This window comes from Alcanivorax sp. P2S70 (assembly GCF_000475295.1).
GTDB lineage: Bacteria > Pseudomonadota > Gammaproteobacteria > Pseudomonadales > Alcanivoracaceae > Alcanivorax > Alcanivorax profundi.
In genome coordinates this window covers 56152-100528 of record NZ_AXBZ01000056.1, presented here as the reverse complement: position 1 = coordinate 100528, position 44377 = coordinate 56152, and the positions used below count along the sequence as shown (strand labels likewise).

Annotated in this window: 54 protein-coding genes (1 of these 54 cut by a window edge); 45 read left to right on the top strand and 9 right to left on the bottom strand. The window is 56.7% G+C overall.

Annotation, left to right across the window (positions count from 1 at the left end):
* The 11 genes from Q672_RS34355 to Q672_RS31380 form a co-directional block, all read left to right on the top strand.
* Positions 1–248, top strand: a 248-nt coding sequence (locus Q672_RS34355; protein WP_235047211.1) for a hypothetical protein, incomplete at its 5' end; no start/stop codon positions are given.
* Between the two features lie 234 nt (positions 249–482).
* Positions 483–1796, top strand: coding sequence for a nucleotide sugar dehydrogenase (locus tag Q672_RS31425; protein ID WP_022986510.1), 1314 nt, complete (start codon positions 483–485; stop codon positions 1794–1796).
* Positions 1797–1803: 7 nt separating this feature from the next.
* Positions 1804–3270, top strand: a complete 1467-nt coding sequence (locus Q672_RS31420; protein WP_022986509.1) for a glycosyltransferase — start codon at positions 1804–1806, stop codon at positions 3268–3270.
* Positions 3271–3327: 57 nt separating this feature from the next.
* Positions 3328–4464, top strand: a complete 1137-nt coding sequence (locus Q672_RS31415; protein WP_022986508.1) for a PilZ domain-containing protein — start codon at positions 3328–3330, stop codon at positions 4462–4464.
* Positions 4446–5795 (top strand): tetratricopeptide repeat protein, encoded by a 1350-nt coding sequence (locus Q672_RS31410; RefSeq protein ID WP_022986507.1) that lies wholly within the window; start codon positions 4446–4448, stop codon positions 5793–5795. The genes Q672_RS31415 and Q672_RS31410 overlap by 19 nt, the downstream gene beginning before the upstream one ends.
* A complete protein-coding gene (locus Q672_RS31405) occupies positions 5776–7164 on the top strand; it encodes an alginate export family protein (RefSeq protein ID WP_031226972.1) in 1389 nt (462 codons plus the stop codon). The genes Q672_RS31410 and Q672_RS31405 overlap by 20 nt, the downstream gene beginning before the upstream one ends.
* 2 nt (positions 7165–7166) lie before the next feature.
* On the top strand, positions 7167–8585 hold the full coding sequence (locus Q672_RS31400) for an MBOAT family O-acyltransferase (protein ID WP_022986505.1): 1419 nt from the start codon (positions 7167–7169) through the stop codon (positions 8583–8585).
* Between the two features lie 42 nt (positions 8586–8627).
* On the top strand, positions 8628–9743 hold the full coding sequence (locus tag Q672_RS31395) for an alginate O-acetyltransferase AlgX-related protein (protein WP_022986504.1): 1116 nt from the start codon (positions 8628–8630) through the stop codon (positions 9741–9743).
* Positions 9673–10299: an alginate O-acetyltransferase AlgF gene (locus Q672_RS31390; protein WP_031226968.1), complete on the top strand. Its 627-nt coding sequence runs from the start codon at positions 9673–9675 to the stop codon at positions 10297–10299. Before Q672_RS31395 ends, Q672_RS31390 begins: the two co-directional genes overlap by 71 nt.
* Positions 10280–11731 (top strand): alginate O-acetyltransferase AlgX-related protein, encoded by a 1452-nt coding sequence (locus Q672_RS31385; RefSeq protein WP_233552506.1) that lies wholly within the window; start codon positions 10280–10282, stop codon positions 11729–11731. The genes Q672_RS31390 and Q672_RS31385 overlap by 20 nt, the downstream gene beginning before the upstream one ends.
* On the top strand, positions 11719–12789 hold the full coding sequence (locus Q672_RS31380; protein ID WP_022986501.1) for a polysaccharide lyase: 1071 nt from the start codon (positions 11719–11721) through the stop codon (positions 12787–12789). The genes Q672_RS31385 and Q672_RS31380 overlap by 13 nt, the downstream gene beginning before the upstream one ends.
* Here the strand turns inward: Q672_RS31380 and Q672_RS31375 are convergent.
* From Q672_RS31375 to Q672_RS31365, 3 genes are read right to left on the bottom strand one after another with little or no spacing between them, the layout of a single operon-like run.
* Positions 12746–14047 (bottom strand): right-handed parallel beta-helix repeat-containing protein, encoded by a 1302-nt coding sequence (locus Q672_RS31375; RefSeq protein ID WP_022986500.1) that lies wholly within the window; start codon positions 14045–14047, stop codon positions 12746–12748. The two genes, Q672_RS31380 and Q672_RS31375, sit on opposite strands and share 44 nt — an antisense overlap.
* Entirely contained in the window at positions 14044–15411 is a 1368-nt protein-coding gene (locus tag Q672_RS31370; RefSeq protein WP_022986499.1) for a phosphomannomutase/phosphoglucomutase, read from the bottom strand. The genes Q672_RS31375 and Q672_RS31370 overlap by 4 nt, the downstream gene beginning before the upstream one ends.
* Positions 15408–16841: a mannose-1-phosphate guanylyltransferase/mannose-6-phosphate isomerase gene (locus Q672_RS31365; protein WP_022986498.1), complete on the bottom strand. Its 1434-nt coding sequence runs from the start codon at positions 16839–16841 to the stop codon at positions 15408–15410. The genes Q672_RS31370 and Q672_RS31365 overlap by 4 nt, the downstream gene beginning before the upstream one ends.
* A gap of 399 nt (positions 16842–17240) precedes the next feature.
* Between Q672_RS31365 and rpsJ the strand changes: the two genes are divergently transcribed.
* From rpsJ to Q672_RS31225, 29 genes are all read left to right on the top strand, one after another.
* On the top strand, positions 17241–17552 hold the full coding sequence (gene rpsJ, locus Q672_RS31360; protein WP_022986497.1) for a 30S ribosomal protein S10: 312 nt from the start codon (positions 17241–17243) through the stop codon (positions 17550–17552).
* 45 nt (positions 17553–17597) lie between these two features.
* Positions 17598–18233 carry a 50S ribosomal protein L3 gene (gene rplC / locus Q672_RS31355; protein WP_022986496.1) on the top strand — a complete coding sequence of 212 codons (636 nt, stop codon included), beginning with the start codon at positions 17598–17600 and terminating at the stop codon, positions 18231–18233.
* Between the two features lie 14 nt (positions 18234–18247).
* The gene (gene rplD / locus Q672_RS31350) at positions 18248–18850 is read left to right on the top strand and encodes a 50S ribosomal protein L4 (protein WP_022986495.1); all 603 of its coding nucleotides are present in this window, start codon (positions 18248–18250) and stop codon (positions 18848–18850) included.
* Complete coding sequence (rplW, locus tag Q672_RS31345) at positions 18847–19143, top strand: 50S ribosomal protein L23 (RefSeq protein ID WP_022986494.1); 297 nt, start codon at positions 18847–18849, stop codon at positions 19141–19143. The genes rplD and rplW overlap by 4 nt, the downstream gene beginning before the upstream one ends.
* Positions 19144–19161: 18 nt before the next feature.
* Complete coding sequence (rplB, locus tag Q672_RS31340; protein ID WP_022986493.1) at positions 19162–19986, top strand: 50S ribosomal protein L2; 825 nt, start codon at positions 19162–19164, stop codon at positions 19984–19986.
* Between the two features lie 22 nt (positions 19987–20008).
* Positions 20009–20284 carry a 30S ribosomal protein S19 gene (gene rpsS / locus Q672_RS31335; protein ID WP_022986492.1) on the top strand — a complete coding sequence of 92 codons (276 nt, stop codon included), beginning with the start codon at positions 20009–20011 and terminating at the stop codon, positions 20282–20284.
* A 10-nt stretch (positions 20285–20294) separates the two neighbouring features.
* The gene (gene rplV / locus Q672_RS31330; protein WP_022986491.1) at positions 20295–20639 is read left to right on the top strand and encodes a 50S ribosomal protein L22; all 345 of its coding nucleotides are present in this window, start codon (positions 20295–20297) and stop codon (positions 20637–20639) included.
* 4 nt (positions 20640–20643) lie between these two features.
* Positions 20644–21342, top strand: coding sequence for a 30S ribosomal protein S3 (gene rpsC / locus Q672_RS31325; RefSeq protein ID WP_022986490.1), 699 nt, complete (start codon positions 20644–20646; stop codon positions 21340–21342).
* 13 nt (positions 21343–21355) lie between these two features.
* Positions 21356–21769, top strand: coding sequence for a 50S ribosomal protein L16 (gene rplP, locus Q672_RS31320; protein ID WP_022986489.1), 414 nt, complete (start codon positions 21356–21358; stop codon positions 21767–21769).
* A gap of 3 nt (positions 21770–21772) precedes the next feature.
* Complete coding sequence (rpmC, locus tag Q672_RS31315; RefSeq protein ID WP_022986488.1) at positions 21773–21964, top strand: 50S ribosomal protein L29; 192 nt, start codon at positions 21773–21775, stop codon at positions 21962–21964.
* Between the two features lie 2 nt (positions 21965–21966).
* The gene (gene rpsQ / locus Q672_RS31310) at positions 21967–22230 is read left to right on the top strand and encodes a 30S ribosomal protein S17 (RefSeq protein ID WP_022986487.1); all 264 of its coding nucleotides are present in this window, start codon (positions 21967–21969) and stop codon (positions 22228–22230) included.
* Positions 22231–22280: 50 nt separating this feature from the next.
* Positions 22281–22649 (top strand): 50S ribosomal protein L14, encoded by a 369-nt coding sequence (gene rplN, locus Q672_RS31305; RefSeq protein ID WP_022986486.1) that lies wholly within the window; start codon positions 22281–22283, stop codon positions 22647–22649.
* A gap of 15 nt (positions 22650–22664) precedes the next feature.
* Complete coding sequence (gene rplX, locus Q672_RS31300; RefSeq protein WP_022986485.1) at positions 22665–22973, top strand: 50S ribosomal protein L24; 309 nt, start codon at positions 22665–22667, stop codon at positions 22971–22973.
* A gap of 13 nt (positions 22974–22986) precedes the next feature.
* Positions 22987–23526 (top strand): 50S ribosomal protein L5, encoded by a 540-nt coding sequence (gene rplE / locus Q672_RS31295; RefSeq protein ID WP_022986484.1) that lies wholly within the window; start codon positions 22987–22989, stop codon positions 23524–23526.
* Between the two features lie 11 nt (positions 23527–23537).
* Positions 23538–23843 (top strand): 30S ribosomal protein S14, encoded by a 306-nt coding sequence (gene rpsN / locus Q672_RS31290; protein WP_022986483.1) that lies wholly within the window; start codon positions 23538–23540, stop codon positions 23841–23843.
* A 31-nt stretch (positions 23844–23874) separates the two neighbouring features.
* On the top strand, positions 23875–24267 hold the full coding sequence (gene rpsH, locus Q672_RS31285; RefSeq protein ID WP_022986482.1) for a 30S ribosomal protein S8: 393 nt from the start codon (positions 23875–23877) through the stop codon (positions 24265–24267).
* 31 nt (positions 24268–24298) lie between these two features.
* On the top strand, positions 24299–24832 hold the full coding sequence (gene rplF, locus Q672_RS31280; RefSeq protein ID WP_022986481.1) for a 50S ribosomal protein L6: 534 nt from the start codon (positions 24299–24301) through the stop codon (positions 24830–24832).
* A gap of 17 nt (positions 24833–24849) precedes the next feature.
* A complete protein-coding gene (gene rplR / locus Q672_RS31275; protein ID WP_022986480.1) occupies positions 24850–25200 on the top strand; it encodes a 50S ribosomal protein L18 in 351 nt (116 codons plus the stop codon).
* 12 nt (positions 25201–25212) lie between these two features.
* Positions 25213–25710: a 30S ribosomal protein S5 gene (rpsE, locus tag Q672_RS31270; RefSeq protein WP_022986479.1), complete on the top strand. Its 498-nt coding sequence runs from the start codon at positions 25213–25215 to the stop codon at positions 25708–25710.
* 23 nt (positions 25711–25733) lie between these two features.
* Positions 25734–25916: a 50S ribosomal protein L30 gene (gene rpmD, locus Q672_RS31265; protein WP_022986478.1), complete on the top strand. Its 183-nt coding sequence runs from the start codon at positions 25734–25736 to the stop codon at positions 25914–25916.
* Between the two features lie 3 nt (positions 25917–25919).
* The gene (gene rplO / locus Q672_RS31260) at positions 25920–26354 is read left to right on the top strand and encodes a 50S ribosomal protein L15 (protein ID WP_022986477.1); all 435 of its coding nucleotides are present in this window, start codon (positions 25920–25922) and stop codon (positions 26352–26354) included.
* 11 nt (positions 26355–26365) lie between these two features.
* Positions 26366–27748, top strand: a complete 1383-nt coding sequence (gene secY / locus Q672_RS31255; protein ID WP_022986476.1) for a preprotein translocase subunit SecY — start codon at positions 26366–26368, stop codon at positions 27746–27748.
* 17 nt (positions 27749–27765) lie between these two features.
* Entirely contained in the window at positions 27766–27882 is a 117-nt protein-coding gene (gene rpmJ, locus Q672_RS34055) for a 50S ribosomal protein L36 (RefSeq protein ID WP_008928865.1), read from the top strand.
* A gap of 115 nt (positions 27883–27997) precedes the next feature.
* Positions 27998–28354: a 30S ribosomal protein S13 gene (gene rpsM / locus Q672_RS31250; protein ID WP_022986475.1), complete on the top strand. Its 357-nt coding sequence runs from the start codon at positions 27998–28000 to the stop codon at positions 28352–28354.
* Positions 28355–28389: 35 nt separating this feature from the next.
* On the top strand, positions 28390–28788 hold the full coding sequence (rpsK, locus tag Q672_RS31245; RefSeq protein ID WP_022986474.1) for a 30S ribosomal protein S11: 399 nt from the start codon (positions 28390–28392) through the stop codon (positions 28786–28788).
* A gap of 16 nt (positions 28789–28804) precedes the next feature.
* A complete protein-coding gene (gene rpsD / locus Q672_RS31240; RefSeq protein WP_022986473.1) occupies positions 28805–29431 on the top strand; it encodes a 30S ribosomal protein S4 in 627 nt (208 codons plus the stop codon).
* Positions 29432–29451: 20 nt separating this feature from the next.
* Positions 29452–30459 carry a DNA-directed RNA polymerase subunit alpha gene (locus Q672_RS31235; protein ID WP_022986472.1) on the top strand — a complete coding sequence of 336 codons (1008 nt, stop codon included), beginning with the start codon at positions 29452–29454 and terminating at the stop codon, positions 30457–30459.
* A gap of 50 nt (positions 30460–30509) precedes the next feature.
* Positions 30510–30893, top strand: a complete 384-nt coding sequence (gene rplQ, locus Q672_RS31230) for a 50S ribosomal protein L17 (RefSeq protein ID WP_022986471.1) — start codon at positions 30510–30512, stop codon at positions 30891–30893.
* A 127-nt stretch (positions 30894–31020) separates the two neighbouring features.
* Complete coding sequence (locus Q672_RS31225) at positions 31021–31356, top strand: DOPA 4,5-dioxygenase family protein (protein WP_022986470.1); 336 nt, start codon at positions 31021–31023, stop codon at positions 31354–31356.
* Between the two features lie 75 nt (positions 31357–31431).
* Here Q672_RS31225 and Q672_RS31220 read toward each other — a convergent pair whose 3' ends face one another.
* From Q672_RS31220 to Q672_RS31200, 5 genes are all read right to left on the bottom strand, one after another.
* Positions 31432–31824, bottom strand: coding sequence for a hypothetical protein (locus tag Q672_RS31220; RefSeq protein ID WP_022986469.1), 393 nt, complete (start codon positions 31822–31824; stop codon positions 31432–31434).
* Between the two features lie 144 nt (positions 31825–31968).
* Entirely contained in the window at positions 31969–33234 is a 1266-nt protein-coding gene (locus Q672_RS31215) for a glycerophosphodiester phosphodiesterase family protein (protein WP_022986468.1), read from the bottom strand.
* A gap of 113 nt (positions 33235–33347) precedes the next feature.
* Positions 33348–34112: a hypothetical protein gene (locus Q672_RS31210; protein ID WP_152521846.1), complete on the bottom strand. Its 765-nt coding sequence runs from the start codon at positions 34110–34112 to the stop codon at positions 33348–33350.
* Between the two features lie 38 nt (positions 34113–34150).
* On the bottom strand, positions 34151–36979 hold the full coding sequence (gene uvrA, locus Q672_RS31205) for an excinuclease ABC subunit UvrA (RefSeq protein WP_022986466.1): 2829 nt from the start codon (positions 36977–36979) through the stop codon (positions 34151–34153).
* 140 nt (positions 36980–37119) lie between these two features.
* A complete protein-coding gene (locus tag Q672_RS31200) occupies positions 37120–37770 on the bottom strand; it encodes a response regulator transcription factor (RefSeq protein WP_022986465.1) in 651 nt (216 codons plus the stop codon).
* 295 nt (positions 37771–38065) lie between these two features.
* Here Q672_RS31200 and Q672_RS31195 point away from each other — a divergent pair, with 295 nt between their 5' ends.
* The 5 genes from Q672_RS31195 to gspD all read left to right on the top strand — a co-directional run bounded on the left by Q672_RS31195 (position 38066) and on the right by gspD (position 43843).
* Complete coding sequence (locus Q672_RS31195; RefSeq protein ID WP_022986464.1) at positions 38066–39442, top strand: MFS transporter; 1377 nt, start codon at positions 38066–38068, stop codon at positions 39440–39442.
* A 75-nt stretch (positions 39443–39517) separates the two neighbouring features.
* Entirely contained in the window at positions 39518–40033 is a 516-nt protein-coding gene (gene ssb / locus Q672_RS31190; RefSeq protein ID WP_022986463.1) for a single-stranded DNA-binding protein, read from the top strand.
* 9 nt (positions 40034–40042) lie between these two features.
* Positions 40043–40783, top strand: coding sequence for a type II secretion system protein N (locus Q672_RS31185; protein ID WP_022986462.1), 741 nt, complete (start codon positions 40043–40045; stop codon positions 40781–40783).
* A gap of 120 nt (positions 40784–40903) precedes the next feature.
* A complete protein-coding gene (gspC, locus tag Q672_RS31180) occupies positions 40904–41761 on the top strand; it encodes a type II secretion system protein GspC (RefSeq protein ID WP_022986461.1) in 858 nt (285 codons plus the stop codon).
* Positions 41762–41770: 9 nt separating this feature from the next.
* A complete protein-coding gene (gene gspD / locus Q672_RS31175; RefSeq protein ID WP_022986460.1) occupies positions 41771–43843 on the top strand; it encodes a type II secretion system secretin GspD in 2073 nt (690 codons plus the stop codon).
* 105 nt (positions 43844–43948) lie between these two features.
* On the opposite strand, the gene Q672_RS31170 is transcribed toward gspD, so the two are convergent.
* Positions 43949–44377, bottom strand: partial view of a hypothetical protein gene (locus tag Q672_RS31170; protein ID WP_022986459.1) — the 3' end only. 585 nt of this gene lie beyond the right edge of the window; only the last 429 of its 1014 coding nucleotides appear in the window; its start codon lies beyond the right edge, outside the window; the stop codon is at positions 43949–43951.

The window sequence follows — 44377 nt, the reverse complement described above, 5'->3', positions numbered from 1 at the left end:
ACCGAGTAATTCGTTACCCGGAATCAGAAAAAGGGGTCGCTTCGGCGGCCCTTTTTTTATGTCTGACTTTTGGGTTGAGTCACACGCAGGTAACGGGTGTTGTTTGTCCACCGTTTCGAGGGGATATTTCTCTCGCTCGCTATTCGTACCCTGTGGCGACGGGGCTATACCCGCCAGCGATGACCCCTTTCTTCTTTATCTGCAAAAGCGATGGCGCCATATTGGCTACCGATCGACAGGCTTGCTGACAACCCGTTCTCCTCTGGTGAAAAATCCGTTTGAGATCATACCTGCGGCTAGTTGACGCGGCTTTTAACCTGTCCCCGAAGAATGCCCTGCCGAAAAAACTGCTAGTAAGAGCGTTCCCTTTTGGTGTTACCCCTCTACACATTTTTAAATCTCAGGCGTTAGATAGTCCTCACGGTTCGAGTGTGTATCTCGCCGCTTAACGGGAACGTTGTTCAACTACTGGGGATAAGGGAATGTCCACGATTTCTGTCTTTGGGCTGGGCTATGTTGGCGCAGTCTGCACCGCCTGCTTTGCCAACAAGGGCCATACCGTTATCGGTGTGGATGTCAGTGAAGCCAAAGTCGCTCAGGTTCGCCGGGGCGAGTCTCCCATTGTTGAAGACGAACTGGGTGATTACCTGGCGAAGGGGGTGGCAGAAGGCCGCATCACCGCGACCACTGACTGTGCCACTGCCGTGCGTGATTCCCGGATTTCGTTTGTCTGTGTGGGCACGCCGAGCGACGAGACCGGTAACCTGAATACGCGTTATCTGAAAGCGGTGTGTGAAGAGATTGGGCAATCGCTACGTGACAAAGATGATGTGCACCTGGTGGTGATTCGCAGCACGGTGCTGCCCGGGCTGGTGCGCGGGGAGCTGTTGCCCATTCTTGAGCAGGCCTCGGGCAAAAAGGCCGGAGAGCACTTTCTGCTGGCGGTCAATCCGGAGTTCCTTCGTGAGTCCACCGCGATCAAGGATTTTTTCAGCCCGCCCATGACTGTCATTGGTGGAATCAATGACGCCTCTTCCGATGCACTGGCGACCGTGTACGAAGGCATTGATGCACCGGTTGTCCGTCTGGCACTGGAAGAAGCTGAGCTGGTCAAGTATGCCTGTAACTCCTGGCATGCCACCAAAGTCTCCTTCGCCAATGAAATCGGCAATATCGCCAAGCAGGCGTCGGTTGATGGGCGGCGGGTGATGGATGTGGTGTGCATGGATAACAAGCTCAACCTGTCCAGTTATTACATGAAACCCGGGTTTGCCTACGGGGGGTCCTGTCTTCCAAAGGATGTCCGGGCGCTGAATGCCTGGTGCGACAAGGTGGCGCTCCCATCGCCTCTGTTGCGATCGTTGGCGACCAGTAATGACAACCAGGTGGAGCGGGCCATGGCCATGATCCGCCAATCGGGCATGAAGAAAATCGGCATGCTGGGATTGAGTTTCAAGCCGGGCACCGATGATCTTCGCGAGAGTCCCCTGGTCACGTTGGCCGCCCGCTTGCTGGAAGAGGGCTTCACTCTGTCCGTCTATGACAGCAACGTCTTGCACGCGAGCAAGCACAGCCCGGTTGCGGCCCAGCTATGGGAAAGTTATGGCCCGGTCTTCCATTGTCTGAATGATGACATCGATGCTCTGGTCAAGGTGAGTGAGGTGGTGGTGGTGGGCCATTCAACGTCGGAATTCCAGCAGGTTGCGGATGGCGTAAACAGTGGACGGCTGTTGATCGACCTGTGCGGATATTTGCCTGGTGTATCCATGGGCGATCGTCAGGGCATCTGCTGGTAAGTTGCCGATGAAGACGTTCACGGAGTGGCTACTGTGGATCACCGTGGTGATGGCGCTGGCATTGCTGATCGAACCGGCGTATCTGGATAGCAGCGACAAGAAGTTCATTCTGATTATCGGTGCCATCGGGCTGTGGCGGTATTCCATGGGGGCCATGCACCTGGTCCGCGGGATCTGGTTCATGCAGGTGGCGTTTCCTGCCCTGCGTCGTCGAGTGGATGAAGATCCTGGGCGTTATTTGCCGAGCCATGTCTATCTGGTGGTAACCAGTTTCCGCATACCGGCAGATACGACCTGGAACGTCTATGCGAGCGTATTCCGCGAGGCCGTGAATTGCGGGGTGCCTGCGACGGTGGTGGTCTCCATCGTCGAGCGAGGTGACGAACGTCTTATTCGCCAGTGCCATCGGCAGTTCGATCCAGACCAGCTCAGCAAGTTGATCATTTGCCGGGCGCGTGGCACGGGCAAGCGTGATGGGCTGGCCATGGCGTTCCGTGCGGTAAGCCGCTGTATGCCAGACCGTGATGCGGTCGTCGGGGTTATTGATGGCGACACCATGTTGGTACCGGATTGCGTCAGGGACTCAGTGGTGTTCTTCGGCTTGATGCCGAACCTGGGCGGCCTGACCACTAACGAGCAATGCGTGGTCCGGGGCAGTCGGGTGATGCGCGATTGGCACACCATGCGGTTCGCCCAGCGACACTTGAATATGTGCTCCATGGCTTTGTCGCGGCGGGTGCTGACCATGACCGGGCGGATGTCCTTTTTCCGGGCGGCAGTGCTGACCGCGCCAGAGTTTATTGCGGATGTGGAGTCAGATTATCTGGATCACTGGCGGCTGGGCCGGTTCCGGTTCCTCACCGGTGATGACAAATCCAGCTGGAATTCACTGATGACGCTGGGCTGGGACACCTTCTATGTACCCGATGCCCACACCTTGACGGTAGAGCACCCGCCGCATCATCGCTTTGTGCCTGCAACGCTGCAGTTGATGTTTCGCTGGTATGGCAATTCATTGCGACAGAATTTGCGCGCAACGCGGCTGGGGTGGCGACGTCTGGGATGGTTTACCTGCTTTGTGCTGTATGACCAGCGTATCAGCATGTGGACGTGCCTGATTGGTCTGACCGCCGCCTTGTTGATGGGGTTGCTGGATAACGGTCAGCTGTTGTTTGTGTATGTGTTCTGGATCGCCCTGTCTCGCACCCTGGTGGCGGCGCTGTTGAATGTGACCTATCACCCGGTTGGGCCGCTCTATCCTGTGCTGCTTTATTACAACCAGGTGGTGGGATCGATGGTAAAGATTTTTGCCCTGTTTCATCTGGACCGGCAGAGCTGGACTCGCCAGAAAACACGGCTGGCTACGCAAAGCGGCGGGTTTGACATGATGCTCAGCCGTATCAGTTCCAAAACCATGTTGATGTCGAGCGCTGCAATCTTTATCTGCGTTATGTACCTGATTGTGATGGGGTAAGCGAGAGCAGGGCCTGAAGGGGACAGGGCCGTGTGGAAGGATTTGGAGGGAAGGGTCATGGAAGAAAAACAGATTCGCCAGGTTCACGAATCCCAGGAGGAGCGCCAGCACGTCAGAGTGCGGCTCAACGGGAACCTGAGGTTGCGGCTGCAGAGCCCGGTGAAAGGCATTTTTTCCCTGGAAGATGTGTCGATGGGCGGTTTGTCGTTTATTGCAGGGCAGGTAGATCTGTCGCCGGGGTCGTTGTGCCATGGTGAAGTGGTGTTTCGACTTGGGCGTGCCAACCTGTCCATGCCGATCAGTTTTCGCATCATCTACCAGGATGACAGCAGCAAGCGTACGGGTGGCGAGTTTACCGTTATCGACCAGGAAAACGCGGACTTGTTGCGGTTGTTGATCAGCAATTATCTGGCGGGTGAATTGACCTCGCTGGATGACGTGATTGACAACATGAAGCGCGAAAATTATGTGACGGCGCGAAAAGGGAAGCAGGTGGCGCCGGCGCGCAGCCTTGTCGAGCGTTGCAAGGCGGTGTTGATCAGCGGTGTGTTCTTTGTCCTGGGTTTGTTGGCGTTTGTGTTTGTCGCTCACAAACTCTACCAGCATGCCTTCGTGATCAAGGCGGCAGACGCCTGGATCAGTCTGCCAGGCAAGATGCTGATCATGCCGGAGAATGGCTATGTTCAGATGCTGATCCCGGAAGGGGCTGAGTCCGTTGAGAAAGGCCAGCCATTGATGACGATCTCGTCACGTTTGGTGGCACGGCTGAACAATGGTGTTTTGCTGGATTCGCTGGATACCAAACAGGTCAAAGGCTTGCTGGATGCTGCGGTCTTCGAAGTGACGCTGAACAGCCCCTGTGACTGCACGATTGCCGAACAGATGGTTGCCGATGGCGAGTATCTTCACGACGAATCCCCTCTCATGCGACTGGTGGAAAAAGACGCCCCTGCCCGAGTGGTGGCACTGTTTGACCTGTCCGCTGAGCGCTTGCCCGGGCGCGCTGATGAGGCCGTTACTATCCAGTATCTGGACGGCAAGAAAGAAACCGCCGCAGAGGTGGTCGAGCTGGTCAGAGATGAAGCGTCGGGCAAGCTGCGCATGGAGATTCAGCCGCAGCGTAGCCTGCCACTAAGTGCTCAGCATCAGCCCGTCAGCGTTATGGTGCATCCCGCATGGCTGCCCGTGCTCTGATCGCTGCGCTGCTGGCGGTTCAGCTGGCTGGCTGCCAGCTTCCGGCGGACACCCGTCATGCCCGTTATCAGCTCTCCCTGGGGAACACCGAGCAAGCCAGGAAGCAGCTTAAGGGGCTGGCGGAGGCCGGCGACCCGGCAGCGCAGATCGAATACGCCAAATTGATTGCCGCTGACCAGGGCAGTGACCCGGCGGAGGCCATGGTGTGGTACCGGCGCGCCTGGGAGCAGCAGGATTACCGTGCCGGCCCCGCCAGCCTGCGTCTATATAAGCGCTACCAGGGAAGTTTGGCTTTTGGGGAGGCGCGTGCCCGTGAGTTGTTACGACCGCTTCGCCCAAGGGAAACAGAACAGGATTTGAGTCTTGCTTTGGATATCGCAGTGCTCTACCCACAAGCCCTTACGGCACAGCAGTGGCAGCAGTGGCTTGCACTGTATCGTCGAAGCTGTGTTCAGGAATGTTATTTCGGGACATACGCCGGTCGCTATGCACAGATTCGAGGAGATATCGAAGAAGCAGCAGCCTGGTATCAACAAGAGCTGCACGATGACCCTCGTGCCGTTGAATATCTACAGGATATGTTCTGGCAGGCTGGCAGCCCGGAACGTTTTACCGAAATGGTAGGGGACATGGAAGGCGATGTATCGCTTGATGGAGCCTATTGCCTTCGCGTTGCAACCCTTATCAAGGCAAACGCGACGACAGCTGAACATGATCCAACGGTAATGCGCTGGTTACAACGTGCAGCAGAAAAGGGCGAGCCGCTGGCGCTGGTCGAGCAGCTTCAGTACATGCTGACTTGGCCCGCCGTATATTCTTTTGCCGAGTTTTCTCTGGCCGTTGAAGAACTTCAGTCATTAGATAATGCCTCTGCGTTGTATTTCCGTGCGCAAGGGGACCTCAAAGCGGAATGGTTTGAGCTAAGGCCGCAGCGGGCAGAGAGAGATCTTTTAATGCTGGTTGCAGGGGGAATGTCCAGGGCTTACTTGCCGCTGGCGGAGCTCTACGAAAGTGGTTATCTGGGGGAGGCTGACATGGAACGAGCCGTCAGGTTTTATCAGTTAGCGGCAGAGGCGGGGCTGGCACAGGGAGATGCCGCGCTGGCCAGGCTGTATTCATCTGGCCGGGGTATGGCCAGAGATCCTGTAAAAGCGTTTGCCCACAAGGAAGCCAGCAAGATTCTCCTGCCGCGAACTGCCCGGCAGGAAAGTGAAGAGAGTCTGCCCCTTCCCGATGGGTTAATGCCGGCAGGGCAGCAGGCTGCGGCTCGATTGATTGCCAAACGCCAGCATTGGTTGGAGGAGCAATTCCATGTTGCTTCAACGCTGTAGCGGACTCTTGTGCGTGCTATGGGGCACATTATTGCCGGTAACGGTGATAGGTGTGGAGCCACTGCCGCGTCATGAGTATGACCAGAGGCTGTATCTAAGTGCCGGAGAGTCTCCGGACTTTCGTCAGCGTTTTGTGGATGGCAATAACGAGACCAATAGTGTGTTTCGCTACGAGCCACGTTACCACTGGCGAAGCGGTGAGACAGAGTGGCACCGCTGGGACGCCGAGGTGCGAGGCAAGCTGTTGGTGGCCGCAGGACAGCCAAGCAGTCTTCAGACAGATGATAATGGCCGTATCCGCGAGGATGAGCACTATGCAGAATTGCGTGACGCCTGGATTCGTCGCCGCATGCTGTTTGGCCAACCTTCCATGTCGTTGGCATTGGGGCGTCAGACCTACAAAGATGAAGAGGGCGTGATCTGGGACCTGCCGCTGGAAAGCCTGAACCTGGATTACCAGTCCACTCACTGGCGAGCTCATCTTGTGGCGGGGCAGCAGTTCACGACATTCCGTTCCGACGATTCAGATCTGGACCCGCGGGATGAAGATATTTTCCGGGTGCTGGCGGGCGTGGGCAAACAGTGGATGCCTGGGCACTGGTGGGATCTGCGGCTGCATTATCAGGATGACGATTCCGGCGCTCAGATTGAGCAGTTGGAGGATTTGCTGGACGTACGTGATTTTACCGGTTACTGGGCTGGCGTCAGGCTCCATGGCGAGGGGGGGAAAGCGACGACGGTGGGTTACAGCGTCAATGCCCTGTTTCAGGAGGGGGATCTGGTTCGCTATGAAATTGATGCTGTGCAGGGGCTGATTCAAAGCGAAGACCGGATTCAGGGCTATCTCATTCAGGGCGAGCTTTTCGGTCGTCTTGACCGCCTCAGTTGGCGGCCCTCCCTTGGAGTACGTGCGGCTACCACGGACGAGCCGGATTATCTGGTTAGTGATGGTTATTTCCAAAGCAGGGTGCAGAGTAATCGTCGCGCAGGGGTGGCCGACCTTTCCACTGGGCCGTTGGGGGACCTGCTCGACTACGAAATGAAAAACATCGCATACGCAGCGGCCTGGTACCGGCAACAGTTGTGGCCCCGTGTGGAACTGGAAGTGCTGGCAGGATCGGTGCAGCGGCTAAACGATACGGTGCGTGTGAATAGCCCGATAAGAAATCCGCTAGTAGAGGGGGAAACGCACCTGGGGAATGTGGCGAACATGGCGTTGGGCTGGCAGTCCTTCCCGCTGGCGGTGTCAGAACGGCGACAGATGCAGCTTTCGGCCCGGCTGAGTTATTCGATCTTTGACATGGGGGAGGCCTACCAACGGCCGGAACAGATTCATCAGATCCTGTTCGTTATCGCAGGGAGGTGGTAGCAATGGTCTTTTCATCCAACCTTTTCGTGTTTCTTTTTTTGCCGCTGTTTCTGGCGGCGTACTACCTGACGCCAGCGCGCTGGCGTAACTGGACCATTCTGCTGGGTAGTTACCTGTTTTATGCCTGGTGGCGCCCGGATTTTCTGCTGTTGTTTGTGGCAATCACGCTGTGGAACTACGTCTTTGCCCTGGCGATAGAGAAGTTCCGGGATCATCCGCGTTGTTTTTACTGGCTGGTGGTCGGGGTCGTCGGCGATCTGGCGGCACTGGGGTACTTCAAGTACACGAACTTCGGTGTAGAAAGTATCAGTGCGCTCCTGGTGTCCGTGGGACTAAACCCCTTTTACCTGGAAACCATCATTTTGCCACTGGGGATTTCTTTCTATACCTTCCAGGCACTGGCCTATCTGGTGGATGTCTATCGAGGCGATGCCAAACCCACACGCAGCTTTATCAACTTTGCCGCGTTTATTTCCTTTTTCCCGCAGCTGATCGCAGGTCCGATTCTGCGTTACCGAAATCTGGAGCGACAGTTCGAGAAGCGTAGCCACTCCATGGAGTTGTTTTCGCTGGGAGCCAGTCGTTTCCTTCTGGGATTCATCAAAAAGGCTTTGATCGCCGATAGTATTGCGCCGGTGGCTGGTTACCTGATGGCGGCCCCGGAACCGGGTTTCGTTGATAGTGTTTTCGGTGTCATTCTCTCGACTTTGCAGTTGTACTTTGATTTCTCCGGATACTCAGACATGGCGATAGGCTTGGGAATGATGATGGGGTTCCGTTTCCAGGAAAACTTCAATCAGCCCTTTGTCTGCCAAAGTGTCACGGAGTTCTGGCAGCGATGGCATATCACTCTTTCCCAGTGGTTGCGGGACTATCTCTACAGACCACTGAAAAAAACACTCCATTGGAGTGTCGGTGCCGCCACTTTTACGACGTTGAGTCTGGCAGGGTTCTGGCACGGCGCGGATCTAGCCTTTCTTTTCTGGGGGGCAGCCATTGGCGGCATGATGGTGCTGGAGCGTCGTCTCGGTTGGGTAACCAGTATGTCAACGCCGTATTCCTTGTGGCGCAATTATCGTGCGCTTGCCTATTTGTGGTTGATTTGGCCCCTGTTTCTCACCGGAAATCTAGCTGATGCGGGCCGGATCATGGGGGGCTTGGTTGGCCTCAATGGTGTCGGGAGCTTGCATAATTTGTCTCTTTGGGTTTCCCCGATGACGCTTTTCTTCTGTGTTGTGGCCTTGGTTTGGGACCGTGTGAGTGCGCTTTACAACAAACGTTATTACCTGGGCATCGACAAGGAAAACGTTTTTCAGGATGTCAGCGGTTGGCGAGTCCCACTGCTATGGGGAGGCTTTGCTCTGGCAGTTACGAGGTTGTCGGCTGAGTCGTTTTCACCCTTTCTGTATTTTCAATTCTGATTGGAGGGCCGCCACGTGATTTCTATGAAAAAGGCGTCAACAGTGAATGGGTGGTTGTTCCTCGTTGTCATTTCCAGTGGTTTTTTGTCCTTGCTGCTGCCTGTGGCCGATTTCTTTATCAATGAAAAAACCGCCTGGGAGCAGTTTCGGGAAGGGGAGCTGGTACGCCGTTTGGAACGACAAGTGGATAAGGTATTCATACTGCGTGATCCTTCAATCTCGATGTGGGCTGATGCCAGCTATGTGCTGTTTCATTCGGGGCGGCCGGGGGTGTTAGTCGGCAATGATGACTGGCTTTTTAGCCGGGAAGAGTTTTATTACGACGCCAGGAGTGCAGCGAATCTGAAGTCGAACCTGAATCAGGTCGTTGCCACTTCCTGCCAGCTGAGAGCGCTGGGAAAAAAATTGCTTGTCATCCCTGTGCCAGCCAAACGGCGCTTATACAGTGATCAGGCTCGCCGGCAAGTCGTACTGGACATGGACAATCTGTACCCGGGTATCACACAACGGCTTAGCGCAGCCGGTATCCCCTGGCTGGATACCTTGAGTGTGCTTCAGCAAGCCTCTCACCACGGGCCTGTTTTCATGCGCACTGATACGCATTGGAGCCCTTGGGGAGCAAGAGCGGTGGCTGGCGGTGTAGCGGCGACCATGGCTCTACCCGGCCGGCAGGAATTTCGCACTGTTGAATCGAAAGTGGAAGTGTTCCAGGGCGACCTGCTTCGTTATTTGCCAACCAGCAAGGGGGTCGGCCCCAAGGGGGATGAGCCCCTGGTGCGCTATCAGACATCCCTGTCCAGTAGTGTCCAGGATGAACAGGCGCTGCTCGGAGATGCGATTCCCGCAGTTGCGCTTGTGGGAACCAGCTACAGCGCCATGGATGAATGGCACTTTCCCGGTTTTCTGAAAGAGGAAATGGGGCAGGACGTACTGGTGTATGCCCTGGAGGCCCAGGGGCCCTTTGCAGCAATGCGAGAGTTTCTTCAAGGTCCGGCTGCTCGAGATCCGCGTGTTACCCATGTGCTATGGGAGTTGCCGGAACGAGCGCTGATTCAATCAATGGATGTGATTGTGGAGGGGGATAAGCATGCGTGTCTGGATAGTCAGTCTGCTGCTACTTTGGAATTTGCCGGTTTGGGCCGCCCAGGACGGCGCTGAGGGGTTATATGAAATGGCGGCCCCCCCGGATTCGGCCTTTATCCGGGTAGTAAACTTGACCGGCGACCAACTTGATCTGGGATTGGATGAGTGGCGACAGTCCCTGGCTCCCGGTCGAGCGGGGGATTATTTGTATCGCCCCGGTGGTGAGGCTCAAATCCGGATTAATGGGAAGTCGTTCGATTTCTCTTTTGCGTCACGTTCGGTGCAAACGCTGATCTTTGATGGTCAGAGTATGCGCCTGCATGAAGACACTTATTTCAACAGTCGCCTGAAGGCATTACTGGTCATGTACAACCTGACCGGCCAGGGCGCCTCGCTACAAACCGCAAACGGATCAGTGACGGTGATTGGGCCCCTTGCGGCTGAAGACAGCGGCGACAGGGAAATAAATGGCGTCAAGGTCGCGTTGCGCGTCGCGCTCACGGACGGAACCAGTCTGCCCTTGGAGGAGGTGGTGTTGCAGCGCGGGAGGGTTTACAGCGTTTGGGTAGTGCCAGGAGCGTCAGGCCCGGAGGCTCGACTGGAGGAAGCCAATGTGGCCACTATGCCGTAACGTCACCAGGCCCTGGCGGCTGATGGCCTTGCTGGGGCTGGTTTCATGGGGAGGGGCGCAATCTTCCGAGGTGCCATCGGAGGGGGACAGTCAGCAGGCGCAGCTGATGAAGGGCGCTTATCTGGAGCCGCCCTTCGTGTGTGATGCCCTGAGTGATCCCCAGTTATATCAGGACGGGGCCATGTCCGGTATGCGTCAACTTGTCTCCGGAAAACCGTATTGGTTTTTTCGCACTGACGTTGATTTGCAGGAGGACTTTCCCGTTTCGGCAATGGCTCGTGGTGAGCTCGGCGAGCTGGTCGAGATTTTGAGAGAGAAGGATTTGCAGCTCGTTGTGATGCTTCAGCCGACCCGTGGATTGATGCATGCGGATCAGTTGGTGCAGCCGTGGCGAGGGCGCTACCCACTTACGGATGTACGCAGGTCTTACCTACGCAAGGCTGAGCTGTTTAGAGATTTGGGTGCAATGGTTGCGGACATGGAGCCCGTGTTGGAAAAAGTGGATGGGGGAGAGTATTTCTTTCGCCGGGATCACCACTGGACCCCTGCTGGAGCTGATGTCAGTGCCTATCAGGTTGCTCAGGTGATGCTGGCGGATCCGGGTATTGAGCAAATTCCGGAGCTGATGTTTGAAACCCGGGAAGGGATTCTGCTGCGCAAGATGGGAACCATGAATGTGGCTGTGGCAAGCGTATGTGGAAATGCCTACAGCTATCAATGGGTGCGAGGCTTTAACACGGTGCCCAAGAATGAGGTAGATAGTGCTGATGCCCTTTTTGGGGATGCATCCGAGCCACAAGTTGCACTTATTGGTACCAGTAATTCTGATACCCGGGATGATCGTTACAAGAACTACAATTTTCATGGTTTTCTGCAGCAGTATCTGTCCCGTGATGTAGTGAATTTTGCCATGACCGGGGGTGGGGCCATGGGTGCCCTGCAGGAGTTTTTGTACTCGCCGGCCTATCAGGAGGGGCAGTTCCGATATCTGGTTTGGGAGCTGCCGGTCAACTTTGATCTTGAAGAACCGGAGGTTTGGCGGGAAGTGTTGCCTGCTGCCTCAGGGGGCTGCAGTAACCGCTCAGCTTATACCACCGGTGCGGTTACTCTGCCTGTCTCTGAGCGCGATCAGCGAGTAGAGGTGCTAGCCAACGCAGGTGAGCGGCGTCGCCAGACTGCCGGCAGTGGCAGCTTGACTCTGGATGTTATGTTTTCCGACAGCGCGTTCCGGCATTTTTATGTGCTGGCATATTACGACGATGGCCAGCGGGAAAAGATTCGTATTCGCCGCCCGGCAAGACTGGATAGCGGGCGCTTTACCCTGCGCCTGGATCCTCCCTCTCAAGGCGCGAACCTGCTGTCAGTGCTGCTGGAGCTGGAGCAGCCTGTAACGACGGCCCTGACCGTGGAGGCGACCCTGTGCGACTACTGAATGCAGTATGGCTGACACTGCTGGCCGGTTGTGCCCAAGCGGAATTGAAACCGTTATTCGATGCCCAGCGCCTGGACGCTTCCTTGGCAGACGCGCGAGCCTTACAGATGTGTCAGGCCCGTCTGTCGGGTTTTCCACCGTACCGGGGGGCGCTGCAGATGGACAGCAAGTATGACCAGAGTCGAACCAGCAAAGATGTCCTGGATGCCAAGGCGGCCAAGCGTTACCGCGAGCAGGTCGATGAAATCTACGGGTACCTGGCCTTTTTAGGGCAGATTTCCGACTATATGCGCAGTGGCAACCCCGCACTGAGACAGGCTGCCAGCGAGTGTTTCTCGCAGGCGATTTCCGCCTGGGCAGAGGCCGGGGCGATGACGCCCAGCAAGGCCAGCAAACAGGGCGAAGCCGTACGGAAATGGTTTCTTGCCGCCGTCGCTACCAACATGATGAAGGCGCAAGCTCTCACCGATTGGCAGCCAGACCCGGCGCAGCGTCAGTGGCTGGCTGCATTGGCCGATCGGGTGCAACGTTATGCGACTCCGCGCCGTCAGCGTCTGGACTTGTACAACAACCATGATTATTGGTCTTGTTGGGCTGTTATGGCGGCTGGCCTGGTATTGAATGAGCCGGACCGCTTGGCGTGGGCTGAACAAGGCTACTGGTTGGCTATCGGGCAAATCACGCCGTATCAGGATGGGGTGGTGCTGCCTCACGAGGCCGCCAGAGGCACGCGAGCGGCGGAGTACCATGCGTTTGCCCTGACGCCACTGGTATTGATGGCCGAGTCCGGCTCCCGCAATGGCTTGGATCTCTATGAGGGCAAGGGGGCGGTGCTGCATGAGCTGGCTGCCCAAGTCGTACATTTTTGGCGGCAAGACGGGCAGGGCGTGCGTTTTGCGCAAAAGCAGGAAGCCATCGATGATCACATGATGGCGTGGTGGCCAGTCTATGCTCACCGTTTTCCCGAGCGTCAGCCTCTGTCTGACAAGCAGGCAGAGGCTTTCGGGTCTCGGTTTACGGGCGGCTCGCTAACTGGGCTCTGGGTTGAGCATCCGTGAACGGTATGTCCACCGGGCGGGCTTGTAGTAGTTGAGGGAGCAAGCGTGACTCGCGAGCGCTGATGTTGCCCGCCAGATACTGCCCGCGATTGCTATGGTGTCGCAGGCTGGTTCCTTCAATCTGAACATGCCCCTCTCCGAGAGTATGTAGGGCGGCAAGGCGATTGTGGTGCAGCTCGAGCGCTGTCAGGCTCGTCCGCACCTTGTCTTGTTGTCCATCCAGGGAAATGCCGTAACGGTGATTGCCATTTATCTTTGCGTCGCTGACAGTGAGCAGGGTGCTGCCATCGAGTCGCAGGCCGTCACTTCCGTTATTGATCAATACCAGCTCCTCCAGATGAGCAGAGGCATCCCTTCCGCCCTTTATCTGTATCCCGTACTCCCGGTTTCCCTCGCTGGCCAGGTTGCGGCCTTGCAACGGGCCATGAAAGTTCTCTATCAGTAACCCGGCCCCCTTGTTTGTGCTGAGCACAAGTTCCTCAAGAGTGAGTTTGCCCTCTCCTTCGGCGCGGATGCCGTGCCCGTTTGAACCGTCGATCCGAAGCTGTGTCAGTTGGGCGTGGGCCCCGCTTAACACCAGCCCCTGTTCACGGCTTTGGCTGATCGTTACCTCTGTAAGGGTAACGTGGCTGCCTGGCTCGGCCTCAAGCCCCCGGTACAGATTCACGAATTCGGATTGCTGAATGGACAGACTGGGGGCTCCACTGGTGCCTTGATAACGATGACGGGCCACGCTGAGGCCGTGGGCGCGATAATCTGGCCGCCCCAGACCGGTCAGCGTGCTGCGATCAATCTGTGTGCGGGAGCCACCCCAGCCATGAATGAAGCCGCTGTACTGGTTGCCGCTACTGTCAATCTGGCTATGTGAGATGATCAGGGTGCCGCGGTTGACCAGACAGCCGCCGTTCTCGCCATCGATATACAGGCGCGCCCCGTCCAGAGTGAGCTGGGCGCCCGGCGCAATGACCAGGGGGAAATGCAGGGTCCATTGCGTGCCGCTGCGGCTCAGGGCACGTTCATCCAACTGGCTGGCCAGGCGTTCCAGTGTGTAATGACCGGAAGCAATCACCACGGCTTGGGGGTGGCCGCGTTGATAGCGGGCAATCTGGCGGAACAGCCCATTTGCGGCAAAGGTTTCCAACGGCCAGTTGCTGGCTTCATTGGCATAAATCGGACTCAGGCCTACATTGGCGGTGGCCGGAGTGCCCGGCAGCAGGATCATCAGCACGGAGGCCAGCCAGGAAAGGTGACGGGTCATGCGGCACCTCCGAGCAGACTACTCAGCTCCCGGGTCTTGCTGGCCAGGAGTTCAGGGTTGCAGCGGGTTTCTACATTGAGGCGGATCAGAGGTTCGGTGTTGGAGGCTCGGACGTTGAAGCGCCAGTCGCTGAATTCCAGGCTAATACCATCGGTGTTGTCTTCGCTGAGGGCGGAGTGACGGTATTGCTCGCGGATTCGGGTTACGGCGGCCTGGGTGTCTGCCACGGTGAAGTTGATCTCTCCGGAAACGGGATAGCGGTGGGCTTTGTCGCGTACCAGGCTTGAGAGGGTCTGGCCGGAGCTGGCCAGTAGTCGGGACAGGTACAGCCAGGGAAGAATGCCGGAATCGCAGTAGTAGAAATCCCGGAAATAATGATGGCCACTCATTTCCCCGCCATACAGCGCATTGTCATGACGCATGCGCTCTTTAATAAAGGCATGTCCTGTTTTGCTCTGCATGGGGTGACCACCGGCCTCAAGCACGGTATCAATGGTGCTCCAGGTCAGGCGGGGATCATGAATGATGGTGCCGCCAGGCTGGTCGGCCAGCAGGGCGTTGGCGAGCAAGCCAATGATGTAGTAACTCTCGACAAAATCGCCGTGCTCGTCAAAAAAGAAGCAACGGTCAAAGTCGCCATCGAACGCGACCCCCAGTTGAGCTCCGTGCTGGCGCACTGCCTCGCAGGTGTCGGCCCGGTTCTCTGGCAGCAATGGGTTGGGCACCCCATTCGGGAAGGTGCCATCCGGGGTGTCGTGGTAGCGATGCAAGAGAGGGTGGATACCGCGGCCAGCCAGTTCTTCCATCAGTACGTCCAGTGCCGGGCCGATAGCGCCATTGCCTGCGTTACTGACCATGCAGAAGCCATCCAGTGGTTGGCAGTCCACCAAATGCAGTAAGTGACGGATATAGGGCCTTTTGTCTGGCTGGCGAACACGTTGCCCGCGACGCTGTCCATCCGGGAAGCGGTTGGCAAGCACTTGGTCTCGTATGTCGAACAGGCCGCTGTCCCCGCTGATGGGGCGAGCGCCGGCTCGTACCAGTTTCATTCCGTTGTAATCGGCGGGGTTGTGGCTGGCAGTAATCTGCACCCCTCCATCTGCTTGGTGGTAAACGGTGGCGAAATAGACCTCCTCGGTGCCGCTCAAGCCAATATCAATGACGTCGGCACCGGTGCTGAGAATGCCCTCACTGAGAGCGTTACTCAGCCCTGGCGAGCTCAATCGCATGTCTGCGCCGACCACAATGCGTGATGCCCGCAGTTGTTCAGACATGGCGCGGCCGATTCGCCAGGCCAGGTCTTCATTCAGCTCCTCGCCGACCCGGCCGCGTATGTCGTAGGCCTTGAAGCAGGCCCCGTTCATGGCAGGTGCGCCACTTTTTCGGCGGCGTCCTCACGGTGATAGCGGTCACTGATGCGGATAATGTCATCTTCGCCAAGATAGGTCCCGGATTGCACCTCGATAAGCTCGAGGGGAATTCGGCCGGGGTTCTCAAGCGAATGGACTTCGCCAATGGGGATGAAAGTGGACTGGTTTTCGGTGACCAGGAAAGTGTTGTCGCCACAGGTGACCTTGGCGGTGCCGGAAACGACGATCCAGTGCTCGGCGCGGTGATGGTGCATTTGTACCGACAGCTTCTCACCGGGTTTCACCGTGATGTGTTTCACCTGATAACGGGTGCCTTTGTCCACGGAGTCGTATTTGCCCCAAGGCCGATGCACCAGCCGGTGATCTTCGGTTTCTGGTCTTTTGCGAGACTTGAGAGTGTCGGTGACACGTCTGACTTCCTGGGCCTGGCTCTTGTGGGCAACGAGAATTGCGTCAGGGGTATCCACGACGATCAAATCGTCGACACCCAGCAGGGCGACCAGGCGGTGATCACTCAAGGCCAGATTGTTGTAACTGGCGTGGGCAATAATGTCGCCCTTGAGGTGGTTACCTTCCTTATCCTTGTCAAGATGGTCCCAGAGTGACAGCCAGGAGCCAAGGTCGTTCCAGCACAGTTCTACGGGTACTACCGCTCCATCACGGGTGTGTTCCATGATGGCGTAGTCAATGGATAGATCTTCGCAGCGGGAGAAGCTGGTCTCATCCAGGCGGACAAAATCCAGATCCGCTTCCCCCTGGAGCAGGGCATGGGTGCAGTGGGCCAGCATCTGGGGGTGGTGCTCGCGCAGTTCCTGCAGGTAGCGTTCGGCGCGAAACAGGAACATGCCGCTATTCCACAGGTAGCCGCCCTCATCCAGGAATTGCTGGGCGGTCTGGGCATCGGGTTTCTCGACAAAGCGCTCTATCAGGTGATGCTCGCCCCGCGGTTCGCCCATACATATATAGCCATAACCGGTTTCCGGGCGATCAGGTTTGATGCCAAAGGTGACCAGCAGCCCTTCTTCAGCGGCGAGTGATGCCCTCCGGATCCCGTTATGGAGGGCCTCCGGGTTGCGAATAGCATGGTCTGCCGGGCAGATGAAGATTTGCGCGCTGGTCTCTCGCTGGCGAGCCTGCAGGGCGGCCAGGGCCACCGCGGGTGCGGTGTTACGGCCACAGGGTTCAAGCAGGATATCCGCATCTACGTTGATGTCATTCAGTTGTTCGGCCACCAGGAAGCGGTGCTCCTGATTGCACACCACGATGGGGCGCACAGCGCGCAAATCGGCGGGCAGGCGCAGCAGGGTGTTTTGCAGCATGCTGTAGTCACCGTTGAGGCGCAGCAGTTGCTTGGGGTAATGGGACCGCGAGAGCGGCCACAGCCGGGAACCATTGCCACCGGCAATAATCACAGGAATCAGCATCGATCTATCCCTTCCAAAAGCCCACATGTCCACCAAGGGGTGGCGCGGAATCAGGCCGTCCAAGCCTGTGTAATTAAAAATGCGCCGCTGGGAGAGACGGGGAAAGAGGTCATGGGCAGGTTTTACGAAAATCCGCTCTTATGGGTGATTTGGTAACACCTCGGTAGGATTAGTTGGGCGGTGTTCTCGCACGCCCTGTGGCTAATCCACAGATAAATTCAAAATACCCCTTGCAATCACCCCGCTGGCTGACTAATATTCGCGCCCTGCCTTCGGGCAGAACCAACCGGGGCATTGTTCCCGGGCTTGTTTTGACACCACTTACCTATCCATTGGGGCGGGTTAGTGGGCTTTTTGCCATATAAATTATGGTTCGAAACAGTCTGGAGTTTGTTAGCTATGGCTAACCAAAGAATCCGCATCCGACTCAAGGCCTTTGATCATCGTCTGATTGATCAGTCCGCCCAAGAGATCGTGGATACGGCCAAACGGACAGGCGCGCAGGTAACGGGTCCAATTCCGCTGCCGACGCGTAAAGAGCGTTTTACTGTGCTGATCTCTCCGCACGTAAACAAAGATGCGCGAGATCAGTATGAGATCCGCACTCACAAGCGTCTGGTCGACATCGTCGAGCCTACGGATAAAACCGTGGATGCTCTGATGAAGCTTGATCTGGCTGCTGGTGTGGATGTGCAGATCAGCCTGGGTTAACAACGGGCGGGCTAATAACCGCGACAGGTTGTGAAGAGGTAAACAATGGCGATTGGTGTGATCGGTCGGAAATGTGGCATGACTCGGGTCTTCACTGAAGAAGGTGTCAGTGTTCCCGTGACTGTCATCGAAGTGACCCCAAATCGGGTTGCTCAGCTCAAGACCGAAGAATCAGATGGCTATCAGGCCGTGCAGGTAACGGTGGGTGAGCGCCGTGCCAGCCGTGTGACGAAGGCTCAGGCCGGTCACTTTTCAAAGGCTGGTGTAGAAGCAGGTCGTGGCGTTTGGGAATTCCGTGCTGAGGCAGGTGAGCTGCAGCCGGGCTCCGAAGTGACCGTAGAAGGTTTTGAGGCGGGTCAGTTGATCGATGTGACTGGCACCTCCAAGGGTAAGGGTTTTGCTGGTGCCGTTAAGCGCTGGAATTTCCGTACCCAGGACGCCACCCACGGTAACTCTTTGTCCCATCGTGCTCCGGGTTCAATTGGTCAGAACCAGACCCCGGGTCGCGTATTCAAGGGCAAGAAGATGGCCGGCCATCTGGGTGCTGAGCGCGTCACCGTCCAAAATTTGGAAGTGGTTCGCGTAGACGCTGAGAAGAATCTGTTGCTGGTTAAAGGTGCGGTCCCCGGTGCTACCGGTGGTGATGTGATCGTGCGTCTGGCAGTGAAGGCGAAGGCCTGAAAGAGGAATAGAGGATGAATCTCAATACTGCCTCTGGAGGTACCGTTACCGTTTCCGAAGTCGCCTTCGGCAAGGACTTTAACGAGCCTCTGGTTCATCAGGTTGTTACTGCGTTTCTGGCTGGTGCCCGTCAGGGTTCCAAGGCTCAGAAAAACCGTTCGGAAGTGAGTGGCGGTGGTCGCAAGCCATGGCGTCAGAAGGGCACTGGTCGTGCTCGTGCTGGTACCATTCGTAGCCCGATCTGGCGTGGCGGCGGCAAAACCTTTGCTGCTACCAACCGTGACCATTCCCAGAAGGTGAACCGCAAAATGTATCGTGGCGCGCTGCAGTGCATCGTGTCCGAGCTGGTTCGCCAGGAGCGTCTGGTTGTTGTTGACGAGTTCACTGTTGACGCACCGAAGACCAAGGCTGTTGCTGCCAAGCTGAAAGACTTGCAGCTGAGCAACGTCCTGATCGTGACTGACAGCGTGGATGAGAACCTGTATCTGGGTTCCCGCAATCTGCCGAAGGTGGATGTGCGTGACGCTCAAGGCGTTGATCCTGTCAGCCTGATCGCTTTTGAGAAGGTGCTGATTACTGTGCCGGCTCTGAAGAAGCTTGAGGAGGCACTGGCATGAATCAAGAGCGTATCCTGACTGTGCTGCGCGCTCCGCACGTTTCCGAAAAAGCGACAGTTGCAGCTGACGAAAACGGTACCTTTGTATTCAAGGTTGCCAAAGATGCGAACAAGCTGGAAATCAAGAAAGCTGTTGAGGCTCTCTTCGAAGTGAAGGTTAAGTCTGTTCGTACCGCCAATGTGAAAGGCAAGTCCAAATTCTTCGGTCGCGTCGCTGGCAAGCGTGCGGACTGGAAGAAGGCCTATGTTTCCCTCGAGGAAGGCCAGGACATTGACTTCCTGGGCGCAGAGTAAGGAAGGGAGTAAGGAATAATGGCGATTGTAAAGTGCAAGCCGACTTCTCCGGGCCGCCGCTTTGTAGTCAAGGTGGTCAACGAAGATCTGCACAAAGGTGCTCCCTACGCGCCTCTGGTAGAAGCCAAGAGCAAGAACGGTGGTCGTAACAATAACGGCCGCATCACCACCCGTCATAAAGGCGGCGGTCACAAGCAGAAGTATCGTGTGATCGACTTCCGTCGTAACAAGGACGGTGTGGTTGGTGTTATCGAGCGTCTGGAATATGACCCGAACCGTTCCGCGCACATTGCCCTGGTCAAGTACCTGGACGGTGAGCGTCGTTATATTCTGGCTCCCAAGGGCCTGAAGGCAGAAGATCGTGTCCAGTCCGGCGAAGATGCGCCGATCAAGGTGGGCAACGCGCTTCCGCTGCGTAATATTCCGCTGGGTTCCACGGTTCACAACGTGGAAATGAAGCCTGGCAAGGGTGGTCAAATCGCTCGTTCTGCCGGTACCTCCGCGCAGGTGCTTGCGAAGGATGGTCAGTATGTGACTCTGCGTCTACGCTCCGGCGAAATGCGCAAGGTTCATACCGACTGCAAGGCTACCTTGGGTGAAGTGTCCAACAGTGAGCACAGCTTGCGCTCACTGGGTAAAGCGGGCGCCAAGCGCTGGCGGGGTGTGCGTCCCACTGTACGTGGTGTGGCGATGAACCCGGTAGACCATCCGCATGGTGGTGGTGAAGGGCGTACTTCTGGTGGTCGTCATCCGGTTACCCCCTGGGGTGTGCCGACCAAGGGCCACAAGACCCGTACAAACAAGCGCACCTCCAAGATGATTGTGCGCGACCGTCGTAAGTAAGGGATAAAGAGAGGTTCAGGCTGTGCCACGTTCACTCAAAAAAGGTCCTTTTGTGGATCACCACCTGCTAAGCAAGGTGGAAGATGCGGTGGAAGCCGGCTCCCGTAAGCCGATTAAAACCTGGTCCCGTCGCTCCATGATTATTCCGGAGATGGTGGGTCTGACGATTGCTGTCCACAACGGCAAACAGCATGTGCCGGTGATTGTTTCCGAGCATATGGTAGGCCACAAGCTGGGCGAGTTCGCCCTGACCCGCAACTATCGCGGGCATGTCGTGGACAAGAAGGCTAAGCGATAAGGTGACAGCCATGGCTACTGAAGTTGCAGCCCGTCTGCGCGGTGCAAGAATTTCGGCTCAGAAAGCCCGCCTCGTAGCGGACCAGGTCCGAGGCCTGGAAGTCGAGAAGGCGCTGAATCTTCTGGAATTCAGCCCCAAGAAGGCGGCAAAAATCGTTAAGAAAGTGCTGGAGTCCGCAATTGCCAACGCGGAAAACAACGACGGCGCTGACGTTGACGAGCTGAAGGTATCCACAATTTTTGTGGACGAAGGCATGACCATGAAGCGTATCCGTCCGCGGGCCAAAGGCCGCGCAGACCGGATCCTCAAGCGTACTTGCCACATTACTGTGAAAGTCTCGGAAGGTCAGGAGTAACCAGATGGGTCAGAAAGTTCATCCGGTCGGTATTCGCCTTGGCATTGTTAAAGAGCATAACTCGCTCTGGTATGCCGGACCGAAGTCTTATTCAGACTGCCTGGTTACCGACCTGCAGGTTCGTGAGTTCCTGTTCAAGCGTCTGAAGAATGCGTCTGTAAGCCGCATCAAGATTGAGCGTCCGTCCGAAAACGTTCGCATCACGATTTCTACCGCACGTCCGGGTATCGTGATCGGCAAGAAAGGCGAAGATGTCGAGCGCCTGCGTCGCGATGTCGCTGCCAAGATGGGTGTGCCTGTGCACATCAACATCGAGGAAGTGCGCAAGCCCGACCTGGATGCCCGTCTGGTAGGCGATAATATCGCAGGTCAGCTGGAGCGTCGTGTGATGTTCCGACGCGCCATGAAGCGTGCCGTGCAGAACGCCATGAAGGCGGGTGCAGAAGGTATCAAGGTGCAGCTGTCTGGTCGTCTGGGTGGTGCTGAAATCGCACGTACCGAATGGTACCGCGAAGGCCGTGTGCCACTGCACACCTTGCGTGCCGATATCGATTACGCAGAAGTACGTGCTGAAACCACCTACGGCACCATTGGTGTGAAGGTGTGGATCTTCCGCGGCGAAGTGCTTGGTGGCATGGAGCAGGTTCAGCAGGAAGAGCAGCAGAAGCAGTCCAAGGGCGCCAAAAAGCGCGGCCGCGGTTAAAGGGTAACGAACGATGTTGCAGCCGAAGCGTACCAAATTCCGGAAAGTGATGAAGGGCCGTAACCGCGGCCTGGCACAGCGGGGCAGCAAGGTGTCTTTCGGCACCATTGGCCTGCAGGCAACCGGTCGTGGCCGCATTACCGCGCGCCAGATCGAAGCCGCTCGTCGTGCTATGACCCGTCACATTAAACGTGGCGGTAAAATCTGGATCCGGGTTTTCCCGGACAAGCCGATCACCCAGAAGCCGCTGGAAGTGCGGATGGGTAAAGGTAAAGGTTCTGTAGAGTACTGGGTTGCCCAGATTCAACCGGGCAAGATGCTCTACGAAATGGAAGGTGTTTCTGAGGACGTTGCGCGTGAAGCGTTCCGTCTGGCCGCGGCCAAGCTGCCGGTAAGCACCCGTGTCGTAACTCGGACGGTGATGTAAGCCATGAAAGCGAGCGAGCTGAGAGAAAAGAGTGTTGAAGAGCTGCAGCAGGAGCAGATCAATCTGCTTGAGCAGCAGTTCAAGCTGCGCATGAAGTCTGCTTCCGGCCAGCTTTCCAAAACCCACGAGCTTGGGACGGTTCGCCGTAACATTGCGCGCGTTAAGACCATTCTGAGAGAGAAGCAGGGTAACTAGTCATGGCAGAGGCAAAAATGCGCCGGACCGCTACCGGCAAGGTGATCTCCAACAAGGGTGAAAAAACTATCACTGTGTTGGTAGAGCGCCGGGTTCAGCACCCGATTTACGGCAAGATCATCAAGCGTTCCACGAAGCTGATGGCGCACGATGAACAGAACCAGTGTAACGAAGGTGACCTGGTTACCATCGAAGAATGCCGGCCGATGTCCAAGCGTAAAACCTGGACGCTGGTAAATGTAGTTGAACAGGCCAACAAGGCCTGACGGACCGTTGCTGTGGCTGCCTGTAAAGGCAGAGTTGGAGAGAGTTAGCGATGATTCAGACCGAAAGCATGCTCGAAGTAGCCGATAACAGCGGCGCTCGTCGAGTACAGTGCATCAAAGTGCTGGGTGGTTCTCACCGCCGCTATGCAGGCATTGGTGACATCATCAAGGTCACAGTGAAGGAAGCAATTCCGCGCGGCCGTGTTAAGAAAGGTGATGTAATGACCGCAGTGGTAGTGCGTACCCGTAAAGGTGTGCGTCGCCCGGATGGTTCTTTGATTCGTTTCGACGAAAATGCCGCGGTGTTGTTGAACAACAACAAAGCACCGATTGGTACCCGGATCTTCGGCCCGGTAACGCGCGAGCTGCGTACCGAGCAATTTATGAAGATCATCTCCCTGGCACCTGAAGTTCTGTAAAGGCGGGTGAAGGTAATGCTTAAGATCAAGCGTGATGACGAAGTCATCGTAATCGCGGGCAAGGACAAAGGTAAGCGCGGCACCGTTCAGCAAGTGCAGGACAATGGTCGCGTAATCGTTGGCGGCGTTAACATGGTGAAAAAGCATGTTAAGGCCAACCCGAACCGCGGTACTCAAGGCGGCATCGTAGAACAGGAAGCAGCTCTGCATGCCTCCAACGTTGCCATCTGGAACCCCAAGACCCAGAAAGCGGATCGTGTGGGATTCCGTTTTGAAGACGGCAAAAAAGTGCGTTTCTTCAAGTCCAACGGCGAAGCGCTGTAGGTTTAGGTGACCCATGAGTGATCTGAAAAAGATTTATCAAGACGAGATCGTAGCCAAGCTGAAAGAAGAGCTGGGCCTCGATAACATCATGGAAGTGCCGAAGATCACCAAGATCACCCTGAACATGGGTGTTGGTGAAGCTTCTGCTGACCGTAAGGCAATGGACGGTGCTGTCGCTGACATGACCGCCATTTCCGGTCAGAAGCCCCTGGTAACCAAGGCTCGTAAGTCTGTTGCCGGCTTCAAGATCCGTGAAGGTTGGCCGATTGGTTGCAAGGTGACCCTGCGCAACGATCGTATGTATGAGTTCCTGGAGCGCCTGGTTTCCATCGCGATTCCGCGTATTCGTGACTTTCGTGGTCTGAATGCCAAGTCTTTCGATGGTCGTGGTAACTACTCCATGGGTCTGCGTGAGCAGATCGTGTTCCCGGAAATCGATTTCGACAAGGTCGACAAGCTGCGTGGTCTGGATATTACCATCACCACTACAGCCAAAAATGACGACCATGCACGGGCGCTGCTGCGCGCCTTCAACTTCCCGCTGAAGGGCTAAGAGGATTTATCATGGCTAAAGAATCCATGAAAAACCGGGAAGCAAAACGCGCCAAGTTGGTAAAGCGTTTTGCCGCCAAGCGTGCAGCGCTTAAGGCGATCATCCAGGATCCCAATGCAGAACCTGAAGCAAAGTGGGATGCACAGCTTCAGCTGCAGAAGATGCCGCGCGATTCTTCCCCGGTTCGTCAGCGTAACCGCTGTCGTCTGACCGGTCGTCCGCACGGTTACTACCGCAAGTTCGGCCTCAGCCGGATCAAGCTGCGTGAAGCAGCAATGCGCGGTGATGTTCCCGGTCTGGTTAAGTCCAGCTGGTAAGCCAAGAGTTAGGTAGCGGAGCGATTGCGGCATGAGCATGCAAGATACCCTGGCGGATATGTTTACCCGTATCCGTAACGCCCAGATGGCCAAGAAAGTACAGGTTGAGATTCCTGCCTCCAAGGCAAAGGAAGCGATTGCCAAAGTACTTCTGGACGAGGGCTACATTGCTGGTTACAAGGTCAGCGATGAGAAGAAGCCGGTATTGACGGTTGATCTGAAGTATTTCGAAGGCAAGGCGGTGATCGAGAAGATCGCACGTGTAAGCCGTCCCGGTCTGCGTGTATACAAGAGCGCAGGCGAGATCCCTAAGGTTAAGGGCGGCTTGGGCGTGATGATCGTATCCACCAACCAGGGCATTATTTCTGACCGCGCAGCACGCAAAGCCAATGTTGGTGGCGAGCTGATCTGCGAAGTGTCCTAACAGAAGCGGCGTAGACGGGTTAGGTGCAGCAATGTCTAGAGTAGCAAAAAGTCCGGTAAATCTGCCGAGCGGCGTCGAGTTTAAGGTCGATGGCCAGCAAGTTACCGTAAAAGGTGGCAAAGGCAGCCTGGAGCATGAAGTTCACGAGCTGGTAGCCGTGTCTCTGGAAGAGGGTGTGGTTTCTGTGAAGCCTCACGATGAATCCCAGAAGGCGTGGGCCCTGGCCGGGACTACCCGTGCTCTGTTGAATAACATGGTGACTGGTGTGTCCGAAGGCTTTGAGCGTAAGCTCCAGCTGCTCGGCGTTGGTTACCGCGCACAGGCGCAGGGTAAGGTCCTTAACCTGACTCTCGGCTTCTCTCATCCGGTTGCTTACGAGCTGCCTGAAGGGATTACTGTCGAAACCCCGAGCCAGACAGAGATCGTTATCAAGGGCGTTGACAAGCAGCTGGTAGGTCAGGTTGCCGCCAACGTTCGGGCCTTCCGTCCGCCGGAGCCCTACAAGGGCAAAGGGGTGCGCTATGCTGATGAGCAAGTGCGCCGTAAGGAAGCCAAGAAGAAATAATCGTTGAGATTAATGCCATGAAAGACAAAAAAGTTGCACGTCTGCGCAGGGCAAAACGTACTCGTCTTAAGATTCGTGAACTGGGCGAAGTTCGTCTCTGCGTTAATCGTACTCCGCGTCATATCTATGCGCAGGTAATCTCTGCGAACGGCGGCCAGGTTCTGGCCTCCGCTAGCACTGTAGAGAAAGATCTGCGTGCTGAAGCAACCGGTAACACTGACGCAGCGGCCAAAGTTGGCCAGCTGATTGCTCAGCGTGCCAAGGAAGCGGGCATTGAGCGCGTTGCCTTTGACCGTTCCGGTTTTAAATATCACGGTCGCGTAAAGGCGCTGGCTGACGCCGCGCGTGAAAACGGGCTTGAATTCTAAGGGTGCTTGGTTATGGCGAAAGTTGATCCCAACGAAGGTCTGCAGGAAAAGCTGGTTCAGGTAAACCGGGTTGCTAAGGTTGTGAAAGGCGGCCGTATCTTCGGTTTTACCGCTCTGACCGTAGTGGGTGACGGCAAGGGTAAAGTTGGCTTCGGTCGTGGCAAGGCCCGTGAAGTGCCTGCCGCTATCCAGAAAGCCCTGGAAGCTGCCCGCCGCAACATGATTCAGGTGGAGCTGAATGGCACCACCATCCAGCACCCCATGAAGGCCCGTCACGGTGCCTCCAAGGTGTACATGCAGCCGGCCGATGAAGGTACCGGTGTGATTGCCGGCGGTGCCATGCGCGCCGTACTGGAAGTCGCAGGCGTTCAGAACGTACTGGCCAAGTGCTATGGCTCCACCAACCCGGTAAACGTGGTTCGGGCTACTTTTAACGGCCTGAAGACCATGGCTTCTCCGGAGTCAGTGGCTGCCAAGCGTGGCAAGTCCGTCGAAGACATTCTGAACTAAGCGCAGATTACGGAATCGTTACGATGGCTGAAAAGATCAAGGTAAAGCTGGTTAAGAGCACCAACGGCCGGCTGGAAAAGCACAAGGCCTGTGTGCGTGGTCTCGGTCTGCGCCGCATCGGCCACACCGTGGAAGTTGAAGATACCCCGGCGGTACGCGGCATGATCAACAAGGTCGCGTACATGGTACAGGTAGAGGGAGAATAAGTGATGCGTCTGAATGATCTGCATCCTGCTGAAGGTTCCCGCCCGGACGGCAAGCGCGTCGGTCGCGGTATCGGTTCTGGCCTGGGCAAGACCGGTGGTCGTGGCCACAAAGGTCAGAAGTCTCGTTCTGGCGGTACCGTGAAGCCCGGTTTCGAGGGTGGTCAAATGCCGCTGCAGCGTCGTGTGCCGAAGTTTGGCTTCACGTCCAAGCTGGCTATGGGCACTGCTGAAGTCCGTCTGGCTGAGCTGGCCAAGGTGGAAGGCGACGTGATCGACCTGGCTGCTCTCAAGGCTGCCAATGTTGTGCGCCGCGATATGAAGCGCGCCAAGATTGTTCTTTCTGGCGAAATTAATCGCGCCGTTACCGTTCGTGGTGTTGCCATTACCAAAGGCGCCCGTGAAGCGGTTGAAAAGGCTGGCGGCAAAGTCGAAGAATAAGGCGACGCTCTATGGCGAAGAATCGCGCTCAGACATTGAATGGTGGCGCGCCGAAAGTAGACAGCAACGCGATGCGTGAGCTGTGGCGGCGAATCGGTTTTCTGTTGGGCGCCCTGGTGGTGTTCCGTATCGGGGCACACATCCCGGTACCGGGCATGAACCCGGAAGCGTTGCAACAGATGTTCAACAATAACCGGGACACCATTCTTGGCCTGTTTAACATGTTCTCCGGGGGGTCCCTGGAGCGCATGAGTATATTTGCTTTGGGCATCATGCCCTATATTACCGCCAGCATCGTGATTCAGCTGATGACGGCGGTGGTCCCGACCCTGGAGCAGCTCCGTAAGGAAGGTGAACAGGGACGGCGCAAGATTACCCAGTACACGCGTTATCTGACCGTGGCATTGGGTGCAATTCAGTCCTTCGGGGTCTGTGCCGGCTTGAAAAGCCAGGGCATCACGTTGCTGCCAGAAGCGGCCACTACCATGCAGGTAGCCAGCTTCTACTTTGTAGCCGTGACCAGCCTTCTGACCGGTACCGTGTTCCTGATGTGGCTGGGTGAGCAGATTACCGAGCGCGGGGTTGGCAATGGTATTTCCATGCTGATTTTCGCCTCCATCGTGGCAGGCTTGCCCGGTGCCGTGGCCCAGACTTTTGAGTCTGCCCGGACCGGTGATTTGAGCTTGATCATGATGTTGTTTGTGTTCCTTGTGGCACTGGCCGTGATTTTCGGTGTGGTGTTTGTAGAACGGGGACAACGGCGTATTACGGTTAACTATGCGCGACGTCAGCAAGGCCGTCGAGTATATGCAGCGCAGCAGAGCCATCTGCCGCTGAAGGTGAACATGGCAGGGGTTATTCCCGCTATCTTTGCCAGCTCCATTCTGCTGTTTCCGGCGTCACTGACCCAGTGGTTCAGTGATTCCAATCCGGATTCCTGGTGGGGCCAGGCACTGCGAAGCGTGAGTGATGCTCTGTTGCCGGGGACTCCGCTGTATATTCTGCTGTTTACCCTGTCTATCGTGTTCTTTTGCTACTTTTATACAGCGCTGGTATTCAATCCGAAGGATGTCGCAGACAACCTGAAGAAATCCGGCGCCTATATTCCGGGCATCCGCCCGGGCGAGCAGTCCGCTCGCTATATCGATACCGTAATGGGCCGTCTGACCCTGATCGGTGCGGTATACATGACGCTGGTGTGCCTGTTGCCACTGGGTCTGCAAGCAGTTGCCAATGTGCCCTTTTATCTGGGTGGCACCTCTCTGCTGATCGTTGTGGTAGTAGTCATGGACTTCTGGTCGCAAGTTAATTCGCACCTGACGTCCACCCAGTACGAGAAGTTGATGAAGAAAGCCAACCTGAAAGGGTATGGCGGCACCGGACTGGTGCGTTAACGAACGAGGCGAGTGCGATGAAAGTTCAGGCTTCTGTAAAGAAGATCTGCCGTAACTGTAAAGTGATCCGTCGTAAGGGTCGCGTCATGGTGATCTGCAGTGCCGAACCCCGGCACAAGCAGCGCCAGGGTTAAGGTTCAGTCTTCTTTTAAGTGTTTGGTTGAAATTCAGTCGGCGTAGCGCTAGACTCTGCCGCCTTTCGGCGCCTGAGAGCCTGGCGCACCCGTTTTGTGAATCGGAGATATTCGGATGGCCCGTATTGCAGGCGTTAACATCCCGGAAAATAAGCACACGGTGATTTCTCTCACCTACATCTTCGGGATCGGTCGTACCCGTGCACAGCAGATCTGTGCAGCGGCCGGTATTGAGGAAACCGCCAAGGTTCGTGACCTGAGCGGTGAGCAGCTTGACGTCATTCGTGGCGAGGTTGCCAAGTTCTCAACCGAAGGTGACCTGCGCCGGGAAATCAACATGAACATCAAGCGTCTGATGGACCTGGGCTGCTTCCGCGGCATCCGCCATCGTCGCGGCCTGCCGCTTCGCGGTCAGCGCACCAAGACCAATGCTCGGACCCGTAAAGGTCCGCGTAAACCGATTCGCAAGTAAGCTGAAACGTCAGCGGCTGGATTTGGATAGGCATTATGGCTAAGTCAAAGAAAGAGAGTGGCGCACGTCGCAAGAAGGTAACGCGCAGCGTAGCGGACGGTATCGCTCACGTGCACGCTTCCTTCAACAATACCATCATTACCATCACTGATCGTCAGGGCAACGCACTGTCCTGGGCGACTTCAGGTGGTGCTGGTTTCCGTGGTTCCCGTAAAAGTACCCCGTTTGCTGCCCAGGTGGCCGCCGAAAACGCGGGTAACGCTGCCAAGGACTACGGTCTGAAGAATCTTGAAGTGCGGGTGAAGGGCCCGGGCCCGGGTCGCGAATCTTCCATTCGTGCCTTGAACGCCTGTGGTTACAAGATCACCCATATTGAGGACGTTACGCCGATTCCGCATAACGGTTGCCGTCCGCCTAAAAAGCGTCGCGTGTAACGGGAGTTAGAGCAAGATGGCAAGATACATCGGTCCCAAGTGCAAGCTTTCCCGTCGTGAAGGCACTGACTTGTACCTGAAGAGCGGTATTCGTCCGCTCGATTCCAAGTGTAAGGCTGAGCAGGCTCCTGGTCAGGCTGCGGGTGGTCGTCGCCCGGGTCGTCTGTCCGACTACGGTGTTCAGCTGCGCGAAAAGCAGAAAGTTCGTCGTACCTATGGTGTGCTGGAGAAGCAGTTCCGTAGCTACTACAAGAAGGCAGCCTCTTCCAAGGGTGCCACCGGTGAGGTGCTGCTGCAGCTCCTGGAAGGTCGTCTGGATAACGTGGTATATCGCATGGGCTTCGGTTCCACGCGCTCTGAAGCGCGTCAGCTGGTATCCCACCGTGCTATCCTGGTGAATGGCCAATCTGTCAACGTGGCCTCTTACCAGGTGAAGCCGGGTGACGTGATCAACGTTCGCGAGAAGTCCAAGAACCAGCTGCGTGTCAAAAACGCGATGGAACTGGCTCAGCAGCGTGGTTTCGTACCGTGGATCGAGGTAGACGAGAAGAAGCTGGAAGGGACGTTCAAGTCCAAGCCAGAGCGTATCGATCTGCCTGCCGAGATCAACGAAAACCTGATCGTCGAGCTGTACTCCAAGTAAGGACTGCCTGAGGGATCTCTATGACCGCCGTGAACGACTTTCTCACGCCCCGCTCGATCGCGGTCAACGCGATCAACCAGACCCACGCCAAAGTGGTTCTGGAACCGCTGGAGCGTGGTTTTGGCCACACTCTGGGGACTGCGCTGCGTCGCATCCTGATCTCCAGCATGCCCGGCTGCGCGATCACCGAAGTGGAGATCGAGGGCGTACAACACGAATACTCCTCCATCGAGGGTGTTCAGGAAGATGTGATCAACATCCTGCTGAACCTCAAGGGTGTAGCCCTGAAGATGGAAGACCGCGAAGAAGCCACTCTCGAGCTGGTCAAGAAAGGCCCGGGTGCGGTGACTGCGGATGACATTCAGCGTGATCACAGTGTTGAGATCGTCAACCCTGATCATCTGATCTGCACCATTACTGGCGACACCGAACTGCGTGTGAAGCTGAAAGTGCAGAAAGGTCGTGGTTATGAAGCGGCTGACGCTCGCCAGACCGACGAAGACGAGACCCGCGGTATTGGCCGTCTGCAGCTGGATGCCAGCTACAGCCCGGTACGTCGCGTGGCCTATGTCGTCGAAGCGGCGCGTGTTGAGCAGCGCACTGACCTGGACAAGCTGGTTATCGATCTGGAAACCGACGGTACCATTGATCCAGAAGAAGCGATTCGCCGTGCAGCAACCATCCTGCAGCAGCAAATCGCCGTCTTTGTCGACCTGGAACAGGATGCCAAGCCTGAGCCGAAGCAGGAGCGTGAGGAAATTGATCCCATCCTGCTGCGTCCGGTAGATGATCTGGAACTGACAGTACGTTCCGCCAACTGCCTCAAGGCTGAAAACATCTACTACATCGGTGACCTGGTACAGCGTACCGAGGTTGAGCTTCTGAAGACCCCGAACCTGGGTAAGAAGTCTCTCACCGAAATCAAGGACGTGCTGGCCTCAAAGGGCTTGTCCCTGGGTATGCGTCTCGAAAACTGGCCGCCGGTCAGCCTTCGTGACGACGACCGGCTGAACACCAAATTGCGCTAAGTTAGTTGTTGTGGACGCTGTGAAGCGCCCCTGAACATAGGAACAGAATCATGCGTCATCGCAAAAGCGGCAGAAAACTGAATCGGAACAGCTCTCATCGTCAGGCGATGTTCCGTAACATGGCTGTGTCTCTGCTGGAGCACGGAGCGATCAAGACCACCCTGCCGAAAGCTAAAGAGCTGCGTCGTGTGGCTGAGCCGCTGATCACTCTGGCTAAGGAAGACTCTGTAGCGAACCGTCGTCTGGCTTTCAACCGCACCCGTTCCAAGGAAGTGGTTGGCAAGCTGTTCAACGAGCTGGGTCCGCGTTACAAGAGCCGTCCTGGTGGCTACGTGCGTATCCTCAAGATGGGCTTCCGTGCGGGTGACAATGCACCGATGGCCTATGTTGAGCTGGTTGACCGTCCTGAGCTGGCCGAGGGCGACGCCGAGTAAGGCTTCGCACAGGTTCTCAGGATCAAAAAAACCGGGCATATTGCCCGGTTTTTTTATGTCTGTTGTTTGGCGGGCTGCCTGTACTATGCTGTTATTGGACGCAGGCAAGGCATGACGGACAGCAGGCATGGCAATCAAAGGGTTCCACGCACACGTCTATTATGACGAAGATTCCTTCACTCAGGCGGCGGCGCTGTGTCAGGCCGCGCACCAGCATTTTGATATTCCCATGGGCCATATGCACCGCAAACCGGTGGGGCCACATCCTTGCTGGAGCTGCCAGCTGTCAGTGCCCCGTCGCCTTGCTGGCGATGTCATTCCCTGGTTAATGGCCAGCCGTAACGGGCTGACAGTCTTTATTCACGGTCTTAGCGGTGATGACCTCCGCGATCATACCGAGCTGGTCATGTGGCTCGGTGAGAGTCAGCCGCTGGACTTGAGCATCTTTCAGTTTTCTGCCTGACCGGTATGGGGAACCTCTGAATAACCCCTTGCGCTTCAGGACGCGCGAGCATGCAAGGCGTTATTCAGCGCTGCCTTAGCGCTGGGCAACAGCGCGTCCGCGATACATGAGCGTTTTGCCCGCTCGGTGTGGTTTGTCGCCTGTGTCTGTTTGTGTTGCCTGGTTACCGGCGTCTATCGGTTGCCCCCGGTATCGACGAATGGGGGTGGCTGCCTCAGGGGTGACCAGCGTGTCCTCTCCTTCCAGCTGGATCAATGCAAGCCGGATCTCGCCATACAAACGCTGCAGACCCTGAGAGCGGGTTCGCCCGGCATAATGTGCCAGTTTCTCACGCAAGTGCGGATCGGTCAGGGAGAGTGAGTCATCGAATTCTGCACGAATCAGGCGCCGGCACTGGTTGACCAGATTGACGATGTTGTACTGCATGAGCCAACGGTGATCGCTGGTGTTATCGGCAGAGGCTGTCATCACATACTCCTTGGGCTATGGAAGGCCCAGTGGTTACCTTCGATGCATACAACAAGAGACAAAGCAGAATCCGTGCCAGCGTAATAGGGGGTTATTCGTAGGCTGTTGCCCCGACTTGGGTCGGGGCAACAAAATGAGGCGCGGCTAGCGCCATCTTGGGGCGTGGCGCTGCCGCTGAAGGCAATTGGCATAGAAGGTGGTAGTGGCTGGCCAGTCAGAAAAGACGCCAATGACGCCCACTTGGCGGGCCAGCACATCAAGAAGCGTCAGCATGTCGCCGTCATTATCTATCTGTGGGCTGACACTCTGGTAGTACCAGCCACCGCCGCTGGCCAGTGGGCCAGACCGTTCCAGGGACCAGGCAATAATGTCCAGATCGGCATCCCGTGCTGCCCGGGCGTAGGGGCTGGCGACAATACGCTGATTTTTGCTGCTGACCAGCATCCAAAGTGGGGGAGCGATGATATTGACGCCATAGCCTTTCAGGGTGGCCATATCTGGCTGCCAGGTGCCAGGGTTTTGTGGGTCGAGCCCCTGGCTGTCACGTCCATCCAGATAGACAGCCTGTTTGCCGTAGTCGGGCTCTGCGTCAATCCAGTAGCGGACATCGTCAAGATTAAACGATTGAGGGTAGACATCCCTGGGGGCAACCCCGGCTTCGCGGTACTCGTCGATGAGCTGCTGGGCATAGTCCTGCTGTGAATAGTGGCCCTGCCAAGGCATTTCCACTGCCGGCGCCTTCAGCTCCGGGGTCATTTTGACGCCTAATTCCTGAAAAAGCGCGATGCTTTCCCGATGGCTCAGGAGGGTCCCGCGTTGGCGATACAGTTCTGTTCGCCAGTCGGGTGTGCCTTGCAGGTATTCGGCGACATTGGTCGCACGAGGATTGGCGCCATCCATTTTGCCCTTGAGCGTCTTGAATTGAGCAAGGGTGATGTCGCTGGTGCAGCACTGCGCTGTGGCGGGGTTGCTACCATCAAAAGGGGTGAAGGGTTGGCTGCATTGGCTGGCAAGGTCGGTTTCAAGGATATTGGTGGTCGTGTGAAGGTCGCATTGGGAGTGGCGGCACACCAGCTCCTGATCCTGGGTGAAGGCCACATCACACTCGAGAATACCGGCCCCCATACGGGCGGCGGCCCGGTAGGATTCTTCGGTATGCTCGGGAAATTGCAGCGGGGCCCCCCGGTGACCGATGGAAAAGTCATTGGGCTTCTGGGGGCGCCGTTCGGCAGCGCACGCCTGGAGCGCTTGTTTGACTGGCCCATCGTCCATGTCATTCACGAGGTAATAGGGGCGTGGGCCCAACTCCACCGTGCCTGTAGCGGGTTGGCCATGGCCGGCGCAAGCGGCGGCCGCACCAGCCAGGCCGATAGCGGCCAGCAGTCCCTTTAGTGCCCAAATTCGGTTCATGATTAACCTCCATAGCGAGTTATGAGGGTGATCATGTCGACCGTATATGACGTTTCGGTGGGCAAGATTATTCAGGCTGGTGACAAGCCATGAAAATGTGATTTGCCACTGGTTCACTGGCTGGCGAGATCTTGTCTGCGGAGTATTTTTGCGTTGTATACAGAGCTATAGAATTCCGCGATGGTCATGCGGAGCTGTTTGGGTCTACCGTCACTGATCAGTCGTGCGGTCCAAAGTACTTTCCCGTCACTTTTCCGGATTACGGCCATGTCGCTGATTGCGCTGCCAAAACTGCCCGCATAACCGCTGCCTCCAGACATGGTGCTAAGGATCGCCGCTGAAGTAACCATTGTTGCTTTGGCGCCAGTTGTATGATGCCAGCCCGAAAAACGAGTGAGTAGATAACAACAGCTTCCGTCTTCGTATTGCTCGAGGGGCTGAGGCAGAGCAAGGGAGTCTTGTTGCACTGGAGCAGGCAGTTCAGGTACGCCAAAGAAGGATGTCGACTCTTTTACCTGTTGCGGAGTTAAGTCGTCCGCCCAGGCGCTTGCGTAAAGTTGCGAGATGGCCTCGATGACTGGCTCATCAAGGGAGAGGGTAAGATTTTCTATTTCGTAACCCTTGGCGATAAGTTCGAGCTGCTCGACTAGTAACCTCTGTCCATATCCCGGGAGCTTTGTGGCACCGGTGGCCTCACCGCTGAGTGTCCTCTCCTCCATCGCAAGATCTGGAGGCAGGATGGTCATGGTGTCAAAAGACCAGTAGTCCTGTTCGCTAATATCCTGAGCAGGAAATGTGCGCAGGCAATGGTCCGCGTTACAATTAAAATTCTCCCCCAGATCCTGAAGTCTTGAGCATGCACTGAGAAAGATAGCCAAGGTAAGAATCTTGGCTGTCCGGGCGAATAATTGCATTTTTATTGGCCTATCATGGATTTCAGAAAGCGCCCGGTATGACTGCCCTTCACTTTGGCGACCTCTTCCGGGGTGCCCTCGGCGATGATTTCGCCACCACCGTCCCCGCCTTCCGGCCCCAGGTCGACAATCCAGTCTGCGGTCTTGATGACGTCCAGGTTATGTTCGATCACTGCCACGGTGTTGCCGTGGTCTGCCAGACGGTTTAGGACGTCCAGCAATAGCTGGATGTCCTGGAAGTGCAGCCCTGTGGTGGGCTCATCGAGGATATAGAGAGTGCTGCCGGTGTCCCGGCGGGACAGCTCCTTGGCCAGTTTGACACGCTGTGCTTCGCCGCCTGACAAGGTGGTGGCGGCCTGTCCCAGTTTGATGTAACTGAGGCCCACGTCCATCAGGGTCTGCAGCTTGCGAGCCAGGGACGGGACGGCATCGAAAAACTCGCGTCCTTCCTCGATGGTGAGCTCCAGTACCTCAAAGATGTTCTTTCCCTTGTAGGTGATCTCCAGGGTTTCGCGGTTATAACGTTTGCCTTCACAGACTTCGCAGGGCACGTAGATATCCGGCAGGAAGTGCATCTCCACCTTGATGACCCCGTCGCCCTGACAGGCTTCGCAGCGGCCCCCTTTGACGTTGAAGCTGAAGCGACCGGGTTTGTAGCCACGGGCGCGGGCTTCCTGGGTGCCCGCAAACAGGTCGCGAACCGGTGTGAAGATGCCGGTGTAGGTCGCGGGGTTGGAGCGCGGGGTACGGCCGATGGGGCTCTGATCAATATCGACGACCTTGTCGAAGTGCTCCAGCCCTTCGATGGAGTCGTAGGGGGATGCCTTCAGGGTGGTGGCCTTGTTCAGTCGGGTGGCCGCCAGCGGATAGAGGGTGCGGTTAATCAGGGTCGATTTGCCAGAGCCGGACACGCCGGTAATACAGGTCAGCAGGCCCACCGGAATGTTCAGGGGGTGCCCCTTGAGGTTGTTGCCGGTGGCGCCGTGAAGGGTCAGCCACTGGTCATCCTGATTCTGGCGACGCTGCTCCGGCACGGCAATTTGTTTGCGTCCGGACAGGTAATCCCCGGTCAGGGAGGCAGGGTTGTCGGCCACCTCCTGGGCAGTCCCCTGGGCCACGACGCTGCCACCATGGACACCGGCACCGGGGCCGATATCAATGACGTGGTCAGCCAGCCGGATGGCATCTTCGTCGTGTTCCACCACCAGCACGGTATTGCCCAGATCCCGTAGTCGGGTAAGGGTGTTGAGCAGTCGCTCATTGTCTCGCTGATGCAGGCCGATGGAGGGCTCGTCGAGTACGTACATGACCCCCACCAGGCCCGCCCCGATCTGGCTGGCCAACCGGATACGTTGCGCCTCACCACCGGACAGGGTCTCCGCGCTGCGTTCCAGTGTCAGGTATTCCAGCCCCACGTTCACCAGGAACTGTAGGCGGTCACGGATTTCCTTGAGAATCTTGTCGGCAATCTCGCCTTTGCTGCCGGGGAGGTTCAGCTCGCTGAAGTAGTTGTGGGCCTTGCCCACCGCCAGGCGTACCACGTCCGGCAGAGTGGTCTGCTCGATAAAGACATGCCGTGCGGCTTCACGCAACCGGGAGCCGTTACAGCTGGGGCAGCTGGATGTGGACATGTAATTGAGCAGGTCTTCACGGACGGCATCGGATTCCGTTTCCCGGTAACGGCGCTCCATGTTGGGGATGATCCCCTCGAAGGGATGGTTGCGCTTGATGATGTCGCCGCGGTCGTTGAGGTAGCGAAACTCGATGCTTTCCTTGCCGGTGCCGTAAAGGATTTTCTTGCGGACGGTTTTGTCCAGTGACTCAAAGGGCACGTCCATGTCGAAGCCGATGCTCTGGGACAGGGAGTTGAGCATCTGGAAGTAATAGACGTTGCGGCGGTCCCAGCCACGGATGGCACCTTCCGACAGGGACAATTCTGCCGAGTTGATTACCTTGTCCTCGTCGAAGAATTGTTTCATGCCCAGCCCGTCACAGCTGGGACAGGCGCCGGCCGGGTTATTGAACGAGAACAGTCGTGGCTCCAGTTCAGGGATGGAGTAGCCGCAATGAGAGCAGGCGAATTTGGCAGAGAAAGTGATCTCCTCGCCTTCTTCCCCTTCCATAGGGGCAATGATGGCAATGTCATCGGCCAGATTCAGGGCGGTTTCGAAGGATTCCGCCAGCCGGTTCTGCAGGTCGCCGCGCACCTTGAAACGGTCCACCACCACTTCGATGGTGTGTTTCTTGTTCTTTTCCAGCTCGGGCGTGTCATCCATGTCGTAGATGCGGCCATCCACGCGTACGCGAATAAAGCCCTGGGCCCGCAGTTCTTCAAACAGGTGCAGGTGCTCACCTTTCTTTTCGCGAATCACCGGCGCCAGCAGCATCAGTTTGCTGCCTTCTTCCATGTCCAGAACCTGGTCCACCATCTGGCTGATGGTCTGGGCGGCCAGCGGGCTGTCGTGTTCCGGGCAGCGGGGCTCGCCGACACGTGCAAACAGCAGCCTGAGGTAATCGTAGATTTCGGTGATGGTACCCACGGTGGAGCGCGGGTTGTGGCTGGTGGATTTCTGCTCGATGGAAATGGCCGGGCTAAGCCCCTCGATGTGGTCCACATCGGGTTTTTCCATCATCGACAGAAACTGACGGGCGTAGGTGGAAAGGGACTCCACGTAACGGCGCTGGCCCTCGGCATAGAGGGTGTCGAAGGCCAGAGAGGATTTGCCAGACCCGGACAGACCGGTAATTACCACCAGCTTGTCCCGGGGGATATCCAGGTCCACGTTTTTCAGGTTATGGGTGCGTGCGCCACGAACCAGAATGGTATCCATCAACTGCCCCTGAGTACTGTCAAAATGAACAGGGCAGTATAGGCGAAATACTGTGAAGGGGAAAAGAAAGAAGCCGCTTGCACGCAACACGCGTCACGCAGGCACGGCAAGGGCGCGCGTGCTGCGTGAGGTGGAAGGGGTTAGAGGTTTTCCTGGGCCCAGTTCACCGCCTGCAGGCGGTTGGAGGCGTTGATCTTCTTGAAGATGTTGTAGATGTGGGTCTTGATGGTGTGCGGGCTCAGGTTGAGGCTGCTGGCGATTTCCGAGTTCTTGGCGCCAGTGGCCATGACCTTGAGCACTTCCACCTCGCGATCAGTGAGGTTCACTTCACTGCGCGAGAAGGTCTTGTTAAACGTTCGGCTCTTCATCAGATAAGCCTGCAGTACCGCACGGGGGAACCATAGTTCGCCATCGAAGATGGCCTTGATGCCCTTGCTTAATAAGGCCTGTGGGCAGTCGTGCTGGAAGCCGCCGTTAACCATGGGCAGGCCGGCCAGTTTTGAGAGCGATTCGTCCGAATCCACATTGAATACTGCGATCAGGACGTCGTTTTCGACTTCCTGATCGGCTTCCAGTAGGTGAGCGATGACCTCGTTCACGTCGACGCTGTGGTAATCCACCAGAAACAGGCTCTGATCAAATTCCTTCAGGGTCGCTACGGTGATGTCGCTAACAGAAGGGATGGATCGTGCGGCGATCTCTTCTTTTACCAGGAATTCGGTGAGCAGGGCGTTTTGCAGTTGTTGGCTGCCGACGACATATACCTGCTGGTTGTGTTGTTGGGTGTTCATTGGCCCGTCCATGACTGTTGGGAGTGCCGCCCCCCGGTTAACGCTGTTGCGGCAGCGACTCCCTAGGCATATTGCCTAAGAAAAAAAACCTACCAGCCTGTCAATTTATCACCGCTTTGGCGGGGGTTCAATTTGCTGATGCTGCTTACTTACGGGTTTTACCTATTTCACGATTAAAGGTAGCCGCACGGCTAAGGATTAGGCATCCCCGGAGCTGCGGCGAATCTGATACACTGCCTGACCTTTTGTCGATAGACGGCCCGCAAGCCCGCCCGGTGAGGAGTATCAGCGTTACATGACGGCATCTGCATCCCCTGTTCCTGATGTATTGCAGCGCACGGAACTGAAAACCACCGGGTATCTGGCCACCATTTTTGCCTTGCGCATGTTCGGGCTGTTCATGATCCTGCCGATTTTTGCTGTCTATGGGCAGCAACTAGAAGGTGCCACGCCTTTGCTGATCGGTACGGCCATCGGTGCCTATGGCCTGATGCAGGCGCTATTACAGATACCTTTTGGCATGTTGTCTGATCGTTTCGGGCGACGCCCGTTATTGCTGGTTGGCCTGTTGTTGTTCATTGCTGGTGGTGCGGTGGCGGCCATGAGCGAGCACATTGCCGGTGTCATTGCCGGACGGGCTTTGCAGGGAGCTGGAGCCATTGCCAGCGTGATCATGGCCTTGATCGGGGATGTGGTCAGTGATCGGCACCGTACCCGGGCCATGGCATTGATTGGCATGTCTGTCGGGGGGGCATTCATTCTGGCCCTGATTATGGGGCCTCTGCTGGCGACATGGCTTGGGTTGTCCGGGTTATTCTGGATGACCTCCGTGCTAGGCGGGTTTGCGCTGATTGTCGCCATGGTTGTGCCCGCCCCTCGAGCGTTGCAGGGGGAAGCGTTGCCTGCGAGGGAGCGCTTCCGCCGCGTACTTGGCAGTAAGACATTGCTGCAATTTGATGTGGGTATTTTCAGTCTGCATCTGATTATGACCGCGTCTTTCGTGGTTGTGCCCGCTTTGCTGAGCGAGCGCCTTGGTATGAGTCTGGGCAGTCATAGCCTGCTCTATCTTGGCGTGCTGCTGGCTGGATTTGTTGCGATGGTGCCCTTGATTATTCGTGCTGAGCGGCGAGGAGCCATGCCGGTCAAGCGGCTGGCCGTAATACTGCTCGCGCTGTCCCAGTTATTATTGGCGTTTGCCGGTGCTCAGGTGTGGCACTTTGTGGTGGCGTTGCTGGTATTCTTTGCCGCCTTCAATCTGCTTGAGGCCCTGTTGCCCTCGTTGGTTGGCCGGGCAGCACCCGCAGGGACCCGCGGCACGGCCATGGGGGTGTACTCCACCAGTCAGTTCCTGGGTGTTTTTGTGGGGGGGCAGCTTGGTGGAGCCCTGTATCAGTGGTGGGGCGCGGCAACGGTCTTCTATGGTTGTATGGCCTTGGCACTGGTCTGGCTGCTCGTGCTTTCGGGCATGAAGGAGCCGGCAAAACTGGATAATCGGGCGTTGCGGCTGCAGCCGGGGCAGGATGGCAAAACGCTGGCCACCCAGCTGCAGGATGTGCCCGGAGTTGTTGAGGCCGTTATCGTGGAAGAGCAAGGCCTGGCATTGCTGAAAGTGAATCCAGGAGAGCTGGATGAGGCCCGTCTTGAAGGGGTCGCCGGTATCGCTCAAAGCTGACACAATGGCGGTTTTGCTGCCAGCAGCAAGCACGGTAATGATTGATTAAAGCCCTTCAGGGGCACGGAGAAAAACATGGCGCGCGGTGTAAACAAGGTAATACTGATTGGCAATCTTGGGGCAGATCCAGAAACTCGTTTCATGCCCAGCGGCGGAGCCGTCACCAATGTGCGGCTGGCTACCAGTGAGAGTTGGAAGGATCGTCAGACCGGCCAAATGCAGGAACGAACGGAATGGCATCGGGTGGTGTTTTTCAACAAGCTTGGAGAAATTGCCGGCGAGTACCTGAAGAAAGGTTCCAAGGTCTACATTGAAGGCGCCATTCGTACCCGTAAGTGGCAAGGGCAGGATGGTCAGGACCGTTATACCACCGAAATCGTGGCCAGCGAGATGCAGATGCTGGATGGCCGGGGTGAAGGTGGTGGCCAGGGTGGCGGTGGTTTTGCGCCACAGGGCAATCAGGGCGGTTACCAGAACCAGGGGGGCGGCGACTTCGGCGGAGGCAATGCGCCCCAGCAAGGTGGCAGCTCGAATCAGGGTGGGGGGTTCAGTGGCCCTGCCGATGATTTCGACGACGATATCCCGTTTTAAGAGCGCCTGATGCCTCGCAAGCTGACTCTCGCTCTGGTGTTCGTGGCCTGCCTGCTGCTGTTTTTGGTGGTGCTGATGCCCGCTGCCGTTTTGGTGGAAAGGGTGCCTCAGCTTCGCCCTGGAGGGGTTTCCCTGGTGCTGGAGAATGCCCGCGGCCGTTGGTGGAATGGTCAAGTTGACTGGCGCTGGCAACAGCAGCAGGGCACACTGGAGTGGATGCTGGATTTCCGGGGGCTCACGCCGGGTTTGGATGTTTCCTTGCGAACCACTGCTGGAAGCGATCTGCGTCTGGCCGGGTGGCTTGGCGGTTCTGGCGCACAGAACTGGCGGTTACTACAGGTGCGCGCGTCGGTGCCTGTGTCCCTGGTCGCAGAGCGTATTCCCCAGGGCGGGGCTGATGGCCGAGCGGACGCTTCGATCATGGAGTTCGCCGTTCAGGATGGTCGGGTGACCGAGGCGAGAGCAACCCTGCAATACGGTGGTGGCACTGTGACTTGGGGCCGCAGTGGTTCGGCGGTGGTGCCGGTGCTGCAGGGCCGAGTGAGCATGGAGGGCGAGGATCCGGTGCTGGAGGTGACGAGTCCTGAGGGGCGGCAGCTGATGAATGCCCGTTTGTCAGAAGGGCGTTTTCAGCTGGAAGTCTTTCGGGCATGGCCCATACTGCTTGGTGTGAGCCAGGGTGGTCAGCCCGATGATGTGGTTTTCCAGATGTCTCAGCCCTTTGCGCTGGGGCAGGCAGGGATGCAGTAGTTCTTCCCCGCGCCGTTACAGAATTAAGCAATAAAAGGGCGCCCGAATTCGTTAGCCTTCGTGCTCGTTGTCCGGGGTTGTAAACACGTCCAGCCAAAACGATAAAGGAAGAGCAGGGCCGTGAAGTCGCAGTTTTCAGAGTGGGGAAAGGCTTACCCTTGGGGCAGGCCGGTGCGGTGGCTGTTGGCTATTGCGCTGGTGGTCGCACTTGCTTGGGTATTGGCTGAAACCGTCTGGCTTCTGCTTTATGGGCCCAATGATCCTATCCCCGCGACCGAAAAAACCCGACTTGAAGTGGCGTCCAGCAGCACGGCCACCAGTCTATCCCAGACGCAGGTAGATGGATGGCAGCTATTTGGCGAGTATCAGGCGGAACCGCGTGAGGCAAGCAACAAGCCCACAGATGCCCCCGATACCCGGTTGCGGCTGGAGTTGCTGGGGGTTTTTCAGACCTCCGATCCGCAGAAAGCGACAGCGATCATTGCCGAGAAAGGCAAGGAAGCAGAGTTGTATCACATTGGCGACAGTATTCCGGGCAATGCCTCTCTGGAAGAAGTCTATGCAGACCGGGTCATTCTGCGTCGAGCCGGCCGGCTCGAAACGTTGAGGTGGTCGGATACTGCATTGGGAGGAGTGACCGAAGTTAGACCGCAGGTCCGCTCTCAGCCCCAGCCGGTTCAGGCGGAAGGTGATGACGCCGACATGATGCAACAGCGGCAAACCATTATAAAGCAGCTTGCCCTTAGCCCGGTAAGTAATGGCAGCACACAGGGGTATACCCTGGGTAAGCGAGCGCCTAAACAGCTGCTCTCACAAGTCGGGCTTGCGCCAGGTGATGTAATTTTGTCAGTGAACGGCCATGGGCTGGGCACAGAGGAAAGTGATATGGCTGCTCTGGAGTCTTTCAAACAGACCCAGCAGGCCAGTATTGTCGTCCAGCGTGGCGATCAGCAATTTACTGTGAATTATCCGCCCTAGGTGGTGTTTATGATGTTCCGTTTAAGAGCCTCTGCGCTTAAAACCCTTTTGGTCGCCTGTCTGACGGTGGTGGTGGTGTCTGCCCATGCGGCCAGTAATCAGGTGCAGGCCAGTGATGATGGCAAGAGTTGGACGGTGAATATCCGCAATGCGGATATTCAGGCGTTTATCAGCCAGATCGCCGACATGACCGGGAAAAATTTTGTGGTGGACCCTCGGGTTCGGGCACGGGACGTGACGGTGGTGTCGACCAAGGCGCTATCGGCGGATGAAGTGTATGAGCTGTTCCTGTCTGTGCTGCAGGTACACGGTTACGCTGCCGTTCCAGCAGGCGATATTATTAAAATCGTCCCCAACACGACGGCCAAGCAAAGCAATCTGCCGTTGGTAGACAAGGGGCAGGGCACCGGCGAGGAGCTGGTGACCCGGGTCATTCCTGTGGAGAATTCCCCGGTGGAAGAGCTGGTGCCGGTGTTGCGTCCGTTGGTGCCGCAGTATGGTCATCTTGCCGCCGTTGGCTCCGCCAATGCGTTGATTATCAGTGATCATCTGGACAACATCCGCCGGATGGAAGCCATTATCGCCAGCCTGGATAACGCTGAATCTGAAGATGTTCAGGTGATCAAGCTCGAGCATGCTTTTGCGGGTGATCTGGTGAAAATGCTCGAGACGCTTACGCCACAAACCGGTGGTCGCCGGGGCAAGACTCAGGAAGGTAGTGTCACGGTGGTCGCCGATGAGCGAACCAACCGGCTTATCATCAAGGGCGACCGGATTACCCGTCAGCGTATGGCCCAGATGGTGAAAAGTCTGGACACTGCGGACAGTGCGAGCTCGGGGGTCAAAGTTGTCCGTTTGACCCATGGAGATGCCAAGACGCTTGCAGAAATCCTGAAGAATTTTGCTGACGGTGCCTCTGCTGCAAAACCGGGTGCTGATGGCAAGGCGGTGTCTTCCTCCAGTAGTAATGGCAAAGTCTCCATTCAGGCGGACGAGTCTCTCAATGCGCTGGTGATTCGTGCTGAGCCGGGCATGATGAATGAGCTGCAGTCCATTATCAGCCAGCTGGATGTGCGTCGTGCCCAGATCCTTATCGAGGCGGCGATTGTTGAGGTGACGGGCGAAAATGCCAAATCGCTGGGCTTCCAGTATGTCGGCGGCAGTGATGAATCCGGTGTGGGTGCGGTGAATTTCAACAACGCTGGATTGAGCGTTAATTCTATTCTCCAGGCGTTAGCTACCGATGATCCTTCCGGCCTTTCCCTGAATGACGGGGTTGCCATTGGGCTGGGTGAAACCGATTCCAATGGCGATCTCAAGTGGGGAGCATTGATGCAGGCACTGGCCTCCTCTTCCGATGTCAATCTGCTCTCCACGCCCAGCATCCTGACGCTGGATAACGAAGAAGCGTCGATTATTGTGGGTGAGAACGTGCCATTCGTGACAGGGCAGAGCACCAACACAGGGTCTGGCGTATCCAATCCGTTTACAACGATTCAGCGTGAAGATGTGGGGCTGACGCTCAAGGTGACGCCCCATGTGGCGGGATTGTCCACCATTCGTCTTGAGCTGGAGCAGGAAAATTCGGCGGTCAAAGAGTCGTCAGGCGATGCGGTTGATATTGTTACCACCACCCGAAAATTGCAAAGCACGGTGCTGGCAGATGATGGCGAGACCATCGCATTGGGGGGCTTGATCAAGGACGACATCCGCAAGGTGGTACGCAAGGTGCCGCTGCTGGGTGATATCCCCTTGCTGGGCTTCCTGTTCCGCACCACTACCAATTCCCGTCAGAAAAGTAACCTGATGGTATTCTTGCGGCCGACGATTCTTGCTGACAACGATCGTTTGGTGCAGATGAGCCGCGAGAAGTACATGGGGATTACCGCTCTGCAGTTTGAGGTGGATAACGAGGGCAAACTGGAGAGGGTCATCAAAAATCCGCTGCCATCCAACATCGACAGGGTATTTGACGGGCGAGATCCGGTAACTCCGGAGTTCAAGGATGCCTTCGAGGCGAATCAGACGCCGCCTGCATCCTCGTCCAGAGTCGAAGAAGAGCCGCTACCCGCCACGGATTAATTGGCTCCTGTTCGGTATACGATCCCCTGTAAAAACGCGCCGTTGGCGCGTTTTTTAGGGTGGCTTGCCAGGGGGCGGAACCCGGGGAGTTGTAGCCCGCTCTTCTCAGGATTGTTGTAGGCTGCGCAGGTTAGTAAGCACCCGGCGGCTTCGCTCCAGTTTCTTGTTCAGCTCTTCATCGTTGGGGTAGAGCGGGGCGACCTGTTTCCAGATTCGGTAGGCTTCCTTGTACTGACCGCGGGCATAAAGGGCTTCACCGGTATTCATTTCTTCAGCGAAGCGGCGGCGAGCCCATTGTTCCAGTCGTTGGCGATGGCTGGTTAGGGCAGGGTTATCTCGATGCTTGTCGAGAAAGCTGCGCGCCGCAAGCAGTGACTGGAGCTGGCCGTTGCGCTGGTATCGGGCCATTAGCAGTTCAGCCTCGGTTTGCAGGGCGCGGTTGCGCTTTGCCCGTGCTTGTTGATCGGCGTCGTTGAGTACTTGCTGGGCGCGAGCCAACTGCGGCGAAGGAGGGAGATCAGGAGCCAGTTGATG

Bases quoted from the DNA above. Each gene is read 5' to 3' on its own strand.
- Q672_RS31425 (WP_022986510.1), top strand. From the start codon at position 483: ATGTCCACGATTTCTGTCTTTGGGCTGGGCTATGTTGGCGCAGTCTGC.
- Q672_RS31420 (WP_022986509.1), top strand. From the start codon at position 1,804: ATGAAGACGTTCACGGAGTGGCTACTGTGGATCACCGTGGTGATGGCG.
- Q672_RS31415 (WP_022986508.1), top strand. From the start codon at position 3,328: ATGGAAGAAAAACAGATTCGCCAGGTTCACGAATCCCAGGAGGAGCGC.
- Q672_RS31410 (WP_022986507.1), top strand. From the start codon at position 4,446: ATGGCTGCCCGTGCTCTGATCGCTGCGCTGCTGGCGGTTCAGCTGGCT.
- Q672_RS31405 (WP_031226972.1), top strand. From the start codon at position 5,776: ATGTTGCTTCAACGCTGTAGCGGACTCTTGTGCGTGCTATGGGGCACA.
- Q672_RS31400 (WP_022986505.1), top strand. From the start codon at position 7,167: ATGGTCTTTTCATCCAACCTTTTCGTGTTTCTTTTTTTGCCGCTGTTT.
- Q672_RS31390 (WP_031226968.1), top strand. From the start codon at position 9,673: ATGCGTGTCTGGATAGTCAGTCTGCTGCTACTTTGGAATTTGCCGGTT.
- Q672_RS31385 (WP_233552506.1), top strand. From the start codon at position 10,280: ATGTGGCCACTATGCCGTAACGTCACCAGGCCCTGGCGGCTGATGGCC.
- Q672_RS31375 (WP_022986500.1), bottom strand. From the start codon at position 14,047: ATGACCCGTCACCTTTCCTGGCTGGCCTCCGTGCTGATGATCCTGCTG.
- Q672_RS31370 (WP_022986499.1), bottom strand. From the start codon at position 15,411: ATGAACGGGGCCTGCTTCAAGGCCTACGACATACGCGGCCGGGTCGGC.
- Q672_RS31365 (WP_022986498.1), bottom strand. From the start codon at position 16,841: ATGCTGATTCCTGTGATTATTGCCGGTGGCAATGGTTCCCGGCTGTGG.
- rpsJ (WP_022986497.1), top strand. From the start codon at position 17,241: ATGGCTAACCAAAGAATCCGCATCCGACTCAAGGCCTTTGATCATCGT.
- rplC (WP_022986496.1), top strand. From the start codon at position 17,598: ATGGCGATTGGTGTGATCGGTCGGAAATGTGGCATGACTCGGGTCTTC.
- rplD (WP_022986495.1), top strand. From the start codon at position 18,248: ATGAATCTCAATACTGCCTCTGGAGGTACCGTTACCGTTTCCGAAGTC.
- rplW (WP_022986494.1), top strand. From the start codon at position 18,847: ATGAATCAAGAGCGTATCCTGACTGTGCTGCGCGCTCCGCACGTTTCC.
- rplB (WP_022986493.1), top strand. From the start codon at position 19,162: ATGGCGATTGTAAAGTGCAAGCCGACTTCTCCGGGCCGCCGCTTTGTA.
- rplV (WP_022986491.1), top strand. From the start codon at position 20,295: ATGGCTACTGAAGTTGCAGCCCGTCTGCGCGGTGCAAGAATTTCGGCT.
- rpsC (WP_022986490.1), top strand. From the start codon at position 20,644: ATGGGTCAGAAAGTTCATCCGGTCGGTATTCGCCTTGGCATTGTTAAA.
- rplP (WP_022986489.1), top strand. From the start codon at position 21,356: ATGTTGCAGCCGAAGCGTACCAAATTCCGGAAAGTGATGAAGGGCCGT.
- rpmC (WP_022986488.1), top strand. From the start codon at position 21,773: ATGAAAGCGAGCGAGCTGAGAGAAAAGAGTGTTGAAGAGCTGCAGCAG.
- rpsQ (WP_022986487.1), top strand. From the start codon at position 21,967: ATGGCAGAGGCAAAAATGCGCCGGACCGCTACCGGCAAGGTGATCTCC.
- rplN (WP_022986486.1), top strand. From the start codon at position 22,281: ATGATTCAGACCGAAAGCATGCTCGAAGTAGCCGATAACAGCGGCGCT.
- rplX (WP_022986485.1), top strand. From the start codon at position 22,665: ATGCTTAAGATCAAGCGTGATGACGAAGTCATCGTAATCGCGGGCAAG.
- rplE (WP_022986484.1), top strand. From the start codon at position 22,987: ATGAGTGATCTGAAAAAGATTTATCAAGACGAGATCGTAGCCAAGCTG.
- rpsN (WP_022986483.1), top strand. From the start codon at position 23,538: ATGGCTAAAGAATCCATGAAAAACCGGGAAGCAAAACGCGCCAAGTTG.
- rpsH (WP_022986482.1), top strand. From the start codon at position 23,875: ATGAGCATGCAAGATACCCTGGCGGATATGTTTACCCGTATCCGTAAC.
- rplF (WP_022986481.1), top strand. From the start codon at position 24,299: ATGTCTAGAGTAGCAAAAAGTCCGGTAAATCTGCCGAGCGGCGTCGAG.
- rplR (WP_022986480.1), top strand. From the start codon at position 24,850: ATGAAAGACAAAAAAGTTGCACGTCTGCGCAGGGCAAAACGTACTCGT.
- rpsE (WP_022986479.1), top strand. From the start codon at position 25,213: ATGGCGAAAGTTGATCCCAACGAAGGTCTGCAGGAAAAGCTGGTTCAG.
- rpmD (WP_022986478.1), top strand. From the start codon at position 25,734: ATGGCTGAAAAGATCAAGGTAAAGCTGGTTAAGAGCACCAACGGCCGG.
- rplO (WP_022986477.1), top strand. From the start codon at position 25,920: ATGCGTCTGAATGATCTGCATCCTGCTGAAGGTTCCCGCCCGGACGGC.
- secY (WP_022986476.1), top strand. From the start codon at position 26,366: ATGGCGAAGAATCGCGCTCAGACATTGAATGGTGGCGCGCCGAAAGTA.
- rpmJ (WP_008928865.1), top strand. From the start codon at position 27,766: ATGAAAGTTCAGGCTTCTGTAAAGAAGATCTGCCGTAACTGTAAAGTG.
- rpsM (WP_022986475.1), top strand. From the start codon at position 27,998: ATGGCCCGTATTGCAGGCGTTAACATCCCGGAAAATAAGCACACGGTG.
- rpsK (WP_022986474.1), top strand. From the start codon at position 28,390: ATGGCTAAGTCAAAGAAAGAGAGTGGCGCACGTCGCAAGAAGGTAACG.
- rpsD (WP_022986473.1), top strand. From the start codon at position 28,805: ATGGCAAGATACATCGGTCCCAAGTGCAAGCTTTCCCGTCGTGAAGGC.
- Q672_RS31235 (WP_022986472.1), top strand. From the start codon at position 29,452: ATGACCGCCGTGAACGACTTTCTCACGCCCCGCTCGATCGCGGTCAAC.
- rplQ (WP_022986471.1), top strand. From the start codon at position 30,510: ATGCGTCATCGCAAAAGCGGCAGAAAACTGAATCGGAACAGCTCTCAT.
- Q672_RS31225 (WP_022986470.1), top strand. From the start codon at position 31,021: ATGGCAATCAAAGGGTTCCACGCACACGTCTATTATGACGAAGATTCC.
- Q672_RS31220 (WP_022986469.1), bottom strand. From the start codon at position 31,824: ATGACAGCCTCTGCCGATAACACCAGCGATCACCGTTGGCTCATGCAG.
- Q672_RS31215 (WP_022986468.1), bottom strand. From the start codon at position 33,234: ATGAACCGAATTTGGGCACTAAAGGGACTGCTGGCCGCTATCGGCCTG.
- uvrA (WP_022986466.1), bottom strand. From the start codon at position 36,979: ATGGATACCATTCTGGTTCGTGGCGCACGCACCCATAACCTGAAAAAC.
- Q672_RS31200 (WP_022986465.1), bottom strand. From the start codon at position 37,770: ATGAACACCCAACAACACAACCAGCAGGTATATGTCGTCGGCAGCCAA.
- Q672_RS31195 (WP_022986464.1), top strand. From the start codon at position 38,066: ATGACGGCATCTGCATCCCCTGTTCCTGATGTATTGCAGCGCACGGAA.
- ssb (WP_022986463.1), top strand. From the start codon at position 39,518: ATGGCGCGCGGTGTAAACAAGGTAATACTGATTGGCAATCTTGGGGCA.
- Q672_RS31185 (WP_022986462.1), top strand. From the start codon at position 40,043: ATGCCTCGCAAGCTGACTCTCGCTCTGGTGTTCGTGGCCTGCCTGCTG.
- gspD (WP_022986460.1), top strand. From the start codon at position 41,771: ATGATGTTCCGTTTAAGAGCCTCTGCGCTTAAAACCCTTTTGGTCGCC.